This is a genomic window from Bacillus infantis, from assembly GCF_020171945.1.
In the GTDB taxonomy this organism is placed as follows: Bacteria; Bacillota; Bacilli; order Bacillales; family Cytobacillaceae; genus Bacillus_AB; species Bacillus_AB infantis_A.
Window position 1 is genome coordinate 230,687 of record NZ_JAIVAP010000003.1, and the last position, 57,671, is coordinate 288,357.

General features: G+C 48.3%; 54 protein-coding genes (2 of these 54 running past the window's edge). 41 read left to right on the forward strand and 13 right to left on the reverse strand.

The window, feature by feature from the left end:
* The 4 genes from LCM00_RS07950 to LCM00_RS07965 all read left to right on the forward strand — a co-directional run.
* On the forward strand, positions 1 to 508 hold the 3' portion of the coding sequence (locus LCM00_RS07950; RefSeq protein ID WP_224899884.1) for an AzlC family ABC transporter permease. It extends 221 nt beyond the left edge of the window; the window shows 508 of its 729 coding nt (coding positions 222–729); its start codon lies off the left edge, out of view; its stop codon occupies positions 506 to 508.
* Positions 501 to 806, forward strand: a complete 306-nt coding sequence (locus tag LCM00_RS07955; RefSeq protein WP_009793986.1) for an AzlD domain-containing protein — start codon at positions 501 to 503, stop codon at positions 804 to 806. Before LCM00_RS07950 ends, LCM00_RS07955 begins: the two co-directional genes overlap by 8 nt.
* A gap of 222 nt (positions 807 to 1,028) precedes the next feature.
* Positions 1,029 to 2,312 (forward strand): M48 family metallopeptidase, encoded by a 1,284-nt coding sequence (locus LCM00_RS07960; RefSeq protein ID WP_224899887.1) that lies wholly within the window; start codon positions 1,029 to 1,031, stop codon positions 2,310 to 2,312.
* Between the two features lie 110 nt (positions 2,313 to 2,422).
* Entirely contained in the window at positions 2,423 to 3,352 is a 930-nt protein-coding gene (locus LCM00_RS07965; protein WP_224899890.1) for a hypothetical protein, read from the forward strand.
* Positions 3,353 to 3,408: 56 nt separating this feature from the next.
* On the opposite strand, the gene LCM00_RS07970 is transcribed toward LCM00_RS07965, so the two are convergent.
* Positions 3,409 to 3,645, reverse strand: a complete 237-nt coding sequence (locus LCM00_RS07970; protein WP_224899892.1) for an IDEAL domain-containing protein — start codon at positions 3,643 to 3,645, stop codon at positions 3,409 to 3,411.
* A gap of 155 nt (positions 3,646 to 3,800) precedes the next feature.
* On the opposite strand from LCM00_RS07970, the gene LCM00_RS07975 reads away from it, so the two are divergent.
* Complete coding sequence (locus LCM00_RS07975) at positions 3,801 to 4,403, forward strand: competence protein ComK (RefSeq protein WP_224899895.1); 603 nt, start codon at positions 3,801 to 3,803, stop codon at positions 4,401 to 4,403.
* Positions 4,404 to 4,431: 28 nt separating this feature from the next.
* On the opposite strand, the gene LCM00_RS07980 is transcribed toward LCM00_RS07975, so the two are convergent.
* Positions 4,432 to 4,839 (reverse strand): hypothetical protein, encoded by a 408-nt coding sequence (locus tag LCM00_RS07980; RefSeq protein WP_224899898.1) that lies wholly within the window; start codon positions 4,837 to 4,839, stop codon positions 4,432 to 4,434.
* 240 nt (positions 4,840 to 5,079) lie between these two features.
* Here LCM00_RS07980 and LCM00_RS07985 point away from each other — a divergent pair, with 240 nt between their 5' ends.
* The 5 genes from LCM00_RS07985 (at position 5,080) to LCM00_RS08005 (ending at position 12,892) form a co-directional block, all read left to right on the forward strand.
* On the forward strand, positions 5,080 to 7,062 hold the full coding sequence (locus LCM00_RS07985) for a S9 family peptidase (protein WP_224899901.1): 1,983 nt from the start codon (positions 5,080 to 5,082) through the stop codon (positions 7,060 to 7,062).
* Positions 7,063 to 7,348: 286 nt separating this feature from the next.
* Positions 7,349 to 8,290: an LCP family protein gene (locus LCM00_RS07990; RefSeq protein WP_224899904.1), complete on the forward strand. Its 942-nt coding sequence runs from the start codon at positions 7,349 to 7,351 to the stop codon at positions 8,288 to 8,290.
* Positions 8,291 to 8,378: 88 nt separating this feature from the next.
* Positions 8,379 to 8,993, forward strand: coding sequence for a TVP38/TMEM64 family protein (locus LCM00_RS07995; RefSeq protein WP_224899907.1), 615 nt, complete (start codon positions 8,379 to 8,381; stop codon positions 8,991 to 8,993).
* A 21-nt stretch (positions 8,994 to 9,014) separates the two neighbouring features.
* On the forward strand, positions 9,015 to 9,569 hold the full coding sequence (gene lepB / locus LCM00_RS08000; protein WP_224899910.1) for a signal peptidase I: 555 nt from the start codon (positions 9,015 to 9,017) through the stop codon (positions 9,567 to 9,569).
* Between the two features lie 83 nt (positions 9,570 to 9,652).
* Complete coding sequence (locus tag LCM00_RS08005; RefSeq protein ID WP_224899913.1) at positions 9,653 to 12,892, forward strand: BTAD domain-containing putative transcriptional regulator; 3,240 nt, start codon at positions 9,653 to 9,655, stop codon at positions 12,890 to 12,892.
* 376 nt (positions 12,893 to 13,268) lie between these two features.
* Here the strand turns inward: LCM00_RS08005 and LCM00_RS08010 are convergent, their stop codons facing one another.
* Positions 13,269 to 13,586, reverse strand: a complete 318-nt coding sequence (locus LCM00_RS08010) for a hypothetical protein (protein WP_224899916.1) — start codon at positions 13,584 to 13,586, stop codon at positions 13,269 to 13,271.
* Between the two features lie 230 nt (positions 13,587 to 13,816).
* Here LCM00_RS08010 and LCM00_RS08015 point away from each other — a divergent pair, with 230 nt between their 5' ends.
* The 10 genes from LCM00_RS08015 (at position 13,817) to LCM00_RS08060 (ending at position 22,600) form a co-directional block, all read left to right on the forward strand.
* Positions 13,817 to 15,034, forward strand: a complete 1,218-nt coding sequence (locus LCM00_RS08015) for a substrate-binding domain-containing protein (RefSeq protein WP_224899919.1) — start codon at positions 13,817 to 13,819, stop codon at positions 15,032 to 15,034.
* Between the two features lie 143 nt (positions 15,035 to 15,177).
* Positions 15,178 to 15,945: an ABC transporter ATP-binding protein gene (locus LCM00_RS08020; protein WP_224899924.1), complete on the forward strand. Its 768-nt coding sequence runs from the start codon at positions 15,178 to 15,180 to the stop codon at positions 15,943 to 15,945.
* Complete coding sequence (locus tag LCM00_RS08025; protein WP_224899926.1) at positions 15,929 to 16,636, forward strand: ABC transporter ATP-binding protein; 708 nt, start codon at positions 15,929 to 15,931, stop codon at positions 16,634 to 16,636. The genes LCM00_RS08020 and LCM00_RS08025 overlap by 17 nt, the downstream gene beginning before the upstream one ends.
* Before the next feature lie 15 nt (positions 16,637 to 16,651).
* Positions 16,652 to 17,521 (forward strand): branched-chain amino acid ABC transporter permease, encoded by an 870-nt coding sequence (locus LCM00_RS08030; protein WP_224899928.1) that lies wholly within the window; start codon positions 16,652 to 16,654, stop codon positions 17,519 to 17,521.
* On the forward strand, positions 17,518 to 18,516 hold the full coding sequence (locus LCM00_RS08035) for a branched-chain amino acid ABC transporter permease (RefSeq protein WP_224899931.1): 999 nt from the start codon (positions 17,518 to 17,520) through the stop codon (positions 18,514 to 18,516). Before LCM00_RS08030 ends, LCM00_RS08035 begins: the two co-directional genes overlap by 4 nt.
* Positions 18,517 to 18,526: 10 nt before the next feature.
* Positions 18,527 to 18,718, forward strand: a complete 192-nt coding sequence (locus LCM00_RS08040) for a hypothetical protein (RefSeq protein ID WP_224899934.1) — start codon at positions 18,527 to 18,529, stop codon at positions 18,716 to 18,718.
* Between the two features lie 13 nt (positions 18,719 to 18,731).
* Positions 18,732 to 19,748: a 3-oxoacyl-ACP synthase gene (locus LCM00_RS08045; protein WP_224900592.1), complete on the forward strand. Its 1,017-nt coding sequence runs from the start codon at positions 18,732 to 18,734 to the stop codon at positions 19,746 to 19,748.
* The gene (gene phaZ / locus LCM00_RS08050; RefSeq protein ID WP_404802148.1) at positions 19,745 to 20,662 is read left to right on the forward strand and encodes an intracellular short-chain-length polyhydroxyalkanoate depolymerase; all 918 of its coding nucleotides are present in this window, start codon (positions 19,745 to 19,747) and stop codon (positions 20,660 to 20,662) included. The genes LCM00_RS08045 and phaZ overlap by 4 nt, the downstream gene beginning before the upstream one ends.
* A complete protein-coding gene (fabG, locus tag LCM00_RS08055; RefSeq protein WP_224899940.1) occupies positions 20,659 to 21,399 on the forward strand; it encodes a 3-oxoacyl-ACP reductase FabG in 741 nt (246 codons plus the stop codon). The genes phaZ and fabG overlap by 4 nt, the downstream gene beginning before the upstream one ends.
* Before the next feature lie 28 nt (positions 21,400 to 21,427).
* Positions 21,428 to 22,600: a thiolase family protein gene (locus tag LCM00_RS08060; RefSeq protein WP_224899943.1), complete on the forward strand. Its 1,173-nt coding sequence runs from the start codon at positions 21,428 to 21,430 to the stop codon at positions 22,598 to 22,600.
* 319 nt (positions 22,601 to 22,919) lie between these two features.
* Here LCM00_RS08060 and LCM00_RS08065 read toward each other — a convergent pair whose 3' ends face one another.
* Positions 22,920 to 23,477, reverse strand: a complete 558-nt coding sequence (locus LCM00_RS08065; protein WP_224900595.1) for a cysteine hydrolase family protein — start codon at positions 23,475 to 23,477, stop codon at positions 22,920 to 22,922.
* A gap of 140 nt (positions 23,478 to 23,617) precedes the next feature.
* Between LCM00_RS08065 and LCM00_RS08070 the strand changes: the two genes are divergently transcribed.
* Positions 23,618 to 25,126, forward strand: coding sequence for a class I adenylate-forming enzyme family protein (locus tag LCM00_RS08070; protein WP_224899948.1), 1,509 nt, complete (start codon positions 23,618 to 23,620; stop codon positions 25,124 to 25,126).
* Between the two features lie 74 nt (positions 25,127 to 25,200).
* Positions 25,201 to 25,749, forward strand: coding sequence for a GNAT family N-acetyltransferase (locus LCM00_RS08075; RefSeq protein ID WP_224899951.1), 549 nt, complete (start codon positions 25,201 to 25,203; stop codon positions 25,747 to 25,749).
* Between the two features lie 117 nt (positions 25,750 to 25,866).
* On the opposite strand, the gene LCM00_RS08080 is transcribed toward LCM00_RS08075, so the two are convergent.
* On the reverse strand, positions 25,867 to 26,994 hold the full coding sequence (locus LCM00_RS08080) for an MFS transporter (RefSeq protein WP_224899954.1): 1,128 nt from the start codon (positions 26,992 to 26,994) through the stop codon (positions 25,867 to 25,869).
* Between the two features lie 287 nt (positions 26,995 to 27,281).
* Here LCM00_RS08080 and addB point away from each other — a divergent pair, with 287 nt between their 5' ends.
* The 3 genes from addB (at position 27,282) to LCM00_RS08095 (ending at position 34,910) form a co-directional block, all read left to right on the forward strand.
* Complete coding sequence (addB, locus tag LCM00_RS08085; RefSeq protein WP_224899957.1) at positions 27,282 to 30,773, forward strand: helicase-exonuclease AddAB subunit AddB; 3,492 nt, start codon at positions 27,282 to 27,284, stop codon at positions 30,771 to 30,773.
* Positions 30,766 to 34,527, forward strand: coding sequence for a helicase-exonuclease AddAB subunit AddA (addA, locus tag LCM00_RS08090; RefSeq protein WP_224899960.1), 3,762 nt, complete (start codon positions 30,766 to 30,768; stop codon positions 34,525 to 34,527). The genes addB and addA overlap by 8 nt, the downstream gene beginning before the upstream one ends.
* 80 nt (positions 34,528 to 34,607) lie before the next feature.
* Positions 34,608 to 34,910: an HNH endonuclease gene (locus LCM00_RS08095; RefSeq protein WP_224899963.1), complete on the forward strand. Its 303-nt coding sequence runs from the start codon at positions 34,608 to 34,610 to the stop codon at positions 34,908 to 34,910.
* Between the two features lie 44 nt (positions 34,911 to 34,954).
* Here the strand turns inward: LCM00_RS08095 and LCM00_RS08100 are convergent, their stop codons facing one another.
* The 6 genes from LCM00_RS08100 to LCM00_RS08125 are packed head-to-tail and all read right to left on the reverse strand — an operon-like array spanning position 34,955 to position 36,900.
* Positions 34,955 to 35,173, reverse strand: a complete 219-nt coding sequence (locus tag LCM00_RS08100) for a spore germination protein (protein WP_224899966.1) — start codon at positions 35,171 to 35,173, stop codon at positions 34,955 to 34,957.
* A gap of 45 nt (positions 35,174 to 35,218) precedes the next feature.
* On the reverse strand, positions 35,219 to 35,596 hold the full coding sequence (locus LCM00_RS08105; protein WP_224899969.1) for a spore germination protein GerPE: 378 nt from the start codon (positions 35,594 to 35,596) through the stop codon (positions 35,219 to 35,221).
* Between the two features lie 4 nt (positions 35,597 to 35,600).
* On the reverse strand, positions 35,601 to 35,777 hold the full coding sequence (locus tag LCM00_RS08110) for a spore gernimation protein GerPD (protein WP_148976428.1): 177 nt from the start codon (positions 35,775 to 35,777) through the stop codon (positions 35,601 to 35,603).
* Positions 35,774 to 36,391 carry a spore germination protein GerPC gene (locus LCM00_RS08115; protein WP_224899972.1) on the reverse strand — a complete coding sequence of 206 codons (618 nt, stop codon included), beginning with the start codon at positions 36,389 to 36,391 and terminating at the stop codon, positions 35,774 to 35,776. The genes LCM00_RS08110 and LCM00_RS08115 overlap by 4 nt, the downstream gene beginning before the upstream one ends.
* Positions 36,392 to 36,429: 38 nt before the next feature.
* Positions 36,430 to 36,663, reverse strand: coding sequence for a spore germination protein GerPB (locus LCM00_RS08120; RefSeq protein ID WP_224899976.1), 234 nt, complete (start codon positions 36,661 to 36,663; stop codon positions 36,430 to 36,432).
* A gap of 15 nt (positions 36,664 to 36,678) precedes the next feature.
* Positions 36,679 to 36,900 (reverse strand): spore germination protein, encoded by a 222-nt coding sequence (locus LCM00_RS08125; protein WP_009794022.1) that lies wholly within the window; start codon positions 36,898 to 36,900, stop codon positions 36,679 to 36,681.
* A 166-nt stretch (positions 36,901 to 37,066) separates the two neighbouring features.
* Here LCM00_RS08125 and LCM00_RS08130 point away from each other — a divergent pair, with 166 nt between their 5' ends.
* From LCM00_RS08130 to LCM00_RS08185, 12 genes are all read left to right on the forward strand, one after another.
* Positions 37,067 to 38,659 carry a long-chain-fatty-acid--CoA ligase gene (locus LCM00_RS08130; protein ID WP_224899979.1) on the forward strand — a complete coding sequence of 531 codons (1,593 nt, stop codon included), beginning with the start codon at positions 37,067 to 37,069 and terminating at the stop codon, positions 38,657 to 38,659.
* A 131-nt stretch (positions 38,660 to 38,790) separates the two neighbouring features.
* Positions 38,791 to 39,978, forward strand: coding sequence for a DUF418 domain-containing protein (locus tag LCM00_RS08135; protein ID WP_224899982.1), 1,188 nt, complete (start codon positions 38,791 to 38,793; stop codon positions 39,976 to 39,978).
* A complete protein-coding gene (locus LCM00_RS08140; protein ID WP_224899985.1) occupies positions 39,975 to 40,484 on the forward strand; it encodes a DNA topology modulation protein in 510 nt (169 codons plus the stop codon). Before LCM00_RS08135 ends, LCM00_RS08140 begins: the two co-directional genes overlap by 4 nt.
* Before the next feature lie 113 nt (positions 40,485 to 40,597).
* A complete protein-coding gene (locus LCM00_RS08145) occupies positions 40,598 to 41,506 on the forward strand; it encodes a fumarylacetoacetate hydrolase family protein (protein WP_224899988.1) in 909 nt (302 codons plus the stop codon).
* Positions 41,507 to 41,640: 134 nt separating this feature from the next.
* A complete protein-coding gene (locus LCM00_RS08150; protein ID WP_224899992.1) occupies positions 41,641 to 41,997 on the forward strand; it encodes a YisL family protein in 357 nt (118 codons plus the stop codon).
* 204 nt (positions 41,998 to 42,201) lie between these two features.
* The gene (locus LCM00_RS08155; RefSeq protein WP_224899997.1) at positions 42,202 to 45,126 is read left to right on the forward strand and encodes an EAL domain-containing protein; all 2,925 of its coding nucleotides are present in this window, start codon (positions 42,202 to 42,204) and stop codon (positions 45,124 to 45,126) included.
* Between the two features lie 38 nt (positions 45,127 to 45,164).
* Positions 45,165 to 45,338 carry a hypothetical protein gene (locus tag LCM00_RS08160; RefSeq protein ID WP_224900000.1) on the forward strand — a complete coding sequence of 58 codons (174 nt, stop codon included), beginning with the start codon at positions 45,165 to 45,167 and terminating at the stop codon, positions 45,336 to 45,338.
* A gap of 103 nt (positions 45,339 to 45,441) precedes the next feature.
* Positions 45,442 to 46,578 (forward strand): sensor histidine kinase, encoded by a 1,137-nt coding sequence (locus LCM00_RS08165; RefSeq protein ID WP_224900003.1) that lies wholly within the window; start codon positions 45,442 to 45,444, stop codon positions 46,576 to 46,578.
* Positions 46,514 to 47,146 (forward strand): response regulator transcription factor, encoded by a 633-nt coding sequence (locus LCM00_RS08170; protein ID WP_224900006.1) that lies wholly within the window; start codon positions 46,514 to 46,516, stop codon positions 47,144 to 47,146. The genes LCM00_RS08165 and LCM00_RS08170 overlap by 65 nt, the downstream gene beginning before the upstream one ends.
* A 252-nt stretch (positions 47,147 to 47,398) precedes the next feature.
* The gene (locus tag LCM00_RS08175; RefSeq protein ID WP_224900009.1) at positions 47,399 to 48,331 is read left to right on the forward strand and encodes an ABC transporter ATP-binding protein; all 933 of its coding nucleotides are present in this window, start codon (positions 47,399 to 47,401) and stop codon (positions 48,329 to 48,331) included.
* A gap of 11 nt (positions 48,332 to 48,342) precedes the next feature.
* Positions 48,343 to 49,605: an ABC transporter permease gene (locus LCM00_RS08180; RefSeq protein WP_224900012.1), complete on the forward strand. Its 1,263-nt coding sequence runs from the start codon at positions 48,343 to 48,345 to the stop codon at positions 49,603 to 49,605.
* Positions 49,602 to 50,696: an ABC transporter permease gene (locus LCM00_RS08185; RefSeq protein WP_224900016.1), complete on the forward strand. Its 1,095-nt coding sequence runs from the start codon at positions 49,602 to 49,604 to the stop codon at positions 50,694 to 50,696. The genes LCM00_RS08180 and LCM00_RS08185 overlap by 4 nt, the downstream gene beginning before the upstream one ends.
* Before the next feature lie 55 nt (positions 50,697 to 50,751).
* Here LCM00_RS08185 and LCM00_RS08190 read toward each other — a convergent pair whose 3' ends face one another.
* Positions 50,752 to 51,315, reverse strand: a complete 564-nt coding sequence (locus tag LCM00_RS08190) for a DUF2777 domain-containing protein (RefSeq protein ID WP_224900019.1) — start codon at positions 51,313 to 51,315, stop codon at positions 50,752 to 50,754.
* Positions 51,316 to 51,773: 458 nt separating this feature from the next.
* On the opposite strand from LCM00_RS08190, the gene asnB reads away from it, so the two are divergent.
* The 4 genes from asnB (at position 51,774) to LCM00_RS08210 (ending at position 57,589) form a co-directional block, all read left to right on the forward strand.
* Positions 51,774 to 53,621 (forward strand): asparagine synthase (glutamine-hydrolyzing), encoded by a 1,848-nt coding sequence (gene asnB / locus LCM00_RS08195; RefSeq protein ID WP_224900021.1) that lies wholly within the window; start codon positions 51,774 to 51,776, stop codon positions 53,619 to 53,621.
* Between the two features lie 140 nt (positions 53,622 to 53,761).
* A complete protein-coding gene (locus LCM00_RS08200; protein WP_224900023.1) occupies positions 53,762 to 55,294 on the forward strand; it encodes a phytoene desaturase family protein in 1,533 nt (510 codons plus the stop codon).
* The gene (locus tag LCM00_RS08205) at positions 55,291 to 56,760 is read left to right on the forward strand and encodes a phytoene desaturase family protein (RefSeq protein ID WP_224900025.1); all 1,470 of its coding nucleotides are present in this window, start codon (positions 55,291 to 55,293) and stop codon (positions 56,758 to 56,760) included. Before LCM00_RS08200 ends, LCM00_RS08205 begins: the two co-directional genes overlap by 4 nt.
* Complete coding sequence (locus LCM00_RS08210; RefSeq protein WP_224900027.1) at positions 56,753 to 57,589, forward strand: phytoene/squalene synthase family protein; 837 nt, start codon at positions 56,753 to 56,755, stop codon at positions 57,587 to 57,589. The genes LCM00_RS08205 and LCM00_RS08210 overlap by 8 nt, the downstream gene beginning before the upstream one ends.
* Positions 57,590 to 57,624: 35 nt before the next feature.
* On the opposite strand, the gene LCM00_RS08215 is transcribed toward LCM00_RS08210, so the two are convergent.
* Positions 57,625 to 57,671, reverse strand: the final stretch of a protein-coding gene (locus LCM00_RS08215; protein WP_224900029.1) for an MATE family efflux transporter. The gene runs 1,321 nt beyond the window's last position; 47 of the gene's 1,368 nt are visible here — the last part of the coding sequence; the start codon falls outside the window, past its right edge; the stop codon is at positions 57,625 to 57,627.

Sequence of the window (57,671 nt, forward strand, 5' to 3'; positions counted from 1 at the left end):
ATTTGAAATCATCCTTACTACCTTTATTGTTAACATCAGGCATTTCCTGATGTCAGCATCTCTTAATGAAAAGTGTGAAGACGAGCATACGGCAAACAAAATACTGTTTGCTTTTGGCATCACAGATGAGACCTTTTCAGTCGCTTCCATGAAAAAAGAGAAAGTTTCTTCAGGCTACATGTTTGGCCTTATCTTTGTGTCCTATTCAAGCTGGGTGGTCAGCTCAGGCATCGGCCATCTGATTGGCGCGAGCCTTCCGCAGACTCTTCAGGAAAGCATGTCAGTCGCTTTATATGCCATGTTTGTGGGGCTGCTCGTGCCTTCTATGAAGGGAAGTGCAAAGGTTATATTCCTGGCTGTGCTTGCAGCAGGGTTCAATACTATCTTCACAATGGCAGATCTGCTGTCGACAGGGTGGGCCATAGTCACAGCGACACTTTTATCAGCATTGATTACTGAAGCTGTGGAAACTTTGAAAAAGAGAAGGGGAGTTAAGCGGCATGAATAGCCAAATCATTATGATGATCATCGGGATGGCGGCCGTTACCTATATTCCGAGGATGCTTCCCTTCGTCCTGTTCAGAGGGAAGGAGCTGCCTGCATTCTGGCAGGGTGTTTTGAGAAATGTCCCTTATGCGACATTGGGAGCGCTTATTTTCCCTGGAATCCTCTTTATCCAGGAAGACATCTGGTACGGCCTGCTCGGGGCAGCTGCAGCTTTCCTGGCAGCTTATCTTGGAGCAAACGTCATCGTGGTTGTCCTCGGGTCGATCGCTGTATTGTCGGTATACTCCTACTTTTTCTAGCATGAATGCCAGGCTCGGTATGCTGAGCCTGGTTTTTTCTATTGATGACAGGCGGATGGAAGGCGGTTTGGGAGAACATATAATTGAGGCTCATCCATTTTGCTGTTCTAAAATAAACAATTGGTACTACACTGTAGGGAGAGGTTGTACAAAGAAAGCCCGTCCCGGCTGCCGCTTATTTTGGCAAAAAAGGCAGCTGTGAAGAAGAAAGGGGGAATCGGAATGGCTCGGAAAATCGGCTTTTATACAGTCATCGGCTATATTGTCTACGGGCTGTTTTTTTACTGGTATCTGTTTTATTTTGCGAATACAAGCCTGCCTTTTGAGTATCAGGGAACGCAGGCAGACCCGGAAGCTTTTCTGAACGGGCGGGAGCTTATGCTGAGTGAAGAGTATTCCAAGGTAAGGAACCTGCTGTTCTTTTTGTCCACTCCCCTTGAATGGGTGTTTTATGTTCTCGTCCTTGTGACCGGCCTGTCCTCGGCCATGAAGAAGTGGGCGGGGAAATCAGCGCAGGCAAAAGCTCTGCAGACGGCCATCTATCTGCTGTGGCTTTCAGTCTTTGCGTTCGCAGCCACATTCCCTTTAAGCTTTATCAGCTATTCACTGTCCAAGAGCTACAATATCTCAACACAGACCTTCAGCTCCTGGATGAAGGATGAATTGATCGACTTCTGGATCAATTACGGAACGATGTTCATTTTGGTTTCAGTGCTGTATTGGCTGATGAAAAAAAGCACAAAAAGATGGTGGCTTTATGCATGGCTGTTATCGGTGCCATTCACACTTTTCATGATGTTCCTCCAGCCTGTTGTAATCGATCCGCTGTACAACGATTTCTATCCGCTTAAAAATAAAGAGCTGGAAGAAAAAATCCTTCAATTAGCGGGTGAGGCACATATCCCTGCCGAGCATGTGTTTGAAGTAAACATGGCAGAGAAAACCAACTCGCTTAATGCGTATGTAACAGGCATCGGTCCAAACTCACGGATCGTTTTGTGGGATACAACACTCAACCGGCTGAGTGATGACCAGATCCTGTTCATCATGGCGCACGAAATGGCCCACTATGTAGAGAAGCATATATACATAGGGATTGCGGGATATTTAGTGCTTTCCTTGATCGGCCTGTATCTCATATCAAAGCTGATGGATTGGGTGATTGCCAGATGGGGGGAGACCTTCAAGGTGCAGGAGGTTTCCGACATCCGCTCGCTCCCGCTGTTTCTTGTGCTTCTTTCCTTCCTGCTGTTTGCTGCCAGCCCCATTACCAACCTGGTGTCCAGATATCAGGAAACGAGGGCAGACAGGTATGCCATTGAAATGACAAGTGATACGGAAGCGGCCATCGGCACGTTCCAGGAATTGACGAAGGCAGGCTTGAGCCAGGTGAAGCCGCCGCTGCTTGTGAAAATATTCCGGTATGGGCATCCGACCATGCTGGAGCGTATCTCCATGCTTGAAGAGTATGAAATGAATAAAAGAACCGGATCCGGCAGCGAATAGCAGCGGATAACCAGGGGGCACCCGGCAGAGCGGGGGCCTCTTTGTTTTTGAATCTTTTTCCAGACAAATCCGTATGGTTATTATACGAATCAAAAAAAGGGGACCTGGTGATGAATCTGGATCAAAGAATTGCTGAAGCAAGACAGAAGGAGCAGCAGTACGAAAAATATAAAAAACGCCTTGAGGCACTGAAGGCTGAAAGGGATCAGGAAAAGGCTTCATCAGCAAGGCTGAAGACAACTTGGGAGAAGGAGCTGAAGGAAGCAGACAAGCTCGAAGGCCCTTCATTGTCAGGATTCTTCCTGATGATCAGCGGAAAAAAGGAAGAAAGGCTGCAAAAAGAGAAAGAGGAAGCGTATAAAGCAAGGCTGCTGTATGATGAATCCTTGAAGAAAATAAAGGATTATGAAGCCGACATCAGCATGCTCGGGGAAAAAGCTGCCGGATTGGAAACGGCGGGGGCGGAATATAAAGAACTGCTATTGGAAAAAGAGCGTCTGATCCTGCAGGAAGGCGGGGCTGTCAGCGATATGCTTTTTCATTTATCAGACCGGCTGGAGGAAAGGAAAGCGATGCTTCAGGAGATACGGGAAGCTGAGAGTGCCTTGGCTGAGGCGAGGGAAGCCTTGCGCAAAGCTGATGGCGAGCTTTCGAGCGCGAAAAATTGGGGTTTCCTCGACCTTGCGGGTGGCGACTTCCTCTCGACCATGGCGAAAAGGTCGCATATGGACAAGGCAAAAGAGTCCCTGCATGACGCGCAGTATAACCTGAAAAAGCTGCAGAAGGAGCTTGATGACCTTGGCCGCTCCATTTCCGCCGAGCTTGAGGTGGGAAGCTTTTTGGGCATTGCCGATCTTTTCTTTGATAATATCTTTTCAGATTGGATGGTTCAGGAGAAAATCAATGCCTCTGCTGAAAAAGTGAAGGAATGCCTGAATGTGCTTGAGGACCTCGAAATCGAGCTCAGAACGGAGAAAGATGCTGCAGAACGGGAGATTGAGAGCTTAAAAGAGAAAAGAGTAGAGTATTTGGGCCACTGAACGGTCCGTGGATAATTAAGAAGACCCTCCGGCCGGGCCGGAGGGTTTCCAGTGTTCTAGTTTCCAAATCGTTCGTTCAATTCTTTGTACTCTTTTGATAGCTGGGTGAATAAGGCCTTGTTGCGATCATCGAGGGCTTGATCGATTTTTTGGGCCAATTTTTCTTTTTCGGATATCAGCTGCACTTCCGACAAGAGCATTTCAATGTAGAGGTGTAAGACGTACGTGTCCTTGAGCTGTTTGCGGTTCAGCGTGTTCTTTTTCATCGACTCTGCATATGACTTCTCTTTCATGAAAATCACCCCTGCTGCTTTTTAATATTATATGGAGGAGCAGGCAAAAATTCAACTAAATTATTTAAATTTTTAGAAAATTAATTCGTCAGGGATTATTTGACAATAATTGACTAAAAATTTGCAATTATCTGTAATAAAGGTGGTATAATGAAATGAAACGAAGAGCAAAGGAGATGAATCACTTGGATATGCATAAAAAAAGATTGGTGGAGGAATACGAAATAAATCCTTCTACGATGATCATCATGCCGCAGATATACGGCAAAAAAATTTATTCACGGATCTTTGAGGTGGAAGATGAATTCCTGTCCCCGTTCAAACCGTTTGATATCGTCAAAAAAAGCTGCGGCTACTTCGGTTCCTCATACGAAGGACGGAAGGATGCGACCAAAGATATCATTGGCGTGACGCATAAAGTCCCAATCGTCATCGACCCGACAAACCTGCTGTATTTTTTTCCGACAACATCCCCGAACAACCCCGATTGCATCTGGATCTCCTATGAGCATATTGCAGCCCACAATCGTACAGATCCCTCACATACAAAGGTCGTATTCGGAAACAAGCATACACTGATCCTCCCTGTGTCATCCAGCTCATTTGAAAATCAGCTTCTCAGGACAGCCCATCTAAGGACAAAGCTTCATCAGCGGATTGAAGGGCATGGCAGGAAAATGTTCTATTTCACAGATAGTCAAAGGCTCAACAGAGCTTCAGAGCCGGCTGGGAGCTACCGCAACAGGAAGCTCGAGTGATCCCTTGCATGCGGCCCCATGTGATCATTTATAGATGCTGTCCCGGCCTCTGTAGACGAAGGCGGCTCTCTTCTTGCACTGTCCAGCGTTTGAACAAGTAATATTCCATCAGCTCCTGCACCCTGTTGCGGATCCTCGGATTAAAATAATTATGGTGCTCTTCATACCCTTTATAAAGGAACATGAACATCGTGAATGCTTCATCCCGCTTTATTTCCTGAACCTGGAGGCGGTTATCCTTCATATAGCGCTTTACGCCTGCCAGCTCTGTCTGGATGAATTTCATCGTCTCCTCAATTAAATTCAGGTAAGGCTTTTTAAGTTTAAAGGGACTATTGTTAATAACACCTATGTCCCTGTTCAGCACAACCAATACCATAGGAAGGTAGATTGCCTGCTCCATAATATTTCGGTCATCCTCTGGAATTCTTGTCATATCAGCTTGCTCCTCCGAACAGAAATAGAACGTTTGTTCGTTATTATTTTACTGAATCCCTGCTTTCTATGCAAGTCGAATTTGGCATCACTCTCTAACAGTCTTCCTCATATCCAGCCATAGAGCACAATTTGGAGCAGAAAAAAATATTTTTCCTGAAAAAATGCCAGTCAGGCAGGAAAAGTATTTCTGTTGTCGAAATAAGTAGGATGGTTTTACATATAAAGGGGAGATGATTACATGGCAAAAAACACCATAGCATCAAAAGATCTGCATCATTTAAAATCGGCGGCCGACCCCCAGCTGGCGCCGAACGGAAAGGATTGTGTCTATACCGAAACCGTTATCCTGGAGGAAAAGGATGCATACAGCTCCAATCTTTATTACATAAACACAGAAGATAAAAGCGCTCCTGTCCAATGGACATTCGGCACATGGCGCAATCATTCTCCGCGCTGGTCCCAGGATGGCAGCAGGGTCGCCTTCGTGTCGAACCGCAGCGGAAAAAATCAAATCCACATCCTTTCCGCAGCCGGCGGAGAGGCCCGCCAGCTTACATACTGCAAGAACGGGGCCGGCAATCCGGTATGGTCGCCAGATGGCTCCAAAATCGCCTTTACTGTTTCCCTCGGGGAGGGAGAATCGGTCAATGACCGCGAAGGCGGGGAGCAAAAAGAAGAAAAGCCTGTTCCGCTTGAAGTGAATAAAATGAGGTATAAATCCGATGCCCAGGGCTTCTGGAACGGAAAATACACCCATATTGCCATTGCTGACACAGATACCGGTGATATCGAGCAAGTAACAGAGGGAGAAGATGATTACAGCCTTCAAAGCTGGTCGCCGGACGGGAAGCATTTGGCTGTGACAGCAGACCTGAGCGGGGACAAGGATTTTTCATATGCCAGTGATGCTTACCTGATCAATCTTGAAACGAAAGAGCATGAGAAAATCACCGGTGGCACAGGCTATTTCGGCAGTGTCACCTGGTCGCCTGACAGCCGCTATCTTGGATTGATCGGACATGAAAGGGAGTTTGAAAATGCTACCCTTTCAAAAGCGTGGGTGTATGACCGCCAACAGGGAGAACTTCGCTGCCTGACAGCAGATACAGATCTTCTGGTAGGAGATTATGCGATCGGCGATTTTCAGCAGGGAGCCGTTTCTCCAGGCCTTCTCTGGTCAGATGATAACCGGAGCTTCTATTTCCTTGCGACTGATAATGGCAGCACTGCAGTCTACTACGGGACGGTGGAAGGAGAGCTGTTCCCTGCGCTGCTTGACAGGCAGCATGTCTATGGCCTGTCAACCGGAGGGAATAATGACAGGGCTGTAGTGGCTATAAGCAAGCCGGATCATCCAGGCGACCTGTTCCTGCTGGAAGTCACTACAGGCAAACTGAAGCAGCTGACAGCTGTCAACTCAGAGTTTCTGGAGAAAACCGGCCTTTCCGCAGCAGAGCCGATTGAATTTACTTCAGGTGACGGATGGGATCTCCATGGCTGGCTGATGAAGCCTGCCGGATTCGAAGAAGGGAAGAAATATCCGCTGGTCCTTGAAATCCATGGCGGGCCGCATGCGATGTATGCCAATTCCTATTTCCATGAGTTCCAGGTCCTTGCCGCTAAAGGCTATGCTGTTCTCTATATCAATCCAAGGGGCAGCCATGGGTACGGACAGAAATTTGTTGATGCCGTCCGCGGTGACTACGGGGGCAGGGATTACGAGGATTTGATGGATGCAGTCGATTATGTGCTGAAGGAATATTCGTTCATCGACCAGGACAGGCTCGGGGTGACGGGAGGAAGCTATGGCGGCTTCATGACCAATTGGATCATCGGCCACACAGACAGGTTCAAGGCAGCCGTCACCCAGCGTTCGATCTCAAACTGGATCAGCTTCTATGGAGTGAGCGACATCGGCTATTATTTCACAGATTGGCAGATCCAGGCAGGGCTTGATGATATCGAAAAGCTTTGGAAGCACTCGCCGCTTGCTTATGTTGATCAAATGAATACGCCATTGCTGATCCTTCACGGCGAGAAGGATTTCCGCTGTCCGATTGAACAGGCGGAACAGCTGTTCATCAGCCTGAAGCACCGCAAAAAAGAAACGAGCTTTGTGAGGTTCCCTGAATCCAACCATGAGCTCTCCAGGAGCGGGAAACCTTCGCTCCGGATCAGCCGCCTTGATTATATCTCAGGCTGGTTTGATAAGCATTTGTAATTTTTTATCAGTAAATAGCAGGATAATCCAGAAAAACAACCGCAAAGCTGTGAGTCTTTGCGGTTTTTTGTGTACAATAAAAATGAAGGGCAGTCCTTCAGGATGCCAGACCGGCAAGGAAAAAAAGAAATACAAGAAGGACAAGCGAAACCTTTTGTCCCCGGACAGAGTCATATAAAGTGGTAATCTTTTTTTATAAACCGGAGTTTTGAAACTGCGGTTCTGCCGGCTCACTGAAAATAAACAGCTGCTGCGGGCCTGACTATATAATGGAAGGATAATTGCGATGAGATCGGATCGATACGAAAGAAAGCAGAAAAAGACGAAGCGCAAATGGAAGCTGGCTGTGTTAATTCTGCTGTTGATTATTGCCGGCACACTTGCGTATGCATACTACCAGTTTAATCAAGGTATGGCACAGTCTGAAGATAAAGTAAAAAATATCAAAGAAGTGAAATATGAATTCAATGGCGAAACAGACAAATACGGAGGCACGAACGTACTGCTGCTTGGAAGTGATGCACGCGGGGAAGAAACGCCGAGGACCGATACAATCATGGTGGGGCAGTACCATCCTGATAAGGGGACATATAAAATCATTTCCATTATGAGGGATTCGTATGTGGACATTCCGGGCCACGGCAAAAACAGGATTAATGCTGCCTTTGCATACGGCGGCCCTGAATTATTGAGGCAGACGATCAAGGAGAACTTTGATATTGATATCCAGTATTATTCGATTGTCGATTTTCAGGGATTTGTCCAGCTGATCGATGAAGCCTTTCCGAACGGGGTCGAAGTGGACGTTGAAAAGGAGATGTCGGATAATATAGGAGTAACGCTGAAGCCAGGGCTTCAAAGGCTGGACGGAGAGCATCTGCTCGGCTATGTGCGCTTCCGCCATGATGCTGTAGGTGATTTCGGCAGGGTGGAGAGGCAGCAGAAGGTGATGACGGAAATTGCCGATCAGTTCACCAGCATTCAGACATTGCCTAAGCTTCCTAAGCTGGTAGGTGTCGTTACCCCGTATATCAACACAAATATGGATACCGGAGACATTTTATATATGGGCAAAAGCCTTCTGTCTAAGGAAGGCAGGCAGATTGAGACATTAAGGGTCCCTGTGGAAGGTTCCTATTGGGATGAAACTACTCCAGGAGGGGCGGATGTCCTTGGAGTCAATCTGGAACAAAACCGGCAGGCGATTAACGGGTTTTTGTCGAAATAAAAAGGCACAGGGTGGAATTTGTGGTGTAAAGACTCCTTGCCAGAGGTAAGAATAAATACCGAATTGTTTTTATTAAGGAGATTTTTCAATGGATTTTGACTTGCTCAAGGATTGGCTGACACTGGAAAATATAATGGATCTTATTGAACGCTACCGTTCTTTTGGGCCGCTGCCCGGAATATTGCTGCCAATGCTTGAAGCTTTCCTGCCTTTTCTGCCGCTGTTCCTGTTCGTCATGGCAAATGCCAATGCTTTTGGTTTGTGGCTAGGCTTTCTGATATCCTGGGCAGGTGCATGTGCAGGGGCCATGCTTGTTTTTTACCTGATCCGGACTTACGGGCAGAAGAGGATATTAACCTTTCTGAGGAAACATGCAAAGGTGCAGCAGCTGATGAGCTGGATCGAGCGCCATGGTTTTGGCCCATTGTTCATCCTGCTTTGTTTTCCCTTTACGCCTTCGGCCATTGTGAATATAGTGGCCGGACTTTCCAAAATAAGCTTTGCTCAGTATATGCTGGCAGTACTGACAGGCAAAATGGTCATGATTTTCACTATAAGCTTCATTGGCTATGATATAAGATCATTGGTGACACAGCCCATCAGGACAGTGATTGTCCTTGCCGTTATTTTCATTCTTTGGTATGTCGGCAAAAGGATCGAAGTAAAGATTAACATGGGAGCAGATAAAGACAGCAGCAAATAAACCATGGAGGTGGGGGACCGCGTGAAAGAAGAGGTTAAGCGGGAGGGTCTTGAGTGGATAAAGGCCTTCGCGATCGGAATCATCATTTTTGTTTTTATCCGTATGTTTTTCTTTTCAAATTATGTTGTTGAAGGCGGGTCCATGATGCCGACGCTGCAGGATGGAAACAAACTGGTTGTCAATAAAATCGGCTATCAGATCGGGGAGCTCCAAAGATTTGATGTCATAGTCTTCCATGCTAATGAAAAAGAGGATTACGTCAAAAGGATCATCGGGCTGCCGGGCGACAGTGTCGACTATAAAGATGACCATCTTTATATAAACGGCAAGCTTGTAGAGGAGCCTTTCCTTGAAAAATACAGAAAAGAAACCCTCGGCGGACGCCTGACCGGCGATTTCACCCTGGAGGAAGTGGCTCATACAGAAACAGTGCCTGAAGGACAGCTGTTCGTCCTTGGGGACAACAGGCTGGAAAGCTGGGATGGCCGGCATTTCGGCTGCATTGATGCTGACCAGGTGGTAGGAAAGGTGAATCTGCGCTACTGGCCAATTGATGAAATGGATATTAAATTCTAAGGACTTGGAGAATTCAAGTCCTTTTTGTATGCAAATATGCTAAAATAGTCTAAAAATTATAAAAATGGAAAGGGGGGATAAAAATGCCTGTCATCAAGACCAAGCTGATGGTGCCGCCAGTCAAAGAAGGTTATATAAGGAGAGCAAGACTTTCGGCAAAAATGAAAGCGGTTGCTGGATATCCGCTGTGCATTGTCGAGTCAGGTGCCGGGTATGGAAAAAGTACGGCCCTGGCCTTGTTCGTCCATGATGAAAAGCTTCCTTGCAGCTGGTATTCCATCTCATCAGAGGATGACGATATCATTCCTTTTCTATCCTGCCTTCTGGCATCGATCCGTTTAGCTCATCCAGATTTCGGGACTGAAATCTTAAGCATCCTGGACCAGCTGGACCGGTATGTAAAAGAAGAAGAGATCCGTTCACTCGCCTCTTTGTTCTTAAATGAAGCAGCTCTCCATGAGGAAAATTTACTGCTGATCCTTGATGACTTTCATCAGGTTGAGCACTCCTTTACGATTAACTGCTGGATGGAAACCCTCCTTGAACATATTCCGCCGAACCTTCACCTTATCATCTCAAGCAGAAGCAGGCCGGGATGGAAGCTGCTGAAAAAGATGAGGGTCACAGACAAGCTCCTTGAAATAACGAAAGAGGACCTGGTCCTTTCCCGGGATGAAGTGGAGCTGCTCTTGAATGAATTATACGGAATATCCATTAAGCAGGAGGATTTGGACAGGATTTGCCTTGCTACAGAGGGCTGGGTCATTGCTGTCGGCATGATCGGGCAGCAGCTGACAGACAAAAAAAGCATTTCTAATTTATTCGGAGCATCGTCCGGATCCCTGGCAGACCTTTTTCAATATCTGGTCACAGAGGTGTTTGCCAAACAGCCGCCGCTTATCCAGCAATTCCTTGAACAAACAAGCATTTTTGATGATATGACAGAAGAACTTTGCAATGAGGTCCTGGGGATCGCAGGGGCAGGGGCGATGCTTCAGCAGCTGACAGAGAAGAACCTGTTTATCCATAAGATAGGGGAAAAGGTATACAGATACCATGCCCTGTTTAAGGAATTCCTGGAAAAGCAGCTAAAAGCCGGACAGCCGCAAAGCTTTCGTCTTTTAAATGAGCGGTGTGCCCGCCATTTCGTACGGAGCCTTCAGTGGGATGATGCCCTTAAGCATTTTGAAAAGATCGGTTCAACAGAGGAAATGGCGTCTATATTAAGCGACCAGGGGCTAAGGATGCTTGAAACCGGTAAGCTCGGAAGCCTGTCAGACCGGATTGCGGGCATCCCCGGACATACAAAGGACAGATTTTTCCCTGTCTGGTTTCTAGAAGGGGAAGTATTGCGCTACAGATCTTCGTACCAGGAAGCGGAGCTTGCCTATGACAGGGCGGCATCAGGAGCTGACCGAAAGCAGGACCTGATTTGGAAGGCGCGTGCACTTGAAGGGAAGGCGAGGATCTATCTTGACACAATTCAGCCTCATAAAGCAGAGCGCATTTTATCCCAGGCGATACAGCTGAAGGAGGGGGATATCCGCGGAGGGAAGGACGAGCCGGCAAGGCTTTACCATTTACTTGCGGAAAACCTTATAAATGCCGGGCAGGCTGCCAAGGCAGAAAAATGGATGGAGAGGGCAGAATCCATGGGGCATCAGATGCTGGACAAAAGCCTTCTGGCACGGCTCTATTTAAGGACGGGTAAATTGGCGGAAAGCCGGAGAATCTTGATGGCCGGCCGCAAAACAAAGAGTGAGGGCAAACCGCTCCCGAAATCCCACAGGGAGACTGATCTGCTGCTTGCCCTTATCGAGGCATTTACAGGCAATGGGGCAGAAGCGAAAAAACTGTCCCAGGAAGGCATCCAGCAGGGAATCAGTACAAAGGCCCCGTTCGTAGAAGCCTGCGGCTGGATCAGGCTTGGGCATGCGGCACAGCTGCTGGGGGAATATGATTCTGCACTTGCGGAAAAATGCTACAGGACTGCATTGGACATAATGGACCGGCTGGAAATTGAAAGAGGAAAAGCAGAGCCGTTAATGGGATTATGCATTTTATACGGAGAACGGAATGACTACGGCAAATCGATGGATGCCGGGAAGGCAGGATTGCAGGAAACCGAGAGAGTGAAAGATATTTGGCTGTCTTCGCTGATCCTCATCAGTATGGGCATCAGCTCTGCTTATGGGGCGCGCTTCGGTGAAGCTGATAGGCATTTTGAACTTGCCTCAAGCATGCTTCAGCAGTGCGGAGATGATTACGGCTGTATGCTGGCTTTATTCTGGCAAGCCTATTCTGCTCATCAGCAGGGACATCAGGAAGGTTTTCAAAACTCTTTTAAATCTTTCCTCAGCCAGATGCAATGGGGGGAGTATGAGTTCTTTCTGTTCAAGAGGACATTGTTCGGCCCCAGGGACTTGCAGATGTTTGCGCCCCTTCTGATTGAAGCGGAAAAAAGCGGCATCATGCCTGATTATACTGCAAGGCTGCTAAAAGAAATGAATCTTGGCAATCTTCATTCCCACCCGGGGTTCACTCTCAAAGTAAAAACGCTCGGGCAGTTCCGTGTATGGCTGGGCGATAAGGAAATCGACGAAGGGGGATGGCAGCGGGGCAAAGCCAAAGAGCTTCTCCAGCTTTTTCTCACCCATCTCCACCAGCTTATCCGGAAAGAGGATATTTTTGATATGCTTTGGCCGGAGCAGGATGCCATGAGTGCGGATAGAGACTTTAAGGTTGCTCTGAACGCACTTAATAACGTACTTGAACCAAACCGCAAGCCAAGGAAAACCCCATTCTTCATCAGCAGGGAAGGCACCTCCTATGGGATCAATCCAAAAGCTGTCATTGATTTGGACTCCATCCTTTTTGAGGAGTGGATCAAAGAGGGGCTGGAAGAGAAAGACCATGGAAAAAGCATTCACAGACTAGAAAGGGCCCTGCAATTGTACACAGGGGACTATCTGCCTGAAAGGCGCTATGAGGATTGGTGCATCAGTGAAAAAGAAAGGCTGCAGGTCTACTTTCTGAGGGGGGCTGAAAAGCTCGCACAGCTTTGCGTCCGGAAGGAAGACTATGATATGGCGATCGAATGGTGTGAAAGAATAATAGATAAGGACCGGACTTGGGAGGAAGCTTACAGGCTCCTGATGTATTGTTATTACAGCAAAAACAATCGCCCCCGGGCAATCAGATGGTTCCAGAAGTGCTGTGAGGTGCTTGAAGAAGAGCTGGGCGTGGCGCCTCTGGAGCCTACGCTCCATATGCATGAAATGATCATGGAATCGGGGAATGTGGCGGGACATGCGCAGCGGTGATTTGTGGAAAAAAATGTAAACAGGAATGAATACCGCTAATTCTGGGGCGAATAAATGAAAAACTGGGATGAATAATTCTAATTCTTGGACGAATAACAGCCAATTTGGGTAGAAAAGATTAAATTTTAGAATGAATAATGCCAGCGGCCCACTTCGGGCCGCTGTTATTACCTGAATCTGACTGGGCCGGAGCCTTTGCTCCGGCGCTTTTTAGCATTAGAGAATTTTTAACGGTGTGTTTTCCGCTTTTCTATTGTCCAGCTCCAAAGCCTAGCCCCTCGAGGTCTTAAGTCAAGCAGATCAAAAGGTTAAAGAGCCAATCTTTCGCTCTGCTCGCCTTAAGCTTGTCGGGGCTGAGCAAGGCTTTTCCGCTTTTCTATTTAACAAGCTGCGCCTTATAAGCAGGCTGGCAGTATACGCAGATGTGGACATTGACGTCGGCAATGAGGATGTCGGCGGCATTGTATTCAATATCACAGAATGAGCAGGCAACCATTTTGTCTTCTTCGAATGCTTCAACAGTTTCAGGAATAGGGTCATTTACCTTGATAAGCTCCACCCAGATGCCTTTTGAAAGCGGAAGTTTGGTCTTTAAATATTCATTGGCTGCCTCTTCTGTTTCCCAAAAGCCTAAATCCCACAGCAGTTCATTTGCGCTTCCATCCTGTGTCATCAATCCATAAACTGTTTTCATTATCTTTCGTCTCCTCTCAGACGGAAATTAAGATCAATAGATTTCTTATCTCTTTTCCGCTTTTCTTGTGTATTAAACCATTTGCAGGAATTTCCAGATCAGGCAGGTCTATTTTATCCGCCAATAGAAATTAAGAATATATCTTAGCTGTAACCGATTTGTAACTGGGGCTGATTAGGATGAAGGCAGGAAGATTTGCAGCAAACAATTGATTTCAAGGGGGAAAAAGGATGGAAAAGAATACAAGGAAAATGGCATTGGGCTGCCTGATGTCGCTGATGGTGGTCTTTTCGAGTGCCTGCAGTTCAGAAGAATCGGGAGGCAGCGGGGATGAGAAGAGTGAACCGATTAAAATCGGCGTCCTGGCCTCTCAGACGGGCGGGCTTGAGTCATACGGGGAACAGACCCTGCGCGGCTTTGAGCTGGGCCTGGAATATGCAACAGACGGTAAAAATGAAGTGGCTGGAAGGAAGATTGAGTTCATTGTAGAGGATACTGAAACAAAGCCGGAAGTAGCCGTCCAAAAGGCGACAAAGCTTCTTGAAGAAGATGAAGTTGATTTCCTGGTCGGATCCTCCAGCTCAGGGGATACATTGGCTGTGCTTCCCCTCGCAGAAGAATATGAGAAAATCATGGTCGTCGAGCCGGCGGTAGCTGACAGCATCACAGGTTCAGAGTTTAACCCTTATATCTTCAGGACCGCGCGCAACTCCTCTCAGGATGCAGTCGCTGGTGCTGCAGCCATCGCCGGGGACGGTGTGAAAATAGCGACGCTTGCCCCTGATTATTCTTTCGGGCGCGACGGTGTGGCCGCCTTCAGGGATGCAGCTGTAAAGCTTGGCGCTGAAATTGTCCATGAAGAGTACGCGGATCCTGCCGCAACCGACTTTACTGCAAACATCCAGAAAGTGATTGATTCCAAGCCGGATTATCTGTTTGTCATCTGGGCGGGGGCCAATTCACCCTGGAATCAGATTGCCGATATGAAGGTCCAGGATAAAGGCATCAAAATCTCAACGGGCGCCCCTGATATCGCTGCCCTTGCAACAATGGAGCCATTGATTGGAATGGAGGGGTTCTCCGTCTATTATCACGATCTTCCAGATAACGAGATCAACAGCTGGCTGGTAGAGGAGCATAAAAAGCGGTTTGACGGAGATGTGCCGGATCTGTTCACTCCAGGAGGCATGAGCGCCGCTATCTCCATCGTGGAAGCACTGAAGAAAACCGAGGGCAGTACAGATGCAGACACGCTCATTGAGACAATGGAAGGAATGAGCTTTGAGACACCGAAGGGGAAGATGACATTCAGGGCAGAAGACCATCAGGCCCTTCAGGCCTTGTACGCAATCAAGCTGGAGAAAAAGGATGGTGTCCCATACCCTGTACCAGTGCTTGTGAGGGAGCTGTCACCTGAAGAAACAGCGCCTCCTGTCCTGAACAAGTAAGTGAAAACCGGATTATAAACAGTAATGGCAATGGACTCCGGCAGCAGGCCTGAGTCCATTGCTGCAAAGCGGATCCGGGGAATGCCCGGGCATCCTTTAGGAGTATGCCCCGGGCAGCTGAATAAAGAAGTGGAGGTGGGCATATGGGTCCAATCATAGAAACAAAAGATTTATCAATCGCTTTCGGAGGCCATAAAGCAGTGGATTCTGTCTCGCTTGCTGTCCCGGAAAATGAATTTTTATCGATCATCGGTCCGAATGGAGCTGGCAAAACAACTTTTTTCAACCTGCTGAGCGGCCAGCTCGCCCCTACAGGGGGATCGATCCATTTGCGGGGGGAAGACATCACAAAGCTTTCTTCTGTTGAAAGGACGAGAAGGGGAATCGGCAGAAGCTTTCAAATTACCAATGTATTCCCAAGTTTGACTGTATTGGAGAATGTGAGGCTTGCGGTCCAGTCCCAGGCCGGCATCCGCTATCAGATGCTGCGCCATTTTAAGAGTTACAAAGAGCTTGAAGAAAAAGCGTCTGAATGGCTGAAGCTGGTCTTGCTTGATAAAAAACAGGATGCAGCCGCCGCCAATCTGGCGCACGGCGAGAAAAGAAAGCTGGAAATTGCCATGCTCCTCGCCCTGAATACCGAGGTTCTGCTGCTGGATGAGCCGACCGCAGGGATGTCACTGGAAGAGGTTCCGGCCATCCTTGAAGTCATCAGGAAAATCAAGCAGGAAAGCGGCAGGACCATCATCCTGATTGAACACAAAATGGATATGATCCTTGATTTATCAGACAGCGTCATGGTGCTGTTCAATGGCTCCCTTCTGGCTAAGGGGACACCTAGGGAAATCATGGAGAATGAAACGGTGCAATCTGCATATCTGGGAGGTTTTGAGCATGCAGGTTCAGCTTAAGCTGACAGATGTAGAAACGTATATAGGCCAGTACCACATCCTGCAGGGAGTCTCCCTGGAAGTGGCGAAAGGGGAAGTCACCGTGCTTCTGGGCCGCAATGGCGCAGGGAAGACTTCCACACTCAGAACCATCATGGGGCACAATGTCCTGAGCAATGGAAGCATTGAGTGGAAAGGAACAGAAATTGGCGGCCTGCCTCCTTATGAGATTGCGAGAAAAGGACTTGGCTATGTGCCGGAGGACCAGGGTATATTTGCAGGGCTGACGGTTGAGGAAAATATGAAGGTGGCCATGCGGAAAGAGACTCCTTCCGCTTTGGAAAAACTGGATTGGACGCTGGACCTATTCCCGGACTTGAAGCGTTTTTGGAAAAAGCCGGGCGGTCTTTTAAGCGGAGGGCAGAAACAGATGCTTTCCATCGCAAGGGCTTATGTGAATGATAATGATTTAATGCTGATCGATGAGCCCAGCAAAGGGCTGGCACCGATCATGGTTGAAAAAGTGATGGATTCTATCATGCAAATGAAGGAAAAAACTACGATCGTCCTTGTTGAACAGAACTTCATGATGGCGAGCGCGGTCGGCGACCGCTTCTATATTATCGATGATGGAAGAACGGTCGGGGGCGGGCCGATGTCAGTGCTCAAGGAAGATGAATCTATGAGGAAAAAATATTTGGGCATTGCCTAGGAAGGAGAGTAAAAGATGGAGGTTCTTATTAACCTTAGCATAAACGGGCTTGCGACCGGCATTCTGATTTTTTTGCTGGCAGCAGGCCTGACGCTCATATTCGGATTGATGGATGTCCTTAATTTTGCCCATGGCGGACTGTTTGCATGGGGGGCCTATAGCGGGACATGGATATTTGCCCAGACAGGCAGCTTTGCTGCCGGAATCATCGGGGCAGTCGTAACCGGGCTTATACTGGGTTTTTTGACGGAACGGTGGATCATCAAGCCGGTGTACGGGAATCATATCCAGCAGATATTGATCACACTTGGACTGATGCTTGTATTATCCGAGCTTCTTAAAGTGGTCTGGGGCCCCAATCAGCTGTCCGCTTCCCCGCCATCCTACCTGGCCGGCAGCTGGGAGCTTGGCGGCGTGATCATCATTAAATACAGGGTATTTATCATCATCGTCGGCCTGCTTGTTTTCCTCGGGGTGCAGTATATTCTGCGCAACACCAAAATCGGGCTTGTTGTACGGGCCGGTGTCATGGATAAAGAGATGGTCCAGTCCCTCGGGATTAATATTAAAAGAGTCTTTATGATTGTTTTCATGGCAGGATCGGGAATGGCCGCATTGGGCGGGGTGCTTTTAGGCCCGTATTCGGGTGTCATCCATGCAGAGATGGGGATGGAGTTTGCCATTCTTGCTTTCATCGTTGTTGTAATTGGGGGAATGGGCAGTTTCTCAGGATCCATTCTTGCTGCCATTCTGGTAGGGCTTGCCGGAGCTTTCATGTCCTATTATGTTCCTTCCCTTTCCCTGGCCGTTAACATGCTGCTGATGGCTGCTGTGCTTATCTTCAGGCCGCAGGGGCTATTCAGATTGAAGGGGCGGGGAGTATGAAGCATACCATTGATAATAAAAAGGCCGTGATCTACACGTTTATAGCAGCGGCATTGATGCTGCTTCCATTTGTATATGAATCAAGGACAATGCTGATCTTGTTTACACAGATATTTATTTTTGCCATTTTTGCCATGAGCTACGATATCCTGCTTGGATATACAGGGATTGTTTCCTTCGGCCATGCCATGTTTTTCGGGATCGGCGCCTATACAGCAGGCGTGATGATGAAAAGGCTGGAACCGACGATGGTGAACCTCCTATTGGCTGTGCTGCTGACAATTATTCTTACCGCTGTTCTCAGTTATGCAGTCGGCCTTTTGACATTAAGGCTGAAAAGCCATTTTTATGCCATGCTGACCCTGGCATTTGCCGGCCTTTTCCTGGTTCTTGCCGAGAAATGGAGAACCGTTACGTACGGAAACGACGGATTTACCTTCAGGGTCCCCGATCTATTAAAAGACCGGACAGACTTCTACTTCATCTGCCTGGCGGCTATGATTCTCGTTTTTATGATATTGTCGCGTTTTACCCACTCCCCGCTCGGAAGGGTGCTCCAGGCCATCCGTGAAAATGAACAGCGGACAGAGTCCCTTGGCTATAATGTGATTCAGTACAAAATTGCTGCAAGTGTTGCAGCCGGTGTCATAGCGGGGATTGCCGGGATGCTGTACAGCATATCCCTCCGGTTCGTGAATACGAGCGTATTTACGATGGATATCACTCTTGATGCCCTTCTGATGACAATTATAGGCGGAGTCGGAACATTGGCGGGCGCCATCATCGGGGCCGGGATTATTGAATTTGCCCACCACGGGCTGACAGAACTTGCAAAGGTCCATTGGATTTTTGAAAGGTGGATCATCTTCTTTGGAATCATTTATATATTGGCCGTCATGTTCTTCCCAAAAGGAATCATCGGGACGCTCAAAGGGAAGCAATGGAAACGCACGGAGAAAAAAGCAGACAAAAAAGAAGAAAAGATCGCCGGCTAGGGGGGAGAAAATGGTTCATGGCCAGGTTGCCTCGTTCATTATCCGGATATATCTGAGTGACCGGGAAGGAACAGCAGGCAAAAGAAATTGGAGAATCAAGGTGACGCATGTGCAGGAAGACCGGGAGACGTTCTTTGAAACACTGGAAGAAGCCAATGATTATATGAAAATGGCAGCCGGGGTGATGGGGCCGGTGCAGTAGGGAGGCGGAAAAACTGGATATCGGAATTGCGGCAACAGGCATTTATTTGCCGGAAACATATATAACTGGTGCAGAAATTGCCAAAAAAGCAGGAATCCCGCTTAACATTGTGGAAAATAAAATGGGGATCAAAAAGAAGCCGGTTCCAGGAGCAGAAGATCATACCTGCGAGATGGGGATCAGGGCAGCCCGCAAGGCCATCGCGAAAGCTGGAATTGATCCGCTGGAAATCGACCTGGTTATCTATATCGGCGAAGAGTATAAAGAATACCCCTTATGGACAGCAGGCATTAAGCTTCAGCATGAAGTTGGAGCCTATAATGCCTATGCATTTGATATGGCCCTTCGCTGCGGTACTGCCATAATGGGCCTGAAGACAGCGAAGGATATGATGTCAGCAGATCCCGGGATATCGACAGTCCTGCTTGCCGGCGGCTACAGGAACGGGGACTTCATCAATTACGAAAATGAGAGGACCCGGTTTATGTTTAACCTCGGGGCAGGGGGCGGTGCGATCATTTTGAAAAAAGGATTGTCCTCAAACAGGCTGCTGGAAAGCGCTATCATAACGGATGGGTCTTTTTCAGAGGATGTTGCGGTGGTGGCCGGAGGAACTAAGAATCCTTTGACGGCGGAGGCTCTGGAAAAAGGCCTCTATCAGCTTGATGTAATGGATCCGGTCGGGATGAAGCAAAGGCTGGAACAGAAATCTATGGAAAACTTCTTGAAGGTAATAAGGAAAGCGGTTGCAAAAAGCGGCTATACGGAGAAAGATATCCATTATCTTGCGATGCTCCATATGAAAAGGTCTGCCCACGATTTTGTCCTTAAGGAGCTTGGCCTTGAACACGGGCAATCTATTTATCTTGAGGATTTTGGGCATATCGGGCAATTTGATCAAATACTGTCATTGGAGCTGGCTGAAAAAGAGGGAAGGCTGGCACCCGGGAAAATAGCAGTCCTGGTCAGTGCGGGCATCGGCTATGCCTGGGGAGCTTCTGCTATAAGATGGGGGGAGGATGGAGATTGAACAACAATATAGTTTTGAAAAAAGTCGCCCTGAGCAGCGGGGAAACCATCAGCTGGAGGGAAAGGGAAGGCGGCCGGCAGAAGCTGCTGCTCATTCATGGCAATATGACTTCCTCGAAGCATTGGGACCTGGTGTTTGAGCATCTGGATCCGAAGTATAAGCTGTATGCAGTCGATCTTAGAGGGTTCGGCCAGTCCACATATTTCGGGCCAATCCGGTCCATCAAAGACTTTTCGGATGATGTGAAGCTGTTTTGCGATGCCATAGGCCTCTCCGATTTCTCCGTTGCCGGCTGGTCGACAGGTGGAGCGGTCGCTATGCAGCTTATAGCAGACAATCCCGGCATATGCAATCGCCTGATTCTTTTGGCCTCTGCTTCGACAAGGGGATATCCGTTTTACGGGACCTCAGGGGATGGTGTGCCTGATTCGGCAGCACGCCTGAGCAGCCTGGAGCAAGTAAAGGCGGATAGGAGCAAGACGATTCCTGTGCAGTCGGCTTATGACAGAGGGGACCGGGTGTTTTTAAGGGCGATGTGGGATGCCCTTATATATGATAAAAATCAGCCGGAGCCTGCGAGATATGAAGAGTATCTGGATGATATGCTGACACAGCGGAATCTTGCTGAAGTCTATCATTCTCTTAACATGTTCAATATCAGTTCCGTTCCGAATGGTGCAGCACCCGGAACGGGGGAGTCAGATAAAATCAAGGTGCCGGTGCTGGTCCTGAGAGGTGACCGGGATCAGGTAATAACAGCGGGGATGGCCCGGGAAATTCTTGAGGACATCGGAAGCAATGCGCGCTTTGCAGAATTGAAGGACTGCGGCCATTCCCCGCTTGTCGATGATATCAGGCAGCTGACTGATGTGATGTCGGAATTTTTGGATAAAGAGCTGGAGGTATTAAAGTGAGACTAAAAGAGAAAACAGCCATTATTACCGGGGCGGCCAATGGAATTGGATTTGCCGCGGCCGAAAGATTTGCACGTGAAGGTGCCAATGTAATCCTGGCAGATTTCAATGAGGAAATCGGCAGGCAAAGAGAAGAGGAATTAAGGGCAGAAGGGCTGCAGGCAAGGTTTATCCAGGTGGACGTATCAAAAAGGGAAAGCATCGACGAGCTGGTCCGGCAGGTGCTCGAGGAGTATGGGAGAATCGACGTTCTGATCAATAACGCAGGGATCACCCGTGACAGCATGCTGGCCAAAATGGCTGCCGAGGATTTCCAAAAAGTGATTGACGTCAACCTGACTGGTGTATTTCATTGCACCCAGGCAGTGGTCCCAAGCATGATTGAGCAGGGGAAAGGGAAGATCATCAGCACTTCATCTGTATCAGGCGTGTATGGAAATATCGGCCAGACCAATTATGCTGCCGCAAAGGCCGGGGTTGTCGGGATGACAAAAACCTGGGCCAAGGAGCTGGGCCGAAAAGGCATTAACGTCAATGCGGTCGCCCCGGGGTTCATCCATACAGGAATGACAGCAAAGGTCCCTGAGAAGGTGATCGGGCAAATGAAACAGATGGTGCCTCTCGGACGCCTGGGCAGTCCTGAGGATATCGCCAATGCCTATTTATTCCTTGCTTCTGATGAATCTGATTATATTAATGGAACCGTCCTGCATGTGGACGGCGGCATTATGATGTAAGAATTAGTCTGCTGGGAGGGAAGGAAAAATGAGGACTGCTGTTATCGTATCAGCTGCAAGGTCGCCGGTCGGAACCTTTGGGGGTGCATTCAAGGATCTCCTGCCAACCGATCTGGCTGTACCAGTCATAAAGGAAACTGTAAAGAGAAGCGGGCTGGAAAATCATGAAATCGATGAGGTGATCCTTGGCCATTGCATCCAGCGGACTGACCAGCCCAACACGGCCAGGACCGCAGCGCTGCTGGCAGGGCTTCCGGATGAGACCTCGGGATTCACTGTCCAAAGGCAATGTGCATCCGGCATGCAGGCGGTCATTTCGGCAGCCCTGCAAATCCAGGCTGGAATATCGGATATCGTAGTGGCGGGCGGTGTGGAGGCTATGAGCTCAAGTCCTTATCTCCTGAAGGACCACCGCTGGGGAGCGAGAATGCAGCATGGGAAAATTACCGATTCTGTTTGGGAAATTCTCGAGGATCCGATCCACCATATCATGATGGGTGAAACAGCTGAAAATCTGGCAGAGCTTCATGGGATAACAAGGGAAGAGCAGGATGAAATGGCCCTGCTGAGCCACCAGCGCGCCCTGAACGCCATTGAAAAAGGCTATTTTGAAGAAGAGATTGTCCCTATAACAGTCAAGCACAGGAAAGGGGAAACTATTGTGTCCCGGGATGAAAATCCGCGGCTTGATCTGACATTAGAAAAGCTTGCCGGTCTAAAGCCAGTTTTCCGGGAAAATGGAACCGTGACGGCGGGGAATGCTTCCAGCCTGAATGATGGGGCAGCAGCACTGGTACTTATGTCCGAAGAAATGGCAATGGCAAAAGGGCTCAAGCCGCTTGCCCGGATTTCCGGTTTTTCAGTGTCAGGAGTCGACCCTAAGATCATGGGGAGAGGACCGGTCCCGGCAGTCAGGAAAGGACTGCAGCAGACTGGCTGGTCCCTGGAGGATGCAGACCTGATCGAAGTGAATGAAGCATTCGCAGCCCAGTATCTTGCTGTCGAAAAAGAGCTTGGCCTGGACAGGAGCAGGGTAAATGTCAATGGCAGCGGCATCAGCCTCGGACACCCGATTGGCTGCACAGGAGCAAGGCTCATCGTAAGCCTTGTGCATGAACTGAAAAGAAGAGAACTGAAAAAAGGCATCGCCTCCCTCTGCGTCGGCGGAGGCATGGGAGCCTCGGTTTTTATAGAAAGATAACAAGAGAGGCCTCAGATGCCTCTCTTTCTATTTGCAGACAAAAGGGATGGGTGAAATTATCCTGTCTTTCTAAGGGGAACTTTATGCCCAAAAAGTATAGAAAACCCTGTTGATTGGAGTGGAAGGCACGCAGACTCCTGCGGGAAGATAGCGGCAATGCTGAGACCCCGCAGCGCGCAGCGTGAGGAGGCTCAGCGTCGCCCCGCGGAAAGCGAAGTGCCTGGAACGCAAATCAACAGCCCCCATTCAAAAAGATATCTCATAAGCCAGTGAATAAATCCTTTTTCCCTGCATTTGCCCTAAGTCCAGCTATTAATTATTAAACAAGCAACCCCATCAGCTCCCCAGCAGTAACAATCTGCGCAAACTCCTTATTCAGCATCGCCAATTCAATCTCATGCACCTGCTCAGGAGGATAAACCGTGCCTCCAGTACCCTTGGCTTCAAAGGCGGCAGAAGCATCTGAAACAAGATAGGTGCTGAATCCCAGATTGCCCGCCATCCTTGCAGTGGTCGAGACACAATGCTGCGTCGATAATCCAGTTATACAGACATTTTGAATATTTTCGCCTCTTAAATATGCCTCCAGGCCTGTACCGATGAACGCTGAATTCACTTCTTTCTGGAAAACCTTTTCGTCCGGCAGAGGGGCATTGGCATCTTTAAAGCTCACGCCCTCTGAATTTTCTCGATATAAAGGAGAAGAAGGCTGGACCGATAAATGCTGCGAGTAAATGATCTTCCAGCCTCTTTTTCTCCACTCATCCTGCAGCTGCCGAATTACTTCCTCTGCGCCGGGATTGTTTCTTTTCCCCCAATATGGATCGTCAAAGCCCTTTTGCACATCCAGGACAAGCAGGGCTGGAGGAGATTCCATCTTTTTCAAAGACTGCACCTCTTTTCTGAAGTAATAACACTGCATTATTATTTCCGGAGTATGGAAAATCATCCAAGTGTAACTCCTCTGCAACTCTTGTTATTTACACTCTCCATATCAAAGATGAAGGAGAGATTGCATTGTGGAGGGAAATCGACTGGCTGACCAATAGAGCAGGGCTGTCGCCCGGAGCTGTGGCAGTTATTGACGCTGAACAGGAGAAATCCTGGACATATAAAGAGTTGAATACCAGGGCGGAGGCTTTGGCCGGATGGCTGCTGGAGAGGGGAGCTGTCAAAGGTGACAGGATCGCACTGCTTGCGCCTAATCATATAAGCTGCCTGGACTTCCTGTTTGCCTGCGGAAAAATCGGTGCCATTTTCGTGCCGGTCAACTGGAGGCTTGCGCCAGAAGAGATACAGGCCATACTGGAAGATTGTACACCAGTTATCATAGGCTATCATTATTCATTCATTGAACTCGCATCGCGCCTGCAGCTGCATCATTATGAGTCTGTATGCCTGGACGAAACACCCTTCAGGATGAACGGCCGCCCATTCATCCCCCCTTGGCCGGTCGAAGAGGAGGACCCCCTTGCCATGATCTATACTGGCGGAACAACCGGAAAGCCAAAAGGAGCTGTGCTTTCCCATCGGGCCATTTTCTGGAATGCCGTCAATACGGCAGTCAGTTGGGGACTTACAAACCAGGACACCACAATTACTTATCTGCCGATGTTCCATACCGGGGGCATGAACGCCCTTACCATGCCTTTGCTGATGGCTGGGGGCAGAGTCGTGTTCGCCGGGAATTACAATCCTTCCAGGGCAGCCCGCTATATCAGTGAATATCAGTGCACCATCATCCTGCTTGTGCCTACGATGTACCATATGCTGATAGAAACAGAGGAATTTAAGGAAGGCTCGTTTGACTCCATGAGGGTCTTTCTTTCAGGAGGTGCTCCGTGCCCGCTTTCTATTTATGAAGAATTCAGGAGAAAAGGGCTGCACTTCAAAGAGGGCTACGGCATGACAGAAGCCGGGCCGAATAATTTTTATATCAGCCCGCAGGAGGCTGTGGTGAAAAAGGGGTCCATCGGAAGACCGATGCTGTTCAACACGGTGAAGATTCTGGCAGAAACAGGAGTAGAGGCAGGTAATGGGGAAGTGGGGGAGGTATTGATAAAAGGGCGCCATGTCTTTACCTGCTACTGGAACAATGAAGAGGCTACAAAGGATGCTGTAAGAGATGGCTGGCTTTACACCGGCGATCTCGCAAGGGTAGATAAGGAAGGATTCTTCTATATAGTCGGCCGGAAGAAGGATATGATCATTACCGGAGGGGAAAATGTATATCCGCTGGAAGTGGAGCAGTGGCTGGGCTCCTGTCCGCAAGTGGATGAAGTATCTGTCATTGGAATCGATGATCGAAAATGGGGGGAAGCAGTAACGGCATTCGTCGTGCTGAAGGAAGCGGCTGGCATGACCGCAGAAGAGATAAAAATTTATTGCAGGCAAAAGCTCGCTTCTTATAAAGTCCCTAAATTCATTTATTTTCTTGATAAACTTCCAAAGACCCATGTTGGAAAGATCGACAAAAAGCAGCTGAAATTGACTGCGGCAGAAATGGCTGCTGCCAAAGAAGGATAATTTAGCTCCCCTATCGAATAAGAGGGTATTCCCAGCGGCTGCAAAGCCTGCTGGAAACAACTGGGGAGATCGTTATGATTACAGAGAAACTGCTGGAAGGCGAAAATATCAGACTAGGCTATTTTGCGGAAAAAGATCTGGAAAACATATTGGAGTGGCATACAGGGGAGCTTTTTATGCGCCATCTTGATGCTCTGCCTGTAAAGCCGAGAACGAAGGATGACCTGAAAAAGCAATGGCTGGAGGAAACCAGTGATGCCTTCCGTTTTGCTGTCATCCATAAAAACACTGAAAAGGTAATCGGGTTTGCTGAGGTTAATGCTGTGCTTTGGACGCATAAGACTGCCTGGGTCAGCCTTGGCATCGGCAGCGAAGAGCACTGGGGGAAAGGATATGGTGGAGAAGCGCTTCTATGCCTGATTGACTATGCCTTTAACGAACTGAATCTCCATCGCCTTCAGCTAACAGTGTTTTCCTATAACAGCCGGGCAATCAGGCTGTATGAAAAAATCGGATTCAAAAAAGAAGGAGCATTCCGTGAGTTTATGGAACGAAACGGGCAAAGGTATGATATGTTCCTTTACGGGCTCCTCCGCAGAGAATGGCAGAAAAGTCCGGAATGACAGATTCCGGGCTTTTTATCGCTGACAGGACATCGCGGCTGCCGGGAATGACCGGCAGGGCGAACCTATCGAGCTGCCTCTGAGAGAAGCAGGAAGGCGTGCTTTGCCCCTCCGCCTCTACAAATCCCTCTCCTCCTTCTCAAGCTTATGAACAATCACCAAATCAACCGCAAAACAGCCTAACAAAAGAATGAGCACCCCGGCAAAAGGCAGGAAGGCAGAAGCTGGCGAGGCAAGGCTGGCCCCGGTTAAGAGTATGAAAGAGTATATGGATAACGCTTTGGCGCGCCGCTCTCCGCCCAATGATCCAATCAAAGTGATGATGGAAGGAATCAAGAGAGAGATCGAGGCGACGAAAGAGACTGATAGAATGACGAGCATTTCTGCTCCTGTGAGAAGGAAGACCATGCTCAGGATTCCAAGCCAAAGGCCAGTTTTTAGTGTGCGGTAAACCCCGGATTTTTCAATCAGCCTGCCGGTGAAAAGGGATAAAATGGTGCCTGCCATGCCTGCTGCCCTGAGAAGGAACAGTTCCTGGAAGGTGCCGCTGAATTGCCGGGCAAGGCTGTCATAGAAAGCTGCAAAGGCAAACAGCAGGGTGAACGCAATCACATAGCATAACAGAAGCCTTTTATTTTTCAGCAGGACCCCAAAGGCTGAATAGACGCTTTCCTGGACCGCAGGTTTTCCTGTGGCAGGCAGCAAGATCCAGGCCGAAATGAATAGCGCGAGATAGCATACAGAAAAAAAGAAAAAGACAGAATGCCAGCCATAATGCAGAGTAAGGACAGAGCTGATCAGCTGGCCGAGTATGCCTGCGAGGAGAAAGCCTGTATTGATGAGCACAAGCAGAAGTGTTCTGCTGCGGCCGGAAAATAAGTCGAAAGAATAGGCAAAAGCCACAGGCGCAAAACTCCCCAGGACCAATCCCTGAAGCGACCGGAGGAAGTAAAGGCTGCCTTCACTTCCGGAAAGTCCGACGGCAAAAGTGGCAATTGCAGAAGCGAGCATCCCAAAGACAAGGACCCTCTTTCTGCCAGCTCTGTCTGACAGGGGGCCGAATGTTAAAAGGCCCGTAGCATAAAAGATGGAAAAAAGGCTTCCGGCTGTGATGATTGCTCCTTCATCTGCATGGAGAGAGGCGGCCATTTCACCGTATATGGGAATGAGGGTATAAATATTTGAGGCGACAAGTATCCCGGAAATTACAAGCAGGGTTCCGGAGACGGAGAAACCGGTTTTCAAATTCATCACTCCTTCATTTGGAATAATATATGCCGGTGCAGAAGTGCTGGAAAGTTGTTTCCAGCTCAGTGTATTCAATTGGCAACAGCCACGATAAAATAGTATAATAATAGATAAATAAGGGCAGCCGCTTCAATGCTGCCTGGTATAAAAAATAGAGTTGTTTTTTCCAAAGGCGCAGAACAAGCTGCGCCTTTTTCGCACTTCAACAGCAGATAAAGGGTATCGGGAAAAGGCCTTTACGGCCGGACGGAATCCGGCAGATGGATAATAGGGGAGGACCACGGATGTCTGTACGTTTTATATTGGGCCGGAGCGGCAGCGGCAAGACTTCGCTCTGCCTTGAAGAAATCAGGGAGAAAATGAAACATGAGCCGAATGGCCATCCAGTTGTATATCTGGTGCCTGAACAGATGACATTTCTTTCGGAATATAAGCTCATCACAACCCCCGGGCTTGGCGGGATGATCCGTACACAGGTGCTGTCATTCACAAGGCTTGCCTGGAAGGTGCTGCAGGAAACAGGCGGGATCAGCCGCTATCATTTGAACAGCACCGGCGTCAATATGCTCATCAGAAAAATCATTGAAGATAAAAAGGATGACCTGAAAATCTTTCAGCGTGCGGCAGGCAAGAACGGCTTTATCGGCCAAATGGAGCAGATGCTGACAGAATTTAAGAGGTACTGCATCGAGCCTGAAGCTCTTGCAGGGAAACGGGAAGAACTTGAATCCGGAAGGGGCAGCAGGGGGCTTCAGGACAAGCTGCATGATATGGAATTGATCTATAAGCAGTTTGAAGAAGGACTGCTTGGCAAATACGTAGATTCCGAGGACTATTTCCGCCTTCTTACTGAAAAAGCAGGGATGTCGGAGTATTTAAAAAATGCCGAGGTTTATATAGACGGCTTTTACAGCTATACGCCCCAGGAATATATGATCATCCAGCAGCTTATCAAAGTCTGTAAAAGGGTGACGGTGACCTTTACACTCGACAGGCCTTATAAAACAGCAGTGCCTGAAGACCTTCACCTTTTCAGGATGTCTGCAGAATCATATCAGTCTGTTTATGAGATTGCCAGGATGGCTGGAGCCGAGATGGAACAGGAAGTGCTTCTCAATGGTCAGCGGCGCTGGGACAATGAATCGCTCCGCCACATGGAAAGAGCCTTCAACAGCCGGCCTGCCGAGCCTTTTGCAGGAAAAGCGAATGTCCATATTGCACAGGCAGTGAACCGGAGAGCAGAAATAGAAGGTGCCGCCAGAGAGATTAAGAGGCTGGCGGAATCAGAGGGATACCGCTATAAAGACATTGCTCTTTTAATGAGAAATGGATCGGTTTACCATGACATCATTGAAACAATATTCGATGATTACGGGATTCCGTTTTTTATCGATCAAAAGCGGACAATGATGAACCACCCGCTTATTGAGCTGATCCGCTCATCACTTGAAGTGATAACCGGCTTCTGGAGATATGAGCCTGTTTTTCGCGCGGTCAAAACCGAACTGCTGTTTCCATCCCAGGCAAATCTTGATGTGATCAGGGAAAAAATGGACAAGCTTGAAAACTATGTTCTTGCATATGGTGTCCAGGGGACGAAGTGGACAAAAAAGGACCGCTGGAACTATCGCCGCATCAGGGGGCTTGAGTTTGAAACGGTCGTCCAGACCGACTCGGAAAAAGAGCGGGAAGAAGAGCTGAATCAAATGAGGGATCTGATCGCCGCACCGATTCTCCGGCTCTCCAGGAGGCTTAAGAAGGCTGACAGCGGAAGAAGGCTGTGCGAGGCTGTCTATCTCTATTTGGAGGAACTGGATATCCCGACGAAGCTGGAGCGCTGGAAGCTGGAAGAAGAAGAAAATGGGAATCTTGTAAAAGCGAGGGAACATGACCAGGCCTGGAATGCTGTCATGGAGCTTCTCGACCAGTTTGTTGAAATGCTTGGCGACGAGAAGATTGGCATGAAGCAGTTTGCCTCCATCCTGGATTCAGGGATGGAATCTCTCCGCTTCTCTCTTGTTCCGCCTGCGATGGACCAGGTGCTGGCAGCAGATCTGGACAAGTCGCGTTTGTCGGATATAAAGGCCGCGTTTGTCATTGGGCTGAATGAGGGCGTTCTGCCCGGGAAGTTCACTGATGAAGGTGTGCTTGCGGATGCTGACCGGGAAAAGCTTCTGCAGTCAGGTCTAAAAATTGCCCATGGCAGCAAAGTCAGGCTTCTGGATGAGGACTTTTTGGCTTATCGCGCCTTTTCCACACCTTCCTCCCATCTGTATATCAGTTATCCGCTCGCAAATGAAGAAGGCAAGGCACTGATGCCGTCGCCTTATATCAGCCGGGCAAACGAATTGTTTCCGGATGCGCGGCAGCTCACATGGATGGCGGATCCGTTCGAGCTTCCTGAGGAAGAGCAGTTATTATTCGCAGTGAATGAGGATACTAGCCTTTCCTATCTGGCTTCCCAGCTCCAAATGAATAAAAGGGGCTATAAAATCAGCGGGATCTGGTGGGATGTCTACAATTATTATCAAGCGCATCCACGGCTCGGAGACACGGCCAGAAAAGTGCTTTCCAGCCTGAACTACGAAAACAGAACGGCCAGGCTTTCGGAGGAGGCTGCGAAAGAACTGTACGGTGAAACGATCCAGGCAAGTGTATCAAGGATGGAGCTTTTCCACAGCTGCCCATTTTCCCATTTTGCCCAGCATGGCCTGAAGCTCAGGGACAGAAAGATCTTCCGCCTGGAAGCGCCTGATATCGGCGATCTGTTCCATGCAGCTTTAAAGTTCATCGCAGAGACTGTCATGGACAAAAGGATGTCCTGGTCTGACATGACAAGGCAGGAGTGCGAGAAGCTTGCCAAAGAAGCAGTCGAGATGCTGGCGCCAAAGCTTCAGAATGAGATACTGCTGAGCTCGAACCGCCACTTTTATATCAAGCGGAAGCTTGAAAATATCATCAGCAGGGCTTCATATATTCTAAGCGAGCATGCTAAGGCAAGCGGATTCTCACCGGTCGGGCTTGAGCTCGGGTTCGGGCCTAAGGACAAGCTTCCGCCATTGACCTTTAAGCTGAGGAATGGGACGAGCATGGAGCTGGTCGGCCGGATCGACCGGGTTGACAAAGCGGAAGATGAAAATGGGGTATACCTTCGTGTGATTGATTATAAATCCAGTGCAAAGGATCTGAATATCAGTGAGGTCTACTACGGGCTTGCCCTGCAGATGCTCACCTATCTGGATATCATTATCACCCATTCAGGGGACATAGCAGGGAAACAGGCTGATCCAGCAGGTGTCATGTACTTCCATGTCCATAATCCGATCGTGAACTCCGCGAAGCTTCTCACGCTCGATGAGATTGAAGAGGAGATCTTTAAGAAGTTCAAAATGAACGGGCTGCTGCTCGGGGATGAAAATGTATTAAGGCTCATGGACCAGACACTTGATTCCGGTGACTCTTCGATTATATCGGCAGGATTTAAAAAGGACGGGACAATCACGAAAAGGTCGAAGGTTGCAACAAGGGCTGACTTTGACAGCCTCCGGAAATTTGTCCGCGGAACCTATACAAAAACCGGGGATGCGATCGTAAGCGGGTCAGCAGATATCTCCCCATATAAAATGAAGGACAAGGTGCCATGCACATTCTGTTCGTTTAAATCGGTCTGCCAGTTTGATGAATCGGTTGAATCGAATGAATACAGGGTACTTTCCCCTAAGTCTAATGAAGAACTGATGGATAGGATACGAAAGGAGGCGGGAGAGATTGGCTAAAGCAATTATCCCTCCAAAGCCCGAGGGGGCAACCTGGACGGACGACCAGTGGAAGGCGATCATGGCTTCGGGCCAGGATATCCTTGTGGCCGCAGCAGCAGGCTCCGGAAAAACAGCAGTGCTGGTAGAAAGGATCATCAGCAAGATTGTATCCCGGGAAGAGCCGGTCAATGTGGATGAGCTCCTTGTTGTGACCTTTACGAATGCCTCAGCCGCAGAAATGAGGCATCGGATCGGGGAGGCGCTTGAGAGAGCAATAAACAAGGATCCGCAGTCTGCGCATCTGCGCAGGCAGCTTAGCCTGCTGAGCAGGGCCTCCATATCTACGCTTCATTCCTTTTGCCTTGAGGTGATCCGGAAATATTATTATCTGATCGATATCGATCCCGGCTTCCGCATTGCCGATGAGACAGAGGGGCAGCTCCTCAGGGATGAAGTGCTTGAAGAACTGTTCGAAGAAGAATACGGCAAGGAAAACAATGAAGACTTTTACCGCCTGGTCGATGCTTTCACGAGCGACAGGAGTGATGCAGCCCTCCAGGATATCATCAGGGAGCTGTATGATTTTGCGCGTTCCAACCCGGCGCCTGATCAATACCTTAATATGGTTTCAGAGATGTATGAAGTCAGCAGCGATGCAAAACTGGAAGAGCTTCCGTTCATGTCAAGCGTCCTTTTCGACATCGGACTGCAGCTTGAGGGAGCAAGGCAGCTGCTTAGGAATGCGCTTGAGCTTGCCAAAACGCCTGGAGGGCCCGCTCCGAGGGCTGAGAATTATATGGACGATATCAGGGTGGTTGAGACCTTGATTGCCGCCAACAATGATTCATGGGCCAGCCTAAACGAAGCCATGCAGCTTTGGAGCTTTGGCCGCGCGAAAAATTGCAAAGGCGATGAATATGATCCCGGCCTGGTCAAGCAGGCTCAAAAATATAGAGATAAGGCAAAGAAAATGATCCAGGATCTGCAGGAGGAATTTTTCTCGCGCAGGCCGGAAAGCTTTATCAGGGACATCCGCGAGATGAAGCCTCATATCGATGTGCTCATAGGTCTCGTTAAAGCATTTTCAGAGAAATTCAACAGCGTAAAAAGTGAGAAGGGACTTGTTGATTTTGCCGATCTTGAGCATTTTTGCCTGGAAATCCTTTCTGATCCATCGGCAAGGAGGGAGGGCGCAATTTTACCATCCGAGCCCGCCCTTTCTTACCGGGATCATTTCAAGGAAGTGCTGGTTGATGAATACCAGGATACCAATATGGTTCAGGAAGCGATCCTGCAGCTGGTGACTGAAGATGGGGAAGAGACAGGCAATCTGTTCATGGTGGGTGATGTGAAGCAGTCCATTTACCGGTTCAGGCTGGCTGAGCCCAATCTGTTCCTCGGCAAATATACGCGCTTTACGGTTGATGGAGAGAAGACAGGATTAAAGATCGACCTTGCGAGAAACTTCCGCAGCAGAAGAGAAGTGCTCGATGGGACCAACTTCCTTTTCAAGCAAGTGATGGGACGGAAGGTTGGGGAAATTGAGTATGACGAGGCCGCAGAGCTTGTCAAGGGAGCTTCCTATCCTGAGGACCTGCCGTACCCGGTTGAGCTTCATCTGATCGACCTGGACGGACAGGATAAGGCCGAAAGCGGAGAAGCGGATGAAACTGATGCGGGTTATGACCTGGAGGATCTCGAGCAGTCACAGCATGAAGCAAGGCTGATGGCTGAAAAAATCAAGGAAATGCTGTCTTCCGGCAAAAAAGTGTATGAGCCTAAATCAGGCACATACCGTCCTTTAATGTACCGCGATATTGTTATCCTTCTTAGATCAATGACATGGGCTCCGCAAATTATGGAGGAGTTCAAAAAACAGGGGATTCCGATTTATGCGAATCTGTCTTCGGGCTATTTTGAAGCTACCGAGATAGCCATTATGATGAGCCTGTTAAAAGTGATAGACAATCCGCATCAGGATATCCCGCTTGCCTCTGTTCTGAGGTCTCCGATTGTCGGCCTTAATGAGGAAGATCTTGCCCAGATCCGAATTGCCGACAAAAAAGGTTCCTTTTATGAAGCTATGAAGGCGTTTTGTGCAACAAGGAAAAGCGGTGACCTGTATGATAAAGTCAAGCCGTTTTACCTTAAGGTTGCTGAGTGGAGGTCGATGGCCAGGCAAGGCGGGCTTTCCGAGCTGATCTGGCAGCTTTACCGCGATACCCATTTCTATGATTTTGCCGGAGGAATGCCCGGCGGCAAGCAAAGGCAGGCCAATCTCCGTGCACTCTATGACCGGGCACGCCAGTATGAAGAAACTTCCTTCAGGGGCCTTTTCCGCTTCCTGCGTTTCATTGAACGGATGAGGGAACGGGGCGATGACCTTGGGGCAGCGCGTGCGCTCGGTGAACAGGAGGATGTGGTGAGAATGATGACCATCCACAGCAGCAAGGGTCTTGAGTTCCCTGTCGTATTTGCTGCAGGCCTTGCAAGGCAGTTCAATACAATGGATTTGAAAAAGCCCTATCTGCTTGATAAGGAATATGGATTTGCGGCCAAATACGTGAATCCGGAAAAGCGGATTTCATACCCGTCCCTGCCTCAGCTTGCTTTTAAAAGGAAAAAGAAAATGGAAATGCTTGCAGAGGAAATGCGCGTTCTGTATGTAGCGCTGACGCGCGCCAAAGAACATCTTTTCCTGGTGGCAAGCGTGAAAAATGCGGAAAAGAAACTGGCGGGCTGGCAGCAGGGTGCCAAAAAAGACAGCTGGCTGCTGGATGAATATGAACGGGCGGCTGCTTCCAGCTATCTTGATTGGATCGGCCCCGCACTTGTCCGCCACCGGGACGGGGAGCCGCTGAGAAGCGGACTGGATGAAGCAATAGGGAGCCAGGAAGAAATTGCTTCACATCCTTCGTCCTGGAAAGTTGAAATCAGGCAGGCAGCCGTTACTCCCGGACAGGAGGAGGACAGCGATGAAGCCGGGGAGCAGTGGATTGACAGAGTGTATGAAGGCAAGCCGGTGCCGGCTGAGTCTCCTTTCAAAGAGGAAATACAAAAATCACTATCCTGGCAGTACAGCTACCCTTCCGCTGCTTCCCATAAGTCGAAGCAATCTGTTTCAGAAATGAAGCGGCAAAGTGAAGTGAAGGATGAAGAGAGCGGCAGCGATCTCGTCAGAAATCTGAAAAAGCCGATCCTGAACAGGCCAAGGTTCATGCAGGAAAAATCGATGACACCTGCCGAGAGGGGCACGGCGATGCATATGGTCATGCAGCATGCAGATCTTTCAAATCCTGTAACGGAAGAGTCCATTGCGGTGCAGCTGGCTGAGATGAAAGATCGGGAGCTTCTCACGGATGAGCAGGTCCAGGTGATCGACCCGGCTCTCATTGCGGGATTTTTTCAATCGCCACTTGGGCAGAGGATGAGAAAAGCTGCAAGGATCCAGCGGGAGGTCCCTTTTAACCTGGCATTGCCGGCAAGCGCCGCCTACCCGGATTGGAAGGGCACCGAAGAACCGGTGCTTGTCCAGGGAATCATCGACTGTATTTTCGAGGATGAGCATGGTACAGTCCTACTTGATTATAAATCCGACAGCATCGATGGACGCTATAAGGGCGGATTTGAGGAGGCAAAGCCGGTCCTCGAAAAAAGGTATGATATTCAGATAGGATTGTATGCAAAAGCTTATGAGGCTATTACTAAGGACCCTGTCGATGAAAGGTATCTATTCTTTTTTGACGGGGGCCATATTTTAAAGCTTGAATAGAGATAATAAAAAAGCAAAAGGGGAGACTCTTTTGCTTTTTTCTTCATTAACGCTGAAAATTGGAGAAGGGAGCTGCACTCATGGGGAAAAGAAGCAATGCAGAGGGCATATGCGAGCTCTGCGGACGTGAGCCTGTCGAAGTGACGGTCCATCATCTTACACCGAAAGAGTTCGGCGGGACATTCCTGCCGACGGCCAATCTTTGCATTCCGTGCCATAAGCAGATCCACGCTTTATATCCTAATTCTGAATTGGCAGCGAGGCTGAATACAATCGGGCTTTTAAAGGAAGATCCCCAGATCGCCAAATTTCTGAAATGGATAAAAAAACAGCCTTCATCAAAGCTGACAAAGGCTAAAAAGTCAAATGCGAGAAAAAAATAGAGCTTGCCAGGTTGTTTTTAAGACGCCGGAAGGACCGGAAGCCCTTAGTTATTCCCGACGTTTGGCTGATCGATCAGATTGGTGTCAAGTACATTGCTGGCATTAAGGCCGTTATTTGTGATAATGAATCCGCCTGTATTGAAGGCGCCCTGGCCGCTCGTTGATTTGGAGTTACTTTTCGGCGAGATGTACAGGGCATCCCCGAATTGCACGATCCCCCCTCCAACATTCACAATCTGCACAGGTCCGATGATTGCAGGCATTGTACCACTTCCTTTTTTCTGGCATTGCTTTTCCCGCCCCTTCTGTCAGGTTTCCTGAAGAGGCAGAAGCTGGCGGATATGCTTGACGCGCGATTCCATTGAAACTTGGCCGCTGTTGCCGATATGGAGCATGGATGAAGCTGAAATACCGATAATATCTATAGAATCCACCTTAATGGCTGGTTTGCTTTGATGTACATACATTTGAAGGGCATCTTCCAGGGCCGGAAGGGGAAGCGGCTCTGTAAAGATCGGATAATCACTGTACCTTCCTTCATTTCCGAAGAAAATCTCAGCTTCCCGCTGTACAGCAAGCGCTCTTGAAAACCCCTGTATATACTCAGAATCTCCCACTTGTATGATGGAGGAAAAGGAAACGGTATCCACATTCAGTTTATTGACTATTGCTGTTCTCTGAAGCATGTCATCACTCCGGAGTCAGCGGCACAAACGGTCCGATTATAAGGGATTCCGCCGGGGTATCAAAGGTTGAGGCAAGCTGGATGGTCTGGGTGTCGCCAACCATGAGCAGAGATGAGCTTGACACACCGATGACGCGGATGCTGCCGACATTCAAGTCTCTGTTATAAACCTCGAAGTTCATTCTTTCTTCATCCCTTTCATATTTTCGGGCAGATTCCCAAGGAAGGCTTTCACCCCGTTGCGGATCTCCCCTTTTATCAGGGAAGCAGCCTCTTTCCACCAGCCTTCGGGATTCCTCGCCATCTGCTGATTATTTTGAGCCTGCTTCATATAGTAGTCGATTCTGCTTGGCAGCTGTTTTTTTACATCTTCTTTTATAAAAGAAAGATAGGAAGAGTCCGCCTCTAAATTCAGCCCGCCAGCCGCTTCTTCATAGACCTGCGGCAGTTCTTTCTCCAGGAAAGCCTCGATGTCTTCCTCAATTTCCACGACTCTTTGCATCTGTCCCTGCGGGGTGGGAGGTACAGATACATTGCTGCCTTTAACAGCAAAGTCTTCTATTCCCTGGAGCTCTGAGGGATTCAATCCGATATTCAATGTCCCTTCCAAAGTTTCAACCTTCAGCTGGTCGAATTTGTATTCAATGGTATCCACCTGGATTGGCGGGCGGTCTTTGAGTGCATTCAGCTGCTGCTGCAGTTCGCCGGCCAATTTCTCCAGCTTTTTGATCCTGCTGTCCTGATACTGGACAAACTGATGGAGCTTCTGCATATACGTGTAAAAATCCTGATTCAAGCGGCCACCCCTTTTCGTGTATAGTCATTACTTGAAGGCTACCTTGCATAACCCGTAGCGCCCGGCGAAGCAAGAGGGACTGCCGGCGCCTCGACCGGCGTTCCTCCTGGAGACGATGCCTGGGGTGCAGGCTCCAGGAAGCCCCCGGTATTATACAAAAAGGAAGCAGGCTTGATGATTCCCGCACTCCCGATCTGGAAGACAGAGGAATTTGTCAATCCTCCTATACGGATATTGCTGATATGAATGGTTTGCTGTATATAGAAATTCATAGTATCACCCTATGGTCAAGCATTGAAATAATTGCCCTGGTCGACCCCGTCCTGATCAAACGTATTGGTTGTGCTCTGCCTGTTATAGACGTTGAGTCCATCTCCGGTATTGAACGAGCCAGCGCCGGAAAAGGTCTTGGCATTGGAAAGAGGCATGATTTTGTAGACATCCCCAATATGGAATACGGAACTGCTTCCGATTGATACTACCTGTGCGACTCCTACGATTGCCGGCATATTAAAACATCCTTTGACTATTGGTTTCTGTACTATCGTATGTGCCTATGGCAGGAATGTGATAAGAAAGCCCAAAATAATGGCGCTGAAGCTATCCTGCTGTGTAATTGAATGTAAAATATGTTAAAATGACAGTAAATTCAGACTTTTTATGAGGAGGCTGCTTATGGAAGTACCATTGCTGCTCACACAGTTCTTAGACCGCGCCGTTTCGCTGTATGCTGATAAGGAAGCTGTTTTTGCCGATGAACGAAGCTTTACTTACAGGGAATTGGGCAGCCGGGTGAACAAGCTGTCCTTTGGCCTTAAGGGGCTTGGGGTGGAAAAAGGCGACAGGGTTGCCTACCTTGCACCAAATTCAGTGGAGATGCTGGAAGGGTTTTATGGTGTTTTCCAGACAGGCGGAATCATGGTCCCGCTGAATATCAGATTGAAGCCGGAGGATTATCTTTACATACTGAACCACAGCGGGGCGAAGGTACTGTTTGCCGATCAGGATCTTTATCATCTCATCCTGCCGGTCAAGGACCAGCTCCAGACAGTTGAAAAAATTATTGTCCATTATAAAAATGACCAAACGGCAGAAGAGGGATATGATGATTGGCTCAAAGAGCAGAAAGAGGGCCGGTTTCCCCGGGTGCAGATGGATGAGAATGACGTCTGCAGCCTGCTGTATACGAGCGGCACGACCGGAAATCCAAAGGGTGTCATGCTCACCCATCGGAATAACTATCTTCATGCATTAAGCACGATGCATCATCTCAGGGTAACCGACAGGGACGTCCTAGTTCATGTGCTTCCTATGTTCCATGTCAACGGCTGGGGGTCGCCTTTCTATTACACTGCAAACGGCGCATCCCAGGTATGCCTGAGGAAGGCAGATCCTGAGAGCATCTTCCATGCGCTGAGGGAGCACAATGGGACAGTTCTGCATATGGCGCCTACGGTTCTTAATTCCCTAATTCAATATCATGGGAACAGCAGGCTGCCGGCAGGAGGTGCTGTCCGTGTGGTCATTGCCGGATCTGCACCTCCGCCAGCATTTGTTGCAAAGGCAGAAAGGGAATTGGGATGGGAATTCATTCAGGTGTACGGAATGACGGAATCTTCCCCTCTCAGCACAATTTCTGCTATCCGGTCCCATCTTTTACATCTGCCGGAGGAAGAACAATACCGAATGAAGGCAAAAGCAGGCTATAGCATGATCGGATGTGAGGTAAAGGTTGTTGATGAAAATGGGGAAGCTGTCAGGCTTGACGGTAAGCAGATCGGAGAAGTGATTACGAGAAGCAATGGGGTCATGAAGGGCTACTGGAAGAATGAAGAAGCCACGATGGAAGCAATCCGGGGCGGGTGGCTTTATACAGGTGATATGGCCACTGTGGATTCTCACGGCAATATAGATATTGTAGACCGGAAGAAGGACATCATTATTTCCGGAGGGGAAAATATCTCTTCCATTGAGGTGGAAGGGGTGCTCTATGACCATCCGGCTGTTCTTGAGGCCGCTGTCATTGCAGTGCCTCACGAAAAATGGGGAGAAACGCCGCATGCCTTCATTGTGAAAAAGGAAGATGCGGACATAGCTGCAGAAGAATTCATCCTGTTTACGAGGGAAAGACTGGCACATTTTAAGGCGATAACAGGTGTTACCTTCGTGAACGAGCTTCCGAAGACTGCATCCGGGAAAATACAGAAAATCCGCCTTCGCAAAGAATACTGGAACGCTGAAGGAACAGGCGGGCGTTTTGTGAATTAAAGCAAACATAAGAAAGGGCCGCGGACCGGCGGCCTTTTTTATGGCAAAAAAGCCCCGTCTGGCAAATCCTGGTGGACTTTCCTTGCCTGCCTATCTATTATTAATAGGTAGACTATGAAAAGGAGATTTGTATGCCTGAAAAATTAATGCCTGTACAAGAAAAAGACCGGATTGCTTCACTGGATATCATGAGGGGTTTTGCTATACTTGGCATCTTCCTCGTAAACATGATGTCCTTCCACTCCCCGCTTCTGTATCTGGATCCTCATCGATGGTGGGACAGCTCTCTTGATAAAGGAGTATATGCTTTTATCGACATTTTTGCCCAAGCCAGCTTCTATCCTTTATTTTCCCTTTTGTTCGGCTATGGGGTGATCATTTTGAGGGAAAGGTCCATAGAGAGGGGCTACAGCTTTGCGGCCATTGGGTCAAGGAGGTTCATTGTCCTTCTGGCAGCTGGCCTTCTGCACGCATTCCTCATCTGGCACGGGGATATACTGGTGAATTATGCAGTCTTCGGCCTGATTGCCCTATTATTCTTCCGATTGTCCGGGAAGGCGCTTCTGATAACGGGAACACTGCTGTATATCCTGCCCAATCTGCTTATGGGCCTGCTGATGCTGGTGACAGTCCTGTTTGTCCCGGACAGCGAAACTGCTTTATACGACCTGGAATCAGCAGTCTCATCCAGTGCTGTATACAGGGACGGGACCTTTGCGGAAATTACCTCACAAAGGATCACAGATTGGTATATGGTAAATAATGAGGTTTCATTCATCATCCTGCTCCTGTCGATTATGCCTCTTTTCCTGATCGGAGCCGGAGCGGCAAAGCTGAAGCTGCTGGAAAAGCTGGCGAACTTCCAAAAGAGGGCAGCCATTATGTTTGCGGTGTTCTTTGCCGCAGGACTGCTGATCAAACTGGTGCCTTATATTGGTCCTGACAACCTGGCATCCCAGTATTTCCAGGATCTGTTTGGGGGCCCGCTCCTCGCCGCCTCATATGCCATTCTGATTGCGCTGCTGGCTGATACGGGAAAGGGCAGCCGTCTGCTCATGCCTTTCACATGGGTGGGGAGGATGTCATTGAGCAATTATTTATTTCAATCGATTGTCTGCACTTTGATTTTCTACGGCTATGGCCTCGGTTTTTATGGAGATATTTCATTGGCGGGCGGCACGCTGCTTGCAGTTGGGATCTATCTGTTCCAAATCCTTCTGAGCAGGCTGTGGCTTACCCAGTTTAAGTACGGGCCGTTTGAATGGCTCTGGAGAAGCGCCACCTATCTGTCAGTGCCGCCTATCAGGAGAAGCAGATGAAAAAGGCCATCATCATCGGCTCGGCCGGTGCAGGTAAATCAACCTTCGCCAAAAGGCTTGGGGAAATTACAGGGCTTGAAGTGGTCCATCTGGATGCCCTTTTCTGGCATGAAGGCTGGGTGCCGACCGGGCGGGAGGAATGGATCCGGGTTCAGGAAAGGCTCCTGGAGAAGGAACAATGGATCCTTGACGGAGATTATGGAGGAACGATGGATATGAGGATAGAAGCATCTGACTCTATCTTTTTCCTTAACTATTCTACGGTCCGCTGTTTGTATGGCGCCCTGAAACGAAGAATCATGAATCATGGCCGCACAAGGCCGGATATGGCAGAGGGATGCCCGGAAAAGCTCGACTGGCAATTTTTGAAGTGGATCGCCCGCTATAAGAAGGATAAAGCACCAGCCATCCTTGCCAAGCTTTCCGCTGCGAAAGGAAAGGATGTTTATATATTCCATAACCCGGAGGAAACAGAGGAATACCTCCTCAGTCTTACCCGGCATTAGGAATGTGCCTGCAGGGAAGCCCTGCAGGCTTCTTTCTGTCAGCAGTGTCCTATCAGGGCGCTTTCAGAAAATTTGTATTATACTAGATATATAAAAAGATAGAGGTGATGACAATGAGATTTGCAACTGCAGAAGATGGAAGCGGTGTTTTTATCGGGGTCCTGGAAGACGGGGCTGATCTGATTCTTCCCCTCGCCAAGGCGGAAGAAAGAAGGGGCGGGACCAAGGAAATCCCTAAGTCACTGCTGGAGGCAGTGTCCATGGGAGAAGAATTTGTACATAATGCACGGGAGCTTTTGAATTGGGCCAAGGGCAATGAAGCAGGGAAGGAGCTTCTGCTTCCGCTTGAATCAGTAAAGCTGCTGGCCCCAATTCCGAAGCCTGTCAAAAACATATTATGCGTGGGGAAAAACTATGCTGAGCATGCCATTGAAATGGGAAGCAAGGATGATATACCTGAGCATATCATGGTTTTCACAAAGGCGCCGACATCTGTTTCGGGTCCTGAAGAGGAAGTGCTTTCACATGCTGGTGTGACGGAGCAGCTGGATTATGAAGGCGAGCTGGCTGTTGTGATAGGCAAGGCTGGGCGCGGCATCAGTGAGGAAGAAGCCCTCAGCCACGTTTTCGGATACACGATCATCAATGATGTAACAGCCAGGGATCTGCAGGCAAAGCATAAGCAATTTTTTATTGGGAAAAGCCTTGATTCTACCTGTCCGATGGGTCCATGGATTGTCCACAAATCTGCCATTGAAAACCCTGGCAGGCTGGATATTGAGACAAAGATCAATGGGGAGGTCAGGCAAAGCTCCAATACGGAAAACTTCATTTTTCCGATTGAGGTCATCATTTCCGAGCTTTCCAAGGGAATGACCCTTGAGCCGGGCGATATCATTGCGACTGGCACACCCGCAGGGGTAGGGAAGGGATTCAAGCCTCCGCGCTTTCTTAAGCCTGGGGATGTAATGGAAGTTACCGTGGAAAAAATAGGGACGCTCCGCAGCAGGATAGAGGGATAAGCCGGAAAATAATGTTACTTTTAACACAAATGTCACAAAATCATGGCCGGCTTTTTAAAGCGTTGTGTTTATCTTAGGCTTTTCCATGCAGATATGGTATGATTTAAACGAATTTTTAATAGGAGGCCTGGTGAATGACACACGCTCATATTTTTACCTGGGTTGTAGCACTTGTCTTATTTTTCGCAGCGCTTGGAATGCATAACAGCGGCAAAGCAAAAGGTGTAAAGGTAGTCCAGATGATCTTAAGGCTTTTTTACCTGCTGATCATCGGTACGGGCATTTGGATGCTGACTTCCATTAATATCGATCTTCTTTATGTACTGAAAGCACTTCTTGGCTTATGGGTGATTGCCATGATTGAAATGATTATCATCCGCACAACAAAAGGAAAGAAAACTTCCATCCTATGGGTCCAGTTCGTTGTGGCTGCCATTCTGGTCATCTACCTCGGACTGAGGCTGCCGCTTGGGTTCCATCCTTTTGCATAGAAGCACAGAACAAAAAAACTGCCCCGGCAGTTTTTTTTGTTTGGGTCTATTTGCTGCTGTTCCCTCCGGATTTCCCCTTCCCGGCTCTTCCACAATCGTTCAACCAATCTATTCATCATAATATTTCCATAATAGTCATGTTATCTGCCGGTAAATATGGTATTTTTATCATATAGATAAAATAACATAATTGTGGTGGAGATCATGCTATTAACTTTAAGCTGTAAATATATAGAAAAAAGCAGGCTGATTCAATATATACAGGAAAATGCAATCGGCGAATATCCGAATGTTCTTGTGCAGGTATTCTCCGGAACGGAAGACAGCAGGGAAATCCCTGAAATACAGGAAGCAATAAAAGAACATCTGCCTTCTGCAGCTATGATTGGCTGCACTTCTGCGGGTGAGATTTACAATGGGAAAATGCTTGAAGGAGAGACAGTCATCACTTTTTCTTTATTCAAAGAAACCCAGGTGAAAACAGGATTGTTCAAAAACGGGAATTACCGGAATCCATTTGAAATGGGCAGAAGCATCGCCACTGCGCTGGCCTCTTATGATGCTAAAGCATTGATCCTCTTTTCAGCTGGATTTGATCTTGATATGCAGGCAGTCCTCGATGGTGTACATGATATCCGTCCTGATATAGCGGTTGCAGGGGGAGCGGCAGGGAACCATGGGAATTTGGATAAGACCGCCGTTTTTGCCGGCGGAGAAACGTCAGGGAGTGGAGTCGCCGCGGCTGTCCTCCAGAACGAGGGGCTTATCGTTGAAGCAGGCAGCAATTACAGATGGCAGGAAATCGGCAAAAGCTTCAAGATCACAAAAGCCAGGCACAACCAGATTTTTAGCATTGATGATAAAAAGCCGCTTCAGATCCTGAAGCAATACCTGGGGGAAGAACTGGTCAGGGGACTGCCGGCATCAGGGATTGAATTTCCCTTTCTGCTGGAGGGGGATGAAGAAAAGGCTTCCATTTTTATAACAAAGGTGCTGGATAATGGGGCAGTTGAGGTAAACCGCCCTGTAAAAGAAGGCCAAAAGCTCGCTTTTGCTTATCTGAATATTGATGAAATTATAGAGGCATCTGTTAAGGACCTGCAAAATTTGGCGAGAAAGCCAGCTGAAGCCTTTTTTGTCTATGCCTGCCTTGCAAGAAAAGGCTTCCTTCTTGATTTTACACATAAGGAGCTGGAGTGGTTCCAGGAAATTGCTCCAGCATCCGGATTTTTTACATATGGAGAAATAGCTGCAAAGGATGATGGTGCACCAAAGATGGTGGGGCATGCCTTCACATACCTCTCCATCAGGGAAGGCGTCCAGCATGTGAAGAAGATTGGCAGGGATTTCGGTGAATATGCCAAGCCGAAGCATTTCCATACACTTTCTGCGCTTACCCATCTGATGCATGCTTCCAAGGATGATATAAAGGTGCTGAATAATAGTTTAAGTGTTTCTGAGCAGTATTACCGGTCCCTTTTTGACAATAACGCCGATTTTGTCTATTCAACAGATATGCAGGGCAATTTTACAAGCATTAATCCAGCCTTTAAGCGCAATTTCGGGTTCAATGAAAAAGAGGTGATCGGAAAGCCGGCGCTCAGGTTCATTGACAGCCGGGACGTGGACAGGGTCAGGAGGCATTTCTACCGGACGGTGAACGGGAAAGAGCAGTATTATAACCTCGAGATCCAATCAAAAAATGGGGCCAGGAATCTTTATGAACTGAAGAATATCCCGATCACTGTGGATGGCGAGCCTGCAGGCATATACTGCATCGGAAGGAATATCACCGAACAGAAGAGAATTGAAGAGGAAATGACCCAGCTTGCTTATTATGATAAAGATACAGGGCTGCCTAACCGCCTGAAATTCATGGAAGAACTGGATGATCTGCTGCAGAAGGCAAAGAAGAAGAAGCGTTCGCTTGCTGTTCTTTTTATGGATATAGACCGCTTTAAGCTGATTAATGACAGCCTGGGGCATTATGCCGGCGACCAGATACTCAGGCAGATAGCAGGAAGGATTGAAGCAATCCTCCCTCCCGGGTCCTTTTTCGGCCGGTTCAGCGGAGATAAATTTACGCTTATCCTTGCGAAGGAGGCGGATTCCTCCCGGGTAACGAAGCTGTCCAATCATATTCTGCAAGCAATATCCGCCCCAGTCTATTATGGCGAACAGGAATTCTTTATAACCGGGAGCATAGGTGCCAGCCTCTATCCCGGGGATGGAAATGAAAAAGAAACCTTGATGAAAAATGCCGATATTGCCATGAACCGTTCGAAACACCAGGGGGGGAACAGGCTTACATACTATTCGACAGAAATGAATGAGCAGACGCTGCTTAAGCTGGAATTGGAGAGCTATTTGAGAAAAGCCCTGCAGAAGAGAGAGTTCTTTCTCTGCTACCAGCCGCTTACCAATCTTGAAACAGGTGCAATATATGGGAGCGAGGCGCTGATCCGCTGGAATCATCCGAAGCTTGGACTGGTATCTCCGGGTGATTTCATCCCGCTGGCTGAAGAAACCGGGCTGATTAATGAAATAGGCCATTGGGTGCTGCAAACTGCCTGCAGACAGACGAAAGAATGGCATCTGAAGGGGCTCGGGAGCCTGTCGGTGTCTGTCAATGTTTCTGTACATCAGTTCCAGCAGCCTGGTTTTGTGCAAAAGGTCCTCCATGTGCTGCAGGAAACAAAACTTGAACCCCGGTATCTGGTGCTGGAGCTGACAGAAAGCTCGATGCTCCGGAACATGGAGAACAGCATCCTTGTTATACAGGAGCTTCAGAGGAACGGCATAAGGGTCGCCATTGACGATTTTGGGACAGGCTATTCCTCTTTGAGCTATTTGAAGCATCTGCCTATAGATGCATTGAAGATTGACCGTTCTTTCATAGATAATCTGCGCTCCGGCTCACCTGACATTGCCATAGTTAATGCAATCATTACCATGGGGCTCGGCCTGCATGTCAAGGTGGTTGCCGAGGGAGTGGAGACTGCAGAGCAAATGCGCCTGCTGAGGGACTTGAAATGCCATTTTGCCCAGGGGTTCTTTATACACAGGCCGCTTGGTGCAGAACAGTTTGAAGAGGAGCTTGGCAAAAAAGCTGCTTTGAATCTGTCCTAGAATATTCTTAGAACTGGATCCTTTTAGGGGGGAGAAGTATGTCAGGAGCCTGGATCTTAATCATTCTTATTGTTGTGCTGATTGCGATCACTTATGCTGTCCAGGCATTCGGAAAGCATAGCAGCCATCCGGTTTTAACCCAGAAGGAAGTGCTGGAAGCTATAAAAAAGAGAGAAGATGAGGAAGCTGCCGGAAAAAATCCTGATAGATGATAATTTTTTTGACGCCGGTTTTGCTGACTGAACCGCCGTCCAGGCTTAAGCTCTGAGTTTGAAGGAGGACTGGATGATACCTTTTTATATACGATTTCTGATTATGGCGATCATATGGGCCGGGCTGTTCTTTTTCATTGAAAACACAGTCCGCCCCATTTATCTCTTCAGCTGTTCCTTATCGTTCGCAGCTTATTTCCTGCTTGCCGTCACTGAAAGGAAACTGATCCTTTATTCCTTTCTTATGCTCAGTCTTCCTCTGATTGCCATTTACTTGGATAGGGGTGCATGGCCTTTTCTGCTGCTTGCCGCGTTTTTTTACTTGTACGAAGCAGCTCAGTCGATCCGGCCGGCAGCCTTTTACAGCCTTCTGGGCGGAACGGCTGTGTTGGCGGCCTTAACCATGATTATACTCATGCCTTCCGTTATCGCATTCATGCTGGCAATTGCCGCACTAAGTCTGGGATATGCATACTGCATCGGGCTGAACTCATCGCGCTGCAGACTTGAGGAGCTCAGGGAGCTTTATGATCAGGTGCTTGAAGAATACCGGAAAGCCAAACGGCAGGCTCTTAAGAATGAAGGGGCAGCCAGGGCCGAGGAAAGGACAAGGATCGCACGGGATATCCATGACTCTGTCGGCCATAAGCTGACAGCGCTCGGGATGGAAATGCAGAGCATGCTTCTTATGGAGCATAACGGCAGCATTGCCCGAATGAAGCAGACAGTGGAAGAATGCCTGGAAGAAACAAGGCGGGCAGTACGGGCCCTTAAATCAGAGGCAATTGAAGGAATCCCTGCCATCATCCAGCTGGTGAGGAAGCTTGAGAGCGAAAGCAGCCTGCGGATCCGTTTTACAACAAAGCAAGGGGTCTTAAGCCTTGTCCTTCCTAATATGCATAGTATAGCTTTATACCGGATCATTCAGGAGGCATTGACGAACTGCCTTAAATACAGCGAATCGAGAGATGTTGATGTCATTCTTGGTGTCTCCTCTGTCGGGGGGATATCCTTTGAGATCAGGAATGCCTTTCATAGCCCGGGCCCCATCCGTGAAAGCTTCGGCCTCAAGAGCATCAGGGAAAGGGTTCATGGGGCAGGAGGCATTGTCGAGATCTATTCTGATGGCAGCCAGTTTGTCATCCAGGGGTCCATTCCTGTAAGGGGGATAAAAAATGAACAGGATATTAATAGTCGAAGATCAAGTGATTGTCAGGCAGGGGCTGAGGATGATCATTGAACAGGATGGTGCCTTTTCTGTAGCCGGTGAAGCGGAAAATGGCCAGGAAGCGATTGAAAAAATGGAATCCCATGGAGCGGATATTATCCTTATGGACATTCAGATGCCTGTCATGAATGGCATAGAAGCGACCAGGATGATCAAAAAAAGGTGGCCAGCCGTAAAAATACTGATTTTGACTACTTTCAATGACGAAGATTATGCACTGCAGACTCTGAAGGAAGGGACAAATGGATTTTTGCTGAAAACCTCTGATGGACCCCGCCTGCTGCAATCGATCAGGAGCTGCCTGGAAGGCGGCATCAGCATCCACGAGCAGGTTGCAGCCAAGGTCATGCCGAAGCTTCTGGACCACTCATGCCATAAAGAGGCGGAAGTCCCGCTTACTCCCAGGGAACGTGATATCGCCAGGCTCATCGGGCATGGAAAAACTAATAAGGAAATTGCAAAAGAGCTGTATCTGTCAGTGGGAACAGTGAAAAACCATTTAACCCAGATTCTGCAGAAGCTGGATCTGCGGGACCGGACACAGCTTGCGATTTTTGCAGTCAAGAATGATATTCTCTAAGATTGGCAGATGATTTTAAAGAAGCAAGTAAGGCCAGGCATGGCGGGGCAGTCTCCGGTTTGCCTGTTATCATTTCTGCGATATATGTGAAAACCCAGGGGCTATACTGATAGCCCCTTTTCCATGTCTGTTTAACAGAAATCTTCTTTAAAAGTGACGGAGGTCATATCCAGAGGATGGTTTTAATGACGGAAGACAGTAGTGCGGTTTTCCATTGAAGCTGTATATTGAAGGTAATAAGGGGGAGATGGAATGCTGGAGGCTGTAGAGCTTATAAAGAAATTTAAGAATAAAACCGCAGTGAATGGCGTGAATTTATATCTGGAAAAAGGCGAGACTGTAGGGCTTCTTGGCCCGAATGGGGCTGGGAAATCGACAACCATATCAATGATTTCATCCCTTACATCGCCAACGAGCGGGGATGTAAGGGTCAAAAACGAAAGCATCCTTCAGAAGCCGTCCGGACTAAGGAATATCCTTGGGGTCGTCCCGCAGGAAATTGCTCTTTACAATGAACTGACGGCAAGGGAGAACCTTGAATTTTTCGGAAGGATCCACCGTTTGCCCAAACAGAGGCTAAAACAAAAAACAGAAGAAGTACTGGAAATGATCGGCCTTGAGGACCGGGAAAAGGATTTGGTGAAAACATTTTCCGGAGGCATGAAACGGCGCCTGAATATCGGTGCTGCGCTCCTTCATGAACCGGAATTGGTCATTATGGATGAACCTACCGTAGGCATCGATCCGCAGTCCCGGAATTATATTCTTGAAACCGTGAAACGCCTGAACAGGGAAAAGAATATGACAGTTCTATATACGAGCCATTACATGGAAGAGGTGGAATATCTGTGCGACAGGATCTACATCATGGACCATGGAGAAATCATTGCTTCCGGGACAAAGGATGAAATCAAAAGCATCCTGTCGGCTGAGCAGGCAATCAATATAAAGGTTGACCTGATGAGAGGGGAATTCATCCGCCTGCTGGAGGAGCATGCCGCAATCAGGCAGCTGTCTGTACAAGAGCAGACTGCGACCATCATCGTTCCTAAACAGGTCCATCTGCTGAAGGACATCTTCCGTTCAGCTGAGCAAACCGGCACAATTGTAACGGCTGTCAATATAGAACTGCCTAGCCTTGAAGATGTATTCCTGCATCTGACCGGACGGCAGCTCAGGGATTAGGGGGGAAGGATATGCTTTTTCAAATGATCAAAAAGGATCTCCTGCTTTTTTGGCGCAAGCCGCGTGAACTGATCATCCTTCTTCTGATGCCGTTTGTTTTGATCTGCATTCTGGGGAATGCGCTCGGGGCGCTGAACAGCGATGAGATTCCGGATCTTGATATCAAGCTTGCTGTATGGGTGCAGGATGATTATGAAGCTGGTGCTGCAGAAGCAGCCGCAATAATAGAGAATTTCCCTATGCCCGATGAAGCTAAGGAAGAAGCTGCCACCGCAGTGGAAATGTTCAATCCTGCGGCCATATTGATTGAAGAAGTTTTCGGCGATGAAGAATTCAGCCAGAGCATCGGAGTGGATTATATCTCAGAGGAGCTGGATTCAGAGCGCCAGGAGGAATACAGCGCGATGCTGACAATTCCGGCAGGCTTTACCGCCGATTATTACCGGCACAGCCTATTGAAGGAAGGTGAAGCTCCTAAGCTTGAATTGCAGCTGAATGATTCAGATGCGCTCAGGGCAGGGGTAATACGTGATTTTCTGGCCAATTTCCAGGAGCAGATTTCCTTATGGCAGGGAATCCGGACGGTTGGTATTTCGGCTGGCGATATCAAGGAGGCTGGCATTGATGAACTTGGCTCAATCGAATCGGTCAGCAAAGTGAACGAAATCAGCTCTGTCAGCTATTATGCCATTGGAATGAGTATGATGTTTGTCTTCTACGTGGCTACCACGGCAGCCAGCTTTGCTTATACCCAGAAGGAAGAGCATCTGTACAACAGAATACTTCTGGCAAATGTTCCAAATTCCATTTTCTTTTCAGGCATCTTTTCTGCTGCGGCCATCGTTTGCTTTTTGCAGCTGAATATTCTTTTTGGCCTGTCGGCACTCATTTTTGATGTTTCTTATCCTGATATCTTGGATTTCCTGATCATCACATGCGCCATTTCCTTCATGATTGGAAGCTTTGCCAGCCTGCTTTCTGCAGTAAACTATCGAAGCAGCTCAGAAAGGGCGGGCCGCGTGTTTGGGAATTTTCTTGTCCCTGTATTTGCTTTTGTGGGCGGCAGCTTTTTTCCTGTTTCCCAGCTGGGCGGCATTTTTGAAAGTTTTGGATCTTATTCACCCGGGGGAGCGGGAATATCAGCTTACATGAAAATCCTTCAGGGCTATCCGCTTGGAGAAACGGCTGGCCAGCTCTGGTCCCTTGCTGTATTTTCAGCAATACTGCTGTTCGCTGCACTGTTGATGCAGCCTAGAAAGGGGGAGGCAGCATGATTGGAATGCTATGGGGGAAGATCCTCCTGACATTGAGGAATCCGGGTGCTTTGATTGCCTCCACGATCATCTGCATGGCGTTTGCCTATCTTACAGGTCAGTCCGCGTTTGTGAAAATAGAGATTCCGATATATTCTTCGGCAGATGGAAGCAATGAGGAAATCATGGAAGAGCTGAATGATGGAGACACTTTTTCTTTTGTTTTGCAGACTGAAGATGAGGCAAAGAAAAAAGTGGCTGAAGGAAACGCGGAAGCTGCCGTGGAGCTTGGTCAGAGTTCTTATGTAATCTATCATGCGGGGGCTTCGCAAAATCTGCAGCTGCTGAATCAGTATATCGGACGATATTATATGAAATCTGTGCAGGAACAGCAGATAGTCCAGCTTGCGGACGATCCGGCCGCGGCTGAAAAGGTCCTTCGGGAAGCGGAAAAAGAACCGGCCTTCCAGCTTGGCCTGTCCTCGTTCAATCAGAAAGATACAGCTGAATACAGCCAGCCGCTGCAGTCATTATTCGGCTTCACTTTATTTTTTTCAATTTATACAGTTGCTTTTACTGTTGCCGAGATTTTGCGTGATAAGCAGTCCGGGCTCTGGGACCGGTTCATTTTATCACCGACGTCCAAAGCCGAAATGTACCTGGCCAATCTGCTTTGGAGCTTTTTGATTGGATACATCCAAATTGTTTTTGTGTTTCTTGTCTTTAAATTCGGTGCGGGAATTGATTTTAATGGAAGGTTCGGAACAGTGCTGATCGCTGTGATTCCTTATCTGTTTTCCATTGTCGCGCTTTCCATATTCCTGACGGGGCTTGTGAAAACTATGAGCCAGTTCAACAGCATCATCCCTTTGATCAGCGTTAGCTTTGCGATGCTTGGCGGGGCGTATTGGCCGATTGAAATTGTCAGTTCAGAGCTGCTTGTGGGCGTTTCGCGCTTCATACCCATTACTTATGGGATGGAGATGATGAAGGGAGCCGTAGTATCCGGAAGATCCATCACGGATATGCTTTATCCAGTAGCGATCCTTCTATTGATGGGCGTAATCCTCATGGGGCTTGGGATACGAATGATTGAAAAGCGGCATGTATGAGGGGAAAAACAGATAAAAGAGGCATGGATGATTCAAATCCATGCCTTCTCTTCTATCATGGAGTAATTTTTTCAATGACGAGTCTTTTCCCTGTGTTAAGGGTGAATTCGAACCGGTCGCTCTTTTTTTCGTAATAGCAGAAATGGTGCTGGACATTGCAGATGCATTCCTGATTATCGAAAACAATGAAATTGACTCCGTTTTTCCGCTCGCTGTCATTCAGGAAGTTCAAGTGGTTATAGCAGTAAATGCAGTCGAAGATTGAGAATTGAAGTGAATTCAAGGTCGTGACAAATTGATAAAAGGCATCATCATTCACTTCATCCAGCAATCTTTCGAGAGAGAAGGTGAGGTGTTTTTTCATCCGGATGCTGTCATGGTTTTTCAGCGAAATCACTTCATCCGCAAGCCCGATTCGCCCATTTTCAAATAGGACACCTTTTTTCCACCGCTTATATCGCAATACTTCTATTTCCTGATGGAGGAATTCATCCAATATTGAGGCTTCTTCTGTTTCTTCATCGAAAAAAACCCACTGCTCGTTGATGCATTCGACTGTGCCAATCGTGAAAGCCCGGGTTTGGAACTCATAGAGTTTGGTTCGCTGCTGTCTGTTCATCTTGTACCTCCATATGATTCCTTCAACATCCTTTTTAGACAAAAATTCAGGAATTTATAACTGCTAAGCTTTCCTGGAAATGAAAATCACTGGCACTAATACTGGCAGAGACCCTGGCAAAGTTAAACTTTTACGGGTGAAAAAATAGCCAATCGGTATACTTAAATAGTTTTTACATTTCCATTGAATCATTAAGAATGTTCATGCATCCCTAAAAAGGGCAGAAATATTAAAAGGAGCTCATGTTAGAGAGGGAAGTGTAATACCGCAAACCTAACTATTCTGCTAAAGTGGTTCTGGATTGTCTGCCTAAAATCAAGAAGATGGTCAGATTTTCTGACATTATTATTTTTGAATAATCATCTATACGGGACAATTAACCATTTCCTAGGCCCTGCATACAATGTCATCATGCAAAAGGATGTAACCTGATTTCCGCTGACGAAAGGATGATGAGAATGTGTGGAATAACGGGCTGGATTGATTTTAGCAGAGATTTGCGAAAAGAGGCTGCAGCAGTTGGGAAAATGGCGGAAACACTTGCAAAGCGCGGGCCTGATGACACGAACGTATGGACCGGTATCCATGCGGGATTTGGCCATAAACGGCTGTCCGTCGTAGATCCTGCAGGCGGCAAACAGCCGATGTCCAGGCAGGCAAAAGGCAGCGTTTATACAATCTGCTATAATGGCGAGCTTTATAATACAGAAGATATACGAAAAGAACTCCTTATAAAAGGATATTCTTTCAGCACTCATTCTGATACAGAAGTTCTGCTGACAGCTTATATAGAATGGAAAGAAAATTGCCTGGAGCACTTGAATGGGATATTTGCTTTTGCGGTATGGGACCAGGAGGAAAACCGCCTGTTTATCGCAAGAGACCGTCTGGGCGTAAAACCGCTTTTCTATAAAGAGACGGCAAAGGGCCTTATTTTCGGCTCTGAGCTTAAAGCGATCCTGGCCCATCCGGAAGTGCGTACTGAGATCGACCGTGAAGGGCTGGCTGAAGTATTTGGCCTGGGGCCATCCCGTTCCCCTGGCAGCGGAGTCTTTAAAGGAATAAAAGAGCTTAGGCCAGCCCATGCACTGGCATTATCAAGGGAAGGGCAAAAAATCTGGCGCTATTGGAATGTAAAAAGTGCAGAGCATAAGGACAATCTGGAGGAAACAGCTGAAAAGGTGAGGCATTTATTTACAGATGCGGTCACAAGGCAGCTCGTGTCAGATGTGCCGTTATGCACCTTCCTGTCAGGAGGGGTCGATTCGAGTGCCATTACTGCGGTAGCTTCCCGTGCCTATGAAGAAGAGGGAAAAGGGCCGCTGCACACATATTCCATTGATTATGAAGATAATGAAAAGCATTTTAAGGCAAATGAATTCCAGCCTAACTCTGACGGGGCTTTTATCAGGAAGATGACCGAAGAATTCCAGACCATCCACCACTCAAGCATCATCTCTCAGGGCGAGCTGGCAGAACATCTGAGAGAAGCCGTCCTTGTGAGGGATCTGCCGGGAATGGCCGATGTCGATTCTTCGCTCTTGTGGTTTTGTAAAGAAATCAAACATGACTTTACCGTAAGCCTTTCAGGTGAATGCGCTGATGAGATATTCGGGGGCTACCCATGGTTTCACCGCCAGGATGACTTGAACCGCAGCGGCTTTCCATGGATGCGTTCCATACAGGAAAGGCAGCAATTGCTGAAGCCGCATTGGCGTGAGAAGCTCCAGCTTGAAGAATATATGCACAGCAAGTACAGGGAAACTGTTGCAGAGACTCCTGTGCTTGAAGGGGAAACCACTCAGGAGGCAAGAAGGAGGGAGCTTTTCTACCTCAATAAGATCTGGTTCATGACGACGCTGCTTGACCGCAAAGACAGGATGAGCATGGGCGCGAGCCTTGAGGTAAGGGTCCCGTTTGCTGACCACAGGCTGGTCGAATATGCATGGAATATCCCATGGGAGATGAAAATGCTCGGCGGCCGGGAAAAAGGAATCCTCCGCAAGGCACTTGAGGGGATCCTTCCGGATGAGGTCTTATACCGCAAAAAGAGTCCATATCCGAAAACCCATAATCCAGAATATACGAAAGCTGTAAAGGGCATGCTCTCCGAAATACTGGCTGACAGAAGCGCTGCCCTATACGAGTTCTTTGATGAAGAACAGCTGAAGGAAATAATCGAAACGGAGGGGAAATCCTTCCGGGAGCCATGGTTCGGGCAGCTGATGACAGGGCCCCAGCTTCTTGCCAATCTTGTCCAGATGGAAATTTGGTTTAAAGAATACAGCATAAATATTGCGGATTGACCCTGGGGCCTGCTTTATGCAGGTTCTTTTCTTTTGTGTCTGAAGAGACGCATGCCTTAAAGATTGCCAGTTTCAAAGTATGATTGTATAATGTTTGTATAACTATTGTATAGTTCCGGAATTTGAAAGGAGGCCAGAAGATGGTTAAAAAAATCGTGATCATTGGGGCGGGGCCAGGGGGGCTCGCTGCGTCCATGCTCCTATCCAGCCGTGGATATGAGGTGGATGTCTATGAGAAGCAGCCTTATCTGGGCGGCAGGACAGGCAGCATAAAGAAGGACGGTTTTACTTTTGACATCGGGCCTACTTTTCTCAGTATGCCCCATATTGCAGAAGAGCTTTTCGCAGCCAGCGGCCGAAGACTCTCTGACTATCTGCAGCTTAAGGAATTAAAAGAGATGTATGAACTGATCTTCGAGGATGCCGGAATCCATATCACAAGCGACCGGAATGAAATGGTCCGCAGGATAGAAGAAAAGTTTCCCGGGAATGGCAATGGCTATCTCCGGTTTATGGAAGATACAGAGAGGAAAATGTCAGCATTGATGCCCATTCTGCAATCACGGATGGACAGGTATCGGCACTATCTGAGCTGGAAGGTCATCAAAGCCCTGCCTGAGCTGTCTCTTGGAAAAAGCCTTTATGATGTGCTTTCCCGTTATTTTGACAGTGAAACGCTTCGTCTGGCATTTACTTTCCAGTCTAAATATCTGGGGATGTCTCCATGGGAATGCCCTGGCGCTTTTTCGATCCTTTCCTTTATGGAGCACGAGTATGGGATCTACCATCCGATCGGCGGTCTGAACCAGCTGCCCGAAGCGATGGCGAAAGTCACCATGGAGCATGGAGGCAGGATACATCTCGGAAAGGGTGTGAAGACCCTTTGGATGGAAGGCAGTGACAGCAGGGGAATCATCCTTGAATCAGGTGAGAAGGTAGCTGCTGATGAAGTTATCATCAATGCCGATTTTGCCAAGGCAATGAGCACGATCCTTAATGAGGGAAAACTGAAAAAGTATAAAACCCCCAAACTGGAAAAAAAGAAATACTCCTGTTCAACATTCATGATTTATCTCGGGCTTGATAAGCAGTATGACCTCCCGCACCATACCATCTGCTTTGCCGAGGATTACAAAAGGAACGTAGAAGAAATCACGAAAACACTCAGCTTATCCGGGGACCCTTCCATCTACATCCAGAACCCGTCTGCCACAGACCCGACATTGGCGCCGGAAGGAAAATCTGCACTTTATATTCTTGCACCTGTGCCTAATAACTTCAGCGGCATTGAATGGGATAGCAGGCAGGAAGAGTTCAGGAATCTTGTTCTGGATATAGTAGAAAAGAAGACCGGTTTTAAAGGCTTGAGGGACCATATAGAATTTGAAAAGATTATCAGCCCTAAAAACTGGGAAGATGATCTGCATGTCTATAAAGGCGCGACCTTCAATCTTGGGCATCAGCTTTCGCAAATGATGGTGCTGAGGCCGCATAATCGATTTGAGGAAGCGGGGAATACATGGCTGGTCGGCGGAGGGACTCACCCTGGCAGCGGGCTGCCGACCATATTGGAGTCAGCGAGGATCACGGCAAAAATGATATTGGAAAAAGACGGGCTGGAATTGCCGGAACAAGATGGCCAAAGCTTCCCGGGACTGGAGGAAGCATTATGAAAACAGCGGTTATCGGCGGCGGGATCGGCGGCATGACATCCGCACTGCTGCTGGCAGACGATGGCCATGAAGTCGTCATTCTCGAAAAGGAAAATAAGCTTGGGGGAAGGCTTTCTTTTATGGAGGAAGGCGGCTTTCGGATCGACCAGGGGCCAACCATCGTCCTGCTCCCTGATATGATTGAGAGTATTTTGGAAGAAGCGGGGCTTGGCAGGGATCAGTATGAAATGATGAGGCTGGACCCGCTCTATAAAATTACTTATCCGGACGGAACCGATTATATCAAGCATGCAGACATAGGTGATCAGGAAAAGGAGATCAGCCGAAAATTCCCCGAAAGCCTCGCAGGGTTTCAAAGGTTTATGAAGGATATGGACTATCGTTTCCATACGGGCAGACCTCAGTTCCTGGAACGCCCCTTTCTGGAGAAGGGAGACTTCTGGAATAAGAAGACACTTTCCTCTTTAGCGAAAATGAATGCTCATAAAAGTGTTGATAAGCAGCTTTCATCTTATTTTAAGGATGAAAGGCTGAGGATTGCCTATGCTCTCCAGACCTTATATATCGGGGGCAATCCGCTGAGCACCCCCGCCATCTACAGCCTTGTGTCTTACAGTGAGCACAAGCATGGCATTTTTTATGTGAAAGGCGGCTATGCCAGCCTGATCGGAAAACTTGAAGAACTTCTTAAGAAGAAGGGAGTAGAAATACGACTTGGGAGCCGTGTTGAAAAGCTGCTGACAGACGGCACAAAGGCCAAGGGAGCCATTATCAATGGACAGGAAGAAAAATACGACTCCTTCATCATCAACGGCGATTTTCCTGTAGCGGAAAAAGAGCTTCTGGACCGCAGGAAAAATTACAAAGCCTCCTCCGGCTGTCTGCTCCTCTACTTCGGGATCGGAAAAGTATATGAGGAAGCGATGGTGCACCAGTTTTTCATAGGCCGTGATTTCAATAAAAGCATGGAAGAGATCTTCAAGCAGCAGCTGCTGCCGGAAGAACCCTCTTATTATACATTCTATCCTTCAGCAATCGATGATTCTCTTGCGCCTGAAGGGAAAAGCGTCCTTTATGCTCTCATACCCGCTCCATCAGGTGAACATACCGACTGGAGCAGTAAGGATGAGTATGTTGACAGGATCATCAGCCGGATGGAAAGGGATAGCTTTCCCGGGCTCCGAGACCATATAGAATGGATGAAGGTCAGGACCCCTGAGGATGCACTCCGCGAGGGACTGTATGGAGGAGGAAGCTTTGGGATAGCTCCTTCCCTGTTCCAGTCAGGCATTTTCCGACCCCAGCTGAAGCCTTTCAAGGAAAAAAACATCTATGCGGTCGGGGCAAGCGTCCATCCTGGCGGAGGGATCCCGATTGTCCTGCAGGGAGCAAAGATGCTGGCTGATCATATCAAGCTTGAGCATAAAAAGAATATACAAACGGAAGGAGTGTCGATCATTGGATAAAGCTGCAGCGGCCTATCGCTATTGTGAAGAGGTCATCAAAAATAATTCAGCCACATTTCACCGTGCTTTTTCTTTCCTGCCGCCTGAGAAAAAAAGGGCTGTCTGGGCCATTTATGCTTTCTGCCGCAGGGTGGATGATATTGTGGACGAAGGAGTGAGCCCAGAGGAGGAGGTGGCTGCTTTTGAAGAAGAGTTTGCCGTATTTCTCGAAGGCAGGCTGCCCGATCAGGATGTTATGCTGTGGACGGCGCTCAGGGACGTGTTCGGCAGCTTTGACATGGACAGCACTCCTTTCTTTGAAATGATTGCAGGGCAGAAAATGGATCTGTACAAATCAAGATACAATACAGTCGATGAACTTCTTGATTATTCCTATCATGTGGCGAGTACGGTCGGTCTGATGCTGCTCCCTGTCCTTGCGCCTGATAATGCGAAAAAGCTGAAGCATGGCGCCATTAAGCTGGGGCAGGCTATGCAGATCACCAATATACTGCGGGATATTGGTGATGACCTCAAAAGAGATCGGGTCTATCTCCCTGCAGCATTGATGGAGAAGCACGGATATAAGGAGGAAGAACTGCAGTCAGGCCAGCTGAATGCGGCTTTCTTCGCGCTGTTTGAGGAATTGGCGGGAATCGCCGAGCAATATTATGAAGAAGCGCTGGAAACGATCCATTTTTATCCTCCTTCTTCCAGGACGCCTGTCAAGGGGGCAGCTGTCCTTTACAGAGCCATCCTTAATAAAATCCGGAAGAACGGATATAACTCATTTGGAGCTAGGAATTATGTGACGAAGGAAGAAAAAGCAGTGCTCCTCGCTACAATATAAAAAAGGCCTGGCTGCCGCCAGGCCTTGCTGTCTCTTTACCCGGCAGCTTCTTTACCTTTGCCGGCCCTGCCGATGAACGATT

What these genes read in the sequence shown, in the direction of transcription:
- LCM00_RS07985 (WP_224899901.1), top strand. Translation starts at nt 5,080, where the DNA reads ATGGCAAAAAACACCATAGCATCAAAAGATCTGCATCATTTAAAATCG.
- LCM00_RS08160 (WP_224900000.1), top strand. Translation starts at nt 45,165, where the DNA reads ATGTCAGGAGCCTGGATCTTAATCATTCTTATTGTTGTGCTGATTGCG.
- LCM00_RS08180 (WP_224900012.1), top strand. Translation starts at nt 48,343, where the DNA reads ATGCTTTTTCAAATGATCAAAAAGGATCTCCTGCTTTTTTGGCGCAAG.
- LCM00_RS08150 (WP_224899992.1), top strand. Translation starts at nt 41,641, where the DNA reads ATGACACACGCTCATATTTTTACCTGGGTTGTAGCACTTGTCTTATTT.
- LCM00_RS08030 (WP_224899928.1), top strand. Translation starts at nt 16,652, where the DNA reads ATGGAGGTTCTTATTAACCTTAGCATAAACGGGCTTGCGACCGGCATT.
- LCM00_RS08135 (WP_224899982.1), top strand. Translation starts at nt 38,791, where the DNA reads ATGCCTGAAAAATTAATGCCTGTACAAGAAAAAGACCGGATTGCTTCA.
- LCM00_RS08145 (WP_224899988.1), top strand. Translation starts at nt 40,598, where the DNA reads ATGAGATTTGCAACTGCAGAAGATGGAAGCGGTGTTTTTATCGGGGTC.
- LCM00_RS08200 (WP_224900023.1), top strand. Translation starts at nt 53,762, where the DNA reads ATGGTTAAAAAAATCGTGATCATTGGGGCGGGGCCAGGGGGGCTCGCT.
- LCM00_RS08035 (WP_224899931.1), top strand. Translation starts at nt 17,518, where the DNA reads ATGAAGCATACCATTGATAATAAAAAGGCCGTGATCTACACGTTTATA.
- LCM00_RS08130 (WP_224899979.1), top strand. Translation starts at nt 37,067, where the DNA reads ATGGAAGTACCATTGCTGCTCACACAGTTCTTAGACCGCGCCGTTTCG.
- LCM00_RS08205 (WP_224900025.1), top strand. Translation starts at nt 55,291, where the DNA reads ATGAAAACAGCGGTTATCGGCGGCGGGATCGGCGGCATGACATCCGCA.
- LCM00_RS08170 (WP_224900006.1), top strand. Translation starts at nt 46,514, where the DNA reads ATGAACAGGATATTAATAGTCGAAGATCAAGTGATTGTCAGGCAGGGG.
- LCM00_RS08015 (WP_224899919.1), top strand. Translation starts at nt 13,817, where the DNA reads ATGGAAAAGAATACAAGGAAAATGGCATTGGGCTGCCTGATGTCGCTG.
- LCM00_RS07970 (WP_224899892.1), bottom strand. Translation starts at nt 3,645, where the DNA reads ATGAAAGAGAAGTCATATGCAGAGTCGATGAAAAAGAACACGCTGAAC.
- LCM00_RS07975 (WP_224899895.1), top strand. Translation starts at nt 3,801, where the DNA reads ATGAAACGAAGAGCAAAGGAGATGAATCACTTGGATATGCATAAAAAA.
- LCM00_RS08140 (WP_224899985.1), top strand. Translation starts at nt 39,975, where the DNA reads ATGAAAAAGGCCATCATCATCGGCTCGGCCGGTGCAGGTAAATCAACC.
- LCM00_RS08185 (WP_224900016.1), top strand. Translation starts at nt 49,602, where the DNA reads ATGATTGGAATGCTATGGGGGAAGATCCTCCTGACATTGAGGAATCCG.
- LCM00_RS08190 (WP_224900019.1), bottom strand. Translation starts at nt 51,315, where the DNA reads ATGAACAGACAGCAGCGAACCAAACTCTATGAGTTCCAAACCCGGGCT.
- LCM00_RS08040 (WP_224899934.1), top strand. Translation starts at nt 18,527, where the DNA reads ATGGTTCATGGCCAGGTTGCCTCGTTCATTATCCGGATATATCTGAGT.
- LCM00_RS07965 (WP_224899890.1), top strand. Translation starts at nt 2,423, where the DNA reads ATGAATCTGGATCAAAGAATTGCTGAAGCAAGACAGAAGGAGCAGCAG.
- LCM00_RS08165 (WP_224900003.1), top strand. Translation starts at nt 45,442, where the DNA reads ATGGCGATCATATGGGCCGGGCTGTTCTTTTTCATTGAAAACACAGTC.
- LCM00_RS08155 (WP_224899997.1), top strand. Translation starts at nt 42,202, where the DNA reads ATGCTATTAACTTTAAGCTGTAAATATATAGAAAAAAGCAGGCTGATT.
- LCM00_RS08125 (WP_009794022.1), bottom strand. Translation starts at nt 36,900, where the DNA reads ATGCCGGCAATCGTAGGAGTCGCACAGGTAGTATCAATCGGAAGCAGT.
- LCM00_RS07980 (WP_224899898.1), bottom strand. Translation starts at nt 4,839, where the DNA reads ATGACAAGAATTCCAGAGGATGACCGAAATATTATGGAGCAGGCAATC.
- LCM00_RS08095 (WP_224899963.1), top strand. Translation starts at nt 34,608, where the DNA reads ATGGGGAAAAGAAGCAATGCAGAGGGCATATGCGAGCTCTGCGGACGT.
- LCM00_RS08010 (WP_224899916.1), bottom strand. Translation starts at nt 13,586, where the DNA reads ATGAAAACAGTTTATGGATTGATGACACAGGATGGAAGCGCAAATGAA.
- LCM00_RS08025 (WP_224899926.1), top strand. Translation starts at nt 15,929, where the DNA reads ATGCAGGTTCAGCTTAAGCTGACAGATGTAGAAACGTATATAGGCCAG.
- LCM00_RS08065 (WP_224900595.1), bottom strand. Translation starts at nt 23,477, where the DNA reads ATGGAATCTCCTCCAGCCCTGCTTGTCCTGGATGTGCAAAAGGGCTTT.
- LCM00_RS08175 (WP_224900009.1), top strand. Translation starts at nt 47,399, where the DNA reads ATGCTGGAGGCTGTAGAGCTTATAAAGAAATTTAAGAATAAAACCGCA.
- LCM00_RS08060 (WP_224899943.1), top strand. Translation starts at nt 21,428, where the DNA reads ATGAGGACTGCTGTTATCGTATCAGCTGCAAGGTCGCCGGTCGGAACC.
- LCM00_RS07960 (WP_224899887.1), top strand. Translation starts at nt 1,029, where the DNA reads ATGGCTCGGAAAATCGGCTTTTATACAGTCATCGGCTATATTGTCTAC.
- LCM00_RS08075 (WP_224899951.1), top strand. Translation starts at nt 25,201, where the DNA reads ATGATTACAGAGAAACTGCTGGAAGGCGAAAATATCAGACTAGGCTAT.
- asnB (WP_224900021.1), top strand. Translation starts at nt 51,774, where the DNA reads ATGTGTGGAATAACGGGCTGGATTGATTTTAGCAGAGATTTGCGAAAA.
- LCM00_RS08100 (WP_224899966.1), bottom strand. Translation starts at nt 35,173, where the DNA reads ATGCCTGCAATCATCGGACCTGTGCAGATTGTGAATGTTGGAGGGGGG.
- LCM00_RS07995 (WP_224899907.1), top strand. Translation starts at nt 8,379, where the DNA reads ATGGATTTTGACTTGCTCAAGGATTGGCTGACACTGGAAAATATAATG.
- LCM00_RS08005 (WP_224899913.1), top strand. Translation starts at nt 9,653, where the DNA reads ATGCCTGTCATCAAGACCAAGCTGATGGTGCCGCCAGTCAAAGAAGGT.
- LCM00_RS08020 (WP_224899924.1), top strand. Translation starts at nt 15,178, where the DNA reads ATGGGTCCAATCATAGAAACAAAAGATTTATCAATCGCTTTCGGAGGC.
- LCM00_RS08110 (WP_148976428.1), bottom strand. Translation starts at nt 35,777, where the DNA reads ATGAACTTCGAGGTTTATAACAGAGACTTGAATGTCGGCAGCATCCGC.
- LCM00_RS07990 (WP_224899904.1), top strand. Translation starts at nt 7,349, where the DNA reads ATGAGATCGGATCGATACGAAAGAAAGCAGAAAAAGACGAAGCGCAAA.
- LCM00_RS08105 (WP_224899969.1), bottom strand. Translation starts at nt 35,596, where the DNA reads ATGCTTCAGAGAACAGCAATAGTCAATAAACTGAATGTGGATACCGTT.
- LCM00_RS08120 (WP_224899976.1), bottom strand. Translation starts at nt 36,663, where the DNA reads ATGAATTTCTATATACAGCAAACCATTCATATCAGCAATATCCGTATA.
- addB (WP_224899957.1), top strand. Translation starts at nt 27,282, where the DNA reads ATGTCTGTACGTTTTATATTGGGCCGGAGCGGCAGCGGCAAGACTTCG.
- LCM00_RS07955 (WP_009793986.1), top strand. Translation starts at nt 501, where the DNA reads ATGAATAGCCAAATCATTATGATGATCATCGGGATGGCGGCCGTTACC.